This window comes from Streptomyces sp. CC208A (assembly GCF_030010625.1).
Taxonomy (GTDB): domain Bacteria; phylum Actinomycetota; class Actinomycetes; order Streptomycetales; family Streptomycetaceae; genus Streptomyces.
Window position 1 is genome coordinate 57,672 of record NZ_JASCXN010000004.1, and the last position, 56,972, is coordinate 114,643.

Genomic DNA, 56,972 nt, shown 5'->3' on the forward strand with positions numbered 1-56,972 from the left:
GGCCACCGGCACCCCCGGGAGCGCGCTCAAGGGCGACGGCGGCATGTTCAAGGTCGGCGTCGACGTGGCCCCCGGCACCTACAAGTCCGCGGGCAACGAGGACGCCGAGTGCTACTGGGAGCGCTCGAAGGACGCCGGCCACGGCGTGGACGCGATCCTCGCGAACGACAACGTGACCGGGACGGCGATCGTCAAGATCACCGCCACGGACGGCTACTTCAAGTCGGTCGGCTGCGGCGACTGGACCAAGACGTCCTGACGCCGCACCACACCTCGGAGGGTCACGCGATCGGGTGCCGCACCCACACGTTGGGCTCGACGTACACCGCGTACCCGCGCCCGGTCTCGCAGTGGACGGGCACCAGGGCGCCCTGGACCTCCACCGGGCCGTCGGCGTCGAAGGGCAGCCCGGTCCACTTCCGCCACTGCTCCAGGGAGCCGGAGACCGTCATCGACGCGGGCGCGACCGCCTCGATGCGGCCGCCCGCGCGGACGTGGACGCGCAGCCACGGGTCGTGCGGGAGGCCGTCGGACTCGCGGGTCCGGAAGGCGTACTCGTGGATGGAGGCGGCGGCCTCCAGGTGCTTGCCGTTGGGGCGTACCGGGGCGACGAGCTCGGAGAAGCCGAGCCGGCGCGCGTTCTCCCGCATCTCGGCGAGCATCCGGTGCGAGACGCCCCTGCCGAGGAAGGCGGTGTCGACGGTGATCTCGATCGCGCTCACCGTGTCGGGCTTCTTGCCGTGCCGCAGGTCCGAGAAGGCCCACAGCAGCACCTCGTCCCAGCCCCGCTCGGGCAGCGTCCGGCGCCCCTCCGCGTCCAGCACGAAGGGCACGCTGAAGCCGCGGGCGACGAGCGTGCCGTCCGGGTCGGTGGCCACCAGCACGTACTCGGGGAACTCCCGCACGATCCGGCCCATGTGCGACCAGCCGACGGGGTCGTACATCATGAACTCCGGCCAGAGGTGCTTCATGGACCACATCGGCCCTTCGAGTTCGGGTCGCTCGGCGAGCGTGGTGATCGTCAGTTCCTGGTCCATGCGCGCAGACTAGAAGGCTTCGCGCCAACAGCCAACCGATTATCGGACGACTCGGGGCCGGCTCAGCCGCCGCACTGGCGGAGCATCGCCTTCCGGTCCGCGGCGGTGACGGGCAGCGCGTACTTCTCCGCCACCTGCGCGAAGCGGACGGCGTAGGCGCAGCGGACGCCCTTCGCCGGCGGCAGCCAGGAGGCCGGACCGGAGTCGCCCTTGGCGGCGTTGGCGCGGCCCTGGACCGGGAGGAGGTTCAGCGGGTCGTTGGCGAGCCGCTGCCGTTTCGCGGCGGGCCAGCGGGAGGCGCCCATCTGCCAGGCGTACGAGAGCGGGACGACGTGGTCGATCTGGACCTCGGCGGCCTTCTGCTTGCGCCAGTCGATGGTGGTGCCGGTGTAGGGGTCGACCAGCGTCATCGCGATCACCACGCAGTTCGAACCGGACCGGAAGCGCAGGTCCCGGCCGTCGCGGCGGAGCAGGTCGTTGCGGGTGTCGCAGCCGTTGCGGGCGAACGGCACGTCGTCGACCTTGTCCATCCAGGCGTACCCGAACGCCTCCCGGTCGTACCCCTCCCTCGCCCCCCGCCCCTTGACGGCCAGTCCGCCGATGAGCTCCCGCGCCCGCGCCTGGTCGGCCTCCGCCGTCACCGGCGCCAGGCCCGGCCTCGTACCGTCCGGGTTCCGGAAGGGGCTGACGCCGGAGCCGGCGGAGGCCGGGCCGCCGGGGAAGGAGCATCCGGAGAGGAGAGCGAGGGAGACGACAAGGGCGGCGGGGAGCGGCTTCCGGAGGGGCGACACGGGGAAATCGTAGGCACAGAACCCCTGATAAGGATCGTTTCCGCAGCCGGACGGAGGAGGCGTCGGAAGGGAGGAGGTCTCAGACCTTCCCGATCCCCAGCGTGTTCTCCGCCGGCAGCAGGCCCGAGCCGATCGCCGCGAGCCAGGGGCCGCCGAGCAGTTCGGCGAGGCGCGCGGTGGCGTCGGTGCCGAGCGCGGCCCAGGGCACGGCGGCGAGTTCGTCCGTACGCCGCTCGACCTCGGCGCGCAGCTCCCGGCCGGCCTGCGTGGCGGTGCCGTCGCCCTCCAGGAGTCCCCGCCCGGCCAGCCGCTCCCGCGCGGCCGCCCACTCCTCCGCCGTCCATCCCCGGCTCGCGAAGACGGCCTCGGGCGCGGCCCCGATCGCGGCGAAGGACACCAGCGCCTCGGCCGGGTCGAGCCCGGCGGCGAGCAGCGCGGCGACGTGCCCGTCCCCCCGGTGCTCGCGCAGCAGGGTGGCGGCCTGCCACAGGACGAGGTGGGGCGCGTCGGCCCAGGGCAGCTCGGCGTGGGCGGCGGCGAGCGGCCGCCCCGCCGTGTCCGAGGCGGCGGCCTCGGCGGCGCGCCGCGCGAGCCCGGCGGCCTCCCGGACCCCGGCCACGTCGAAAAGGCCCCGGTACGTCCGGTCCACGGCCCGCAGCCGCGCGGCCAGTACGTCGCCGGGCGCGGCGACCTCCCAGGCGGCGGGCACGTACCGGCCGACCATGGCGGGGCTGAAGCTGTAGAAGGCGGAGGCGACCCGGGCGGATCCCACGGCACCGAGCGGCGCGGCCCGCCAGGCGAAGTAGGAGGGCCAGCGCTCGTCGGTGCCGTACCCGAGGGCGGCGGCCTCCTCGAAGGACTCGGGGGCGTAGTAGTGCAGGGCGTGCAGCGGTTCGAGCAGGTGCCACATCTGTCGTACGCGAGCGGTGTCCATGGGGTCCTCCCGGGCGACGGGCGCGCAGCCGTCCATGTGTCCATCCGTATCTTTCCACTGACAAGATTGCTCCCGCACCGATGAACTTGTCAATGCCTAGATGAGGGCTAGGCTGGCCCCATGACACCCGGCAACGCGAAGCGGAGCTCGTACCACCACGGCGACCTGCGGCAGGCCGTCCTGTCGGCGGCCCTGGAGGTGATCGCGGCGGACGGCCCCGGCGCGCTGAGCCTGCGCGACCTGGCCCGCCGCGCCGGCGTCTCCCACGCGGCCCCGGCCCACCACTTCGGCGACCGCACGGGCCTCCTGACCGCCATCGCGGCGCAGGGCTTCGGACTCCTCGCGGACGCCCTCGCGGGCGGCACCTCGCTCGCCGACCGGGGCCGCCGCTACGTCCGCTTCGCGGCGGACCACCCGGCCCACTTCCAGGTCATGTTCGCCCCCGACCTGCTGCGCGCCGACGACCCGGACCTGACGGCGGCCCGCGAGCGCGCCTCCGCCGGACTCCGCGCGGGCGTGGCGCAGCTGCCGGGCCGGGACCCCGACCCCCGTACGACCGGCATCGCCGCCTGGTCCCTGGCCCACGGCTTCGCCACGCTGTACCTCACGCACAACGTGACGGACGCCGTGGGCGGCCTGCCGCCGGAGGAGTACTTCGACCGCCTGACCGGCTTCCTCACAGACCCCCGGAACTGACTCAGTCCAGGATCGTCGTCAGGAACTCCCCCGTCCACGCCAGCAGTTCGCGGCCGACCAGCGGCTTGCCGCCGATCGGGCGGGTCGCCGGGCGGGGGACGAGGATCTGGTGGACGGCCGGCTTGATCACGGACTTGGGGTGGAGGCGCTTGAGGCGCAGCTCCTGCGACTCCCTCAACTCCACCGGGGCGAAGCGGATGTTCGGGCCCTGGAGGACGATCTCGCCGACCCCGCAGGAGCGGGCCAGCATGCGCAGACCCGCCACGAGCAGCAGGTTCTCCACCGGCTCGGGGGGCTTGCCGTAGCGGTCGGTCAGTTCCTCCCGTACCGCCTTGATGTCCTCCTCCGAGTTCGCGGAGGCGATCGAGCGGTACGCCTGGAGGCGCAGGCGCTCGCCGGGGGCGTAGTCGTGGGGGACGTGGGCGTCGACGGGAAGCTCGATCTTGACCTCCAGCGGCGGCTCCTCCTCGGCCCCGCCCTCCAGGGAGGCCCGGTAGTCCGCGACCGCCTCGCCGACCATGCGGACGTACAGGTCGAAGCCGACGCCCGCGATGTGGCCGGACTGCTCGCCGCCGAGCAGGTTGCCCGCGCCGCGGATCTCCAGGTCCTTCATCGCCACGTACATGCCGGCGCCCATCTCGGTGTGCTGGGCGATCGTCGCGAGCCGTTCGTGCGCGGTCTCCGTGAGCGGCTTCTCCGGCGGGTAGAGGAAGTACGCGTAGCCGCGCTCCCGGCCCCGGCCGACGCGGCCGCGCAGCTGGTGGAGCTGCGAGAGGCCGAAGTTGTCGCCGCGCTCGACGATGAGGGTGTTGGCGTTGGAGATGTCGATGCCGGACTCGACGATCGTCGTCGAGACGAGCACGTCGAACTTCTTCTCCCAGAAGTCGACGACCACCTGCTCCAGGGCGGTCTCGCCCATCTGGCCGTGGGCCGTCGCGATCCGCGCCTCCGGCACGATCTCGCGCAGCCGCGCCGCCGCCCGGTCGATCGAGTCCACCCGGTTGTGGATGTAGAAGACCTGGCCCTCGCGCAGCAGCTCGCGGCGGATCGCCGCGCCGATCTGCTTCTCCTCGTACGGGCCGACGAAGGTGAGGACCGGGTGCCGCTCCTCCGGCGGTGTGGTGATCGTGGACATCTCGCGGATGCCCGTGACCGCCATCTCCAGGGTGCGGGGGATGGGGGTGGCGGACATCGTCAGGACGTCGACGTTGGCGCGCAGCTTCTTCAGCTGCTCCTTGTGCTCGACGCCGAAGCGCTGCTCCTCGTCGACGATGACCAGGCCCAGGTCCTTGAACTTCGTCTCGGACGAGAAGAGGCGGTGGGTGCCGATGACGACGTCGACCGAGCCCTCCCTGAGGCCCTCCAGGGTCGCCTTCGCCTCCGCGTCCGTCTGGAAGCGGGACAGGGCGCGGACGTTGACCGGGAACTGGCCGTACCGCTCGGAGAAGGTGCCGTAGTGCTGCTGCACGAGAAGCGTCGTCGGCACGAGGACCGCGACCTGCTTGCCGTCCTGGACCGCCTTGAACGCGGCCCGTACCGCGATCTCCGTCTTGCCGTAGCCGACGTCGCCGCAGATCAGCCGGTCCATCGGGACCGTCTTCTCCATGTCCTCCTTCACCTCGGCGATCGTGGACAGCTGGTCGGGGGTCTCCGCGTACGGGAAGGCGTCCTCCAGCTCCCGCTGCCACGGGGTGTCCGGGCCGAAGGCGTGGCCGGGGGCCGCCATCCGGGCCGAGTACAGCTTGATCAGGTCGGCGGCGATCTCCTTGACCGCCTTCTTCGCCCGCTGCTTCGTCTTCGTCCAGTCCGCGCCGCCGAGCCGGTGCAGGGTGGGCGCCTCGCCGCCGACGTACTTGGTGACCTGCTCCAGCTGGTCGGTCGGGATGTAGAGGCGGTCGCCGGGCTGGCCGCGCTTGGCGGGGGCGTACTCGACGAGCAGGTACTCGCGGGTCGCGCCCTGCACCGTGCGCTGCACCATCTCGATGTAGCGGCCGACGCCGTGCTGCTCGTGGACGATGTGGTCGCCGGCCTCCAGGGTGAGCGGGTCGATCGTCTTGCGCCGCTTGGCGGGCATCCGCTGCCCGTCCTTGCCGGCCGCCTTCTGGCCGGACAGGTCGGTCTCCGTCAGGACGGCGAGCTTCAGCGCCGGGTCGACGAAGCCGTGGTCGATCGCGCCGCACGCCACGTGCACGACGGCCGGGTCCACCTCCGTCAGGTCGGCCGTCAGACGGGCCGGTACGCCCTCGCCGCCGAGCACCTCGACCGTGCGGGAGGCGGGGCCGTGCGCCTCCGTCACGTACACCGTCCGCCAGCCGTCGGCCAGCCGGCCCTTGGTGTCGGCGAGCGCGCGGGCCGTGTCGCCCCGGTACGCCTCGGGGGCGTGCATGCCGAGGGTGAGCGTGTCGCCGTCGGTCTCGGCGTCCGCCGCGAACGGCGACACCGACCACCACATCATGCCGAGCTCCCGCGCCCGGTCCCGTACGTCCGCGATGCCCCACAGGGAGGCCGCGCCGACGTCGATCGGCGCCTCTCCGCCGCCGGCCGTCGCCGCCCACGAGGCCTGGAGGAACTCCTGGCTGGTGGCGACGAGGTCGGCGGCCCGGGTACGGACCCGCTCCGGGTCGCAGACGACGGCCATCGCGCCGGCCGGGAGGACGTCGAGCAGCAGCTCCATGTCGTCGACGAGGACCGGGGCGAGGGACTCCATGCCCTCGACGGCGATCCCCTCGGCGATCTTGTTCAGCATCTCGCCGAGCTCGGGGTGCTGCTCGGCGAGGGCACGCGCGCGCGTGCGGACGTCCTCCGTCAGCAGCAGTTCACGGCAGGGCGGCGCCCACAGGCCGTGCTCGGCGACTTCGAGGGAGCGCTGGTCGGCGACCTTGAAGTAACGGATCTCCTCGACGTCGTCGCCCCAGAACTCGATCCGGAGCGGGTGCTCCTCGGTCGGCGGGAAGACGTCCAGGATGCCGCCGCGGACGGCGAACTCGCCGCGCTTCTCGACGAGTTCGACCCGGGAGTACGCGGCGGCCGCGAGCCCCTCGACGACGGCGCCGAGCTCCGCCGTCTGCCCCGACCGCAGCGCGACGGGCTCCAGGTCCCCCAGCCCCTTCACCTGCGGCTGGAGTACGGAACGGATCGGCGCGACGACGACGGAGACGGGCCCGGCGGCCGGGTCGTCCGGGCTCGGGTGCGCGAGGCGCCGCAGGACGGCGAGGCGCCGGCCGACCGTGTCCGAGCGGGGCGAGAGCCGCTCGTGCGGCAGCGTCTCCCACGACGGGTACTCGGCCACCGTGTCCGGGTCGAGGAGCGACCGCAGCGCCGCCGCCAGGTCCTCGGCCTCCCGCCCGGTCGCCGTCACCGCGAGCACCGGCCGCCCCGAGTCCCGCGCCAGCGCCGCCACGGCGAACGGCCGGGCGGCGGCGGGCCCCACCAGGTCCACGTGCGGGCGGTGCCCGTCGGAAGCGGCCGTCACCGCCTCCGCGAGGGCCGCGTCCTTGACGACGAGGTCGAGCAGACCGTGCAGGCTCATGGGGCTTCCATCCCGGTACGTACGAGGAGTGAACGAACAAGCGGACAACGCGAACGGCCCGACACGTCACACGGGCCGGGGCCTCCACCCTACGACGCCGGGGTGACACCGGCGCGAGGGATCACGCTCACTCGGCGGGGTGAGGTCCTCACCCGGAGGGGTGAAGGGAGGGGCGTCTCTTCGGCCGACCCGAATATTTTCGTCCGGCTACTCAGCCCACCCGCTGTAGTCGAGCCCCGAGAGGCCGCCATGGAAGCAGCCCCGCAGTACGACGTCCACGAGGTGTCGGCCCACTTCTCCGAGATCCTGGAGCTGGTCGCCGCCGGCGAGGAGGTGATCATAAGCAAGGCCGGCGAACCGGTCGCGAAGGTGATCCCGCCGAAGGGGAAGGTCCGGCGCACCGCACGAGGCTCCCTACGGGGCCGGATCACGGTCGCCGACGACGTCGACGAGCTCCCCGAGGGACGGGGCGAGGCATTCGGCGCGGCCGAGTGAAGCTCCTGCCCGCCCGGCAGGCGCGACGCCCCGCCACGGGCGCCGCGCCGCCGTTCCGTTGTGGGCAATCGTTCCTCCCCCAAGGACTTCGTCCAGGGGGTGCCCCCAGGGGACGCGGGCGCAGCCCGCACCGGGACGGGGTCCGGGGGCACCGCCCAGCGGGCCGCGCGCCCGCGCGGGGCCCGGCGGGGTGCCGCCCCGCTACTCGGTCGCGATCGCGTTCAGGACGTTCATGCGGCCCGCGCGGAACGCCGGGACCAGCGCCGCGAAAAGGCCCACGAAGGCGGAGCCGGCGAAGACCGTGAGGATCGTCGGCCAGGGGATCTCCAGGACGCCGAGGCCCTCCAGGGCGAGGAGTTTCTGCGCGGCGGTGCCCCAGGCCATGCCGAGGCCCAGGCCGAGCAGCGCGCCGAAGAGGGCGATGACGACCGACTCCAGGCGGATCATGCGGCGCAGCTGGCGGCGGGAGAGGCCGATCGCCCGCATGAGGCCGATCTCGCGGGTACGCTCGACCACCGACAGGGCCAGGGTGTTCACGACACCCAGGACCGCGACGATGATCGCGAGCGCCAGCAGGCCGTAGACGATGTTCAGGAGCTGGCCGACCTGGTTCTTCAGGTCCTCCTTGTAGTCGGCCTGGTCGGAGACCGTGTACTGGGGGTACGGGGCGAGCGCCGTCTTCAGGGCCTCGTACGCCGCGTCCTCCTGCCCGTCCTTCGCGCTGGCGAGCAGCAGCACGCTGGCCGGCAGCCGCTCGGCCGGCAGGTGCGCGCGGGCGGTGGCGACGTTCGTGTACATGGCGCCGTCGTCGACGTTGCCGACGTCCTTCGTGATCGCGGCGACCTTCAGCTTCGCCGTCGAGCCGTGGGTGAAGGCGACGGTCAGGGTGTCGCCGACCTTCACGCCGTGCTCGGTCGCGTAGTCGCTGCCGACGGACATCGCGCCGGGGGCGTACGCCGCCGCCAGGTCGCCGGCGGTGACCTCGCGCCTCAGGTCGCCCGGGTAGGTCGGCTCGGTCGCCGCCAGGCGTTCCTCCGACGCGGTGCCGCGCGGGTCGGTGATCCGGACGTCGACGGGGCGGTACTCGGTGACGTGGTCGAGGCCCGGGACCTTCTCCACGGCGGCCTGCGCCTGCGGCACGATCGGCGCGCCCATCCGGTTCCGGACGATGTAGTCCGCGCCGACGGACCGGTCGAGCTCGTCGGTGGCCGAGGCGACCATGGAGGAGCCGACGACGGAGAGGCAGGCGACGAGCGCGAGGCCGATCATCAGGGCGGCGCCGGTCGCGCCGGTGCGGCGCGGGTTGCGGAGCGCGTTCCGCTCGGCCATCCGGCCGACGGGCCCGAAGACCCGCAGGACGACCAGGCCCAGGGCGCGGACGACGCCGCCCGCGAGGACCGGGCCGATGACGACGAAGCCGAGCAGCGAGAGTACGACTCCGGCGCCGAGCCACAGCGAGCCCGTACCGGCCTTCTCGGTCTGGGTCGCGGCCCACAGCGCGCCGCCGCCGGCGAGCGTGAGGAGCAGCCCGAGCCCGCCGCGTACCCGTCCGGCGCGCCCGTCGGCGGGGGTGCCGGCGTCGCGGAGGGCGGCCATCGGGGAGACCTTCCCGGCCCGGCGGGCCGGGACGTAGGCGGCGAGGACGGTGACGAGGACGCCGAGGGCGAGGCCGACGGCCGGTGTCGTCCAGGCGACGGTGAGGTCGCGGGTGGACAGCTCCATGCCCATGGCCGACATGAGCTCCATCAGGCCGATGGCGAGCCCGACACCTGCGACGACACCGGCGACCGAGCCGACGAGCCCGAGGAGGACGGCCTCGACGAGCACGGAGCGGTTGATCTGCTCGCGGCTGGATCCGACGGCCCGGAGCAGGCCGATCTCGCGGGTGCGCTGGGCGACCAGCATGGAGAAGGTGTTGACGATGAGGAAGATGCCGACGAGGAAGGCGATCCCGGCGAAGCCGAGCATCGCGTACTTCATGATGTCGAGGAACTCGCCGACGTCCTTGCGGCCCGCGTCGGCCACCTCGTCAGCGGTTTGGATTTTGTATCCGTTCCCCAGTGCGGCGGCGACGTCCGCCCTCAGCGTCTCGTCCGCGACCCCCGGCCCCGCCTCCACCATGACCTGTGTGAACAGCCCCTCCTTGCCGAGGAGTTCACGCTGCGCGGTCGCGGTGTCGAAGTAGACGACGGTGGCACCCGGGTTGGTGACCTTGAACTCGACGATGCCGGAGATCTTCGCGGTGAAGTCGCCGGCGGCGGAGATCGTACGGAGCGGGTCGCCGACCTTCAGACTGTGCTTGTCGGCGGTGCCCCGGTCGACGACGACGTCGGCGGGACCGCGCGGCTCACGCCCCTCGGCGAGCTCGACCGAGCGGAGCTCGTACGGGCTCCAGTTGACGGCGATCGTCGGGGCGCCGGTGGTCGGCCCGACGTTCTTGTCGCCCTTGTCGACGACGGTGACGCCCATGGAGGTGACGGAGCCCTGCGCGTCCGCGACGCCCTGCGCCTTCCGCACCTCGGCGACGACCGAGTCCGGGAAGGAGTCGGGGCGGCCGGTGGCCGGGTGCTCGTCGGTCGGGTCGGAGCCCGCCGGGGAGACGGTGACGTCGGAGGCGGTGACGGCGAAGAGCTTGTCGAAGGTCGTGTTCATCGTGTCGGTGAAGACCAGGGTCCCGGACACGAACGCGACGGAGAGGAGCACGGCGACGGCGGAGAGCGCCATCCGCCCCTTGTGCGCGAGGACGTTTCTCAGCGAGGTTCTGAACACGGTCACGACGTCCGCCCCCGCGCGTCGAAGTCCTTCATGCGATCCAGGACGGCGTCGGCCGTCGGCCGCTCCATCTCGTCCACGATCCGCCCGTCCGCCAGGTACAGCACCCGGTCCGCGTAGGAGGCGGCGACCGGGTCGTGGGTGACCATGACGATCGTCTGCCCCAGCTCGTCGACCGACTGCCGCAGGAAGCCGAGGACCTCGGCACCGGCCCGCGAGTCCAGGTTCCCGGTCGGCTCGTCCCCGAAGATGATCTCCGGCCGGGCGGCGAGCGCCCGCGCGACGGCGACCCGCTGCTGCTGCCCGCCGGACAGCTCGGTCGGCCGGTGCTTCAGCCGCCCGGCGAGCCCCACGGTGTCGACGACCCGGTCCAGCCACGCCCGGTCGGGCTTGCGGCCCGCGATGTCCATCGGCAGCGTGATGTTCTCCAGCGCGCTCAGCGTCGGCAGCAGGTTGAACGCCTGGAAGATGAAGCCGATCCGGTCCCGGCGCAGCCGGGTGAGCTTCCTGTCCCCGAGCCCGGTGATCTCGGTCTCGTCGAGGAAGATCTGCCCGCTCGTGACGGTGTCGAGCCCGGCCAGGCAGTGCATCAGGGTCGACTTGCCGGACCCCGAGGGGCCCATGATCGCGGTGAACCGGCCGCGGGCGATGTCCACGTCGACGTGGTCCAGGGCGACGACCCGGGTCTCCCCGGAGCCGTACGCCTTGACGACCTGCCGCGCCCGCGCGGCGACGGCCGTACTCCCTCCGGTACCCCCGTGCTTGAGGGCGGTCACAGGCGTGGTCACGGTCTTCTCCTCAACAGACGCGAGCGGTGTGTAAGAACAAGCTAAGAACCGCGCCCGCCGCTTCTCGTCCTCCGCCGGGACGACCGTCCCCTGGCTCGTATGAGGGAGGACCCCTTAGGGGTTCCTCAGCCCCTGGTCGGAGTGAGACCCTGTCCGCGCACATTTAGGTGTACGAAGAATGAGATACGAGAATGAGAGACGACGGGGAGGACGGCAGGGTGACGGACGGCAGAACGGCCCCGGCGCACACCGCCCCCGCGCCCCCGCGCCCGGACCGCCGCCGCGGCGCGGTCGCGGCCGCCCTCATGCTCTGCATGGCGCTCGCCGCCCTCGACGGCACCGTCGTCGCCACCGCCGTCCCCCAGATCGTCGGCGACCTCGGCGGCCTCTCCGTCTTCTCCTGGCTCTTCTCCGGCTACCTCCTCGCCGTCACCGTCACCCTCCCCGTGTACGGCAGGCTCAGCGACACCTTCGGCCGCAAACCGGTCCTCGTCGCCGGCACCCTCGCCTTCCTCGCCGGCTCGCTCCTCTGCGCCGCCGCCTGGAACATGGCCGCCCTCATCGCCTTCCGCATCGTCCAGGGCCTCGGCGGCGGCGCCCTCCAGGGCACCGTCCAGACGATCGCCGCCGACCTGTACCCGCTCAAGGAACGCCCCAGGATCCAGGCGAAACTGTCCTCCGTGTGGGCCACCTCGGCGGTCGCGGGCCCGGCGGTCGGCGGGCTCCTCGCCGGGTACGCGGACTGGCGCTGGATCTTCCTCGTCAACCTCCCGGTCGGCGGCCTCGCCCTCTGGCTGATCGCCCGCCACCTCAAGGAACCGGCCCGGGCGGACAGGAAGAAGACCCCGGTACGCATCGACTGGCCCGGCGCCCTCGGCGTCTTCGCGACCGGCGCCCTCCTCCTGACCGCCCTCGTGCAGGGCGGCGTCGCCTGGCCCTGGCTCTCCGCCCCCTCCCTGGGCCTCCTGGGCGGCGCGGCGCTCCTGGCCGGCCTCACGGTCGTCGTGGAGCGGCGCGCGGCCGAGCCGATCATCCCCGGCTGGGTCTGGCGCCGCCGTACGATCGCCGCCGTCAACCTCGCCCTGGGCGCCCTCGGCCTCCTGATGGTCGCCCCTGTCGTCTTCCTCCCGACCTATGCCCAGGCGGTCCTCGGCCTCGGCCCGATCGCCGCCGGTTTCGTCCTCTCCGCGTGGACGCTGAGCTGGCCCGTCTCGGCCGCGTTCTCGAACCGCGTCTACAACCGCATCGGCTTCCGCCTGACCGCCGTCCTCGGCATCACCGGCGCCCTCGCCCTGCTGCTCGCCTTCCCGTTCCTCCCGTACCCCGGCGAGCCCTGGCAGCCCGCCCTCCTGATGCTCGCCCTCGGCGCCTGCCTGGGCCTCTTCCAGCTCCCGCTGATGGTCGGCGTCCAGTCCACCGTCCCGTACGAGGAACGGGGCACCACCACCGCCTCCGTCCTCTTCTGCCGCCAGGTCGGCCAGAGCGTCGGCGCGGCGGCCTTCGGCGCGGTCGCGAACACGGTCCTCGCGGCCCGCCTGGGCGCCGGCACGGACCTCGACACGCTGGCGCGCTCCCTGGACACCACCGGCGCCGCCACCGAGTCCGTACGCCGCGCGGTCGACGCGGCGGTCGACCGGGTCTACCTCGGCGCGGCGGCGGCAGCGGCCCTCGCCCTCCTGGCCCTCCTCACGGTGGCCCCCCGCCGCTTCCCGATCCTGAAGGAAGCGACGGGGGACGAGAAGTAGAGGGCGACGGTATCCGTTCCGTATGCGACCGCCCCGGCCTCAGGCCGTGAGGGCGGGAACGAAGTCGTCCGGCAGCCGAGGAGGAGCCCCCCGGGTCCACACCACCCGCAGCGCCGAAGCGGCGATCCGCCACCCGTCACCCGTCCGAACCAGCTCGTTGTCGACATGCCCGGCGGAGACGAACAGCCCCTCCGACCCGTCCGCCAGAACGTGCGTGCTCAACTGGGCGCCCCGCACGGTGGCCCGGTCCCCGTCGACCTCGACGACGAGGTCGGTCCCCATGTGCACGGTCCGCTCGAACAGCGCCATCGCCCGCCGGATGTGAGCCAGGAGGGCGTCCCGCCCGTGAACCGTGCCGATGGGCATCTCGGCGGTGACGTCCTCGGTGTGGAACGCCCGAGCCCACTCCTCGTCGAAGACCCCCACGTCCAGGGACCGCAGGTAGCGGCCCATCAGGTCGGTGATCTCGGCACGGTCGGTCAGCGTCCGCAGCTGTCGCTGCATCTCTTCGATGTCCATGCGGAAAGCCTCGTCCCTCAAGTCCACTTGAGGTCAAGTGCCGCGCCCACGCCTGTCGCGACCTCGACGCACCGGACGCCATGAGCGAGGACCGAGGCGCTCCCAGGCGTCGCGGGAAGCCGCCAGAAAGAGAACGGGACGGGGCCGGCCGGATTCGAACCGGCGTCCTCCCACATGCGGTGAAGGCGCGACCACCACTGCGCTACGAGCCCCGTCCCTCCGGGGATCATACGAGCCCGAGCACTTCACCGCTTCGAACAAAGGCCGGTCCCCATGGAGGAACAGACACCAGCCGTGCAGGCCCTGAGCCGCTCGTACGTCACCGCCGACGGCCTCCGGTTCGACGTCACCGGGATGACGGTCGAGCACCACCCGGACCGCAGCGCGACGCTGACGTACCGGCTGACCGTGCGCCGCCGGGGCCGCCCGGACGAACGATGGGTGGTCGCCCTGCCCTGGCACGACAAGTCCTGGGCGGACGTGCTCACCTCACCCGCGCCCCCTCCCGACCGACTGGGGCACCTCGTGCGCCTCGTCCACGCCCACCTGGAGGAGTGGTGGGACACGAAGGCGCACAACCGCAGGTCGGCGAAGCTGGGGCGGCGACTCGCCTGACCTCTCGTAGCACACGCGGGGCCCTGCCCGTCCGGCTCGGACAGGCAGGGCCCCCGTACGTACAGGCGGCGGCTGTACTACTCCGCCGAGGCGAGCCCGACAAAACCCGCCCACGCGTCATGCGACACCCGGAGCGCCGGCCGGGCCACGTCCTTGGAGTCGCGGACGTGCACGGCGCCCGCGCCTGCCGCGACCTCGATGCACTGGCCGCCCTCGGTTCCGCTGTAGCTGCTCTTGAACCAGGCGAGGGGCTCGGCGTTGTTCATAGCTCTCCCAGCAACTTCTCGATGAACGCAAGCGACTCTCGCGGGGTGAGAGCCTGTGAACGGATGATCCCATAGCGTGCGGCGGCGAGAACGGTCTGCTCGGGATCGGTTACCAGCGAGCTGGTGTTCTGCGCCTCGACGTAGAGGAACTTCTTGCCGTCCTTGCGCGTGACGACCGTGAACGGGCCGTTCACACCCGCGTTGTCCTCGCAGTCGGTCGGCATGACCTGGAGTTCGACGTTACGCCGCTGCCCGATCAGGAGCAGGTGCTCCAACTGCCCTCGCAGGACGCTGGTCCCGCCGTACCGGTGCCGCAACACCGACTCGTCCATGACGAAGCTCAGCAGAGGGGCGGGACGTCGCTCGAAGATGTCCTGCCGCGCCAGCCGGGCCGTCACCCGCTGCTCGATCGTCTCCTGGTCCAGCGGCGGACGCCGCATGGCCAGGAGCGCCCTCATGTACTCCTCGGTCTGGAGCAGGCCGTTGACCACCATCGTGTCGTACATCAGCAGCTCGATCGCCTGCTTCTCCAGCTGCGCCATCCCCTGGAAGAAGACGGGGTACTGCGCCTGCTCCAGCTGCTCCTTCCAGACGGTCAACAACCCGCCCGCGTCCAATACTTCATCAGACCGGTCGACCGCGCGCGGGGGCGGGATCCTCCGGCCCTGCTCGAAGGAGGCAATGGTCGACGCCGAATACCCCAGCCGCTTGCCGAACTCCTCCCGTTCCATCCCCGCCCGCGTCCGCAGCGTCTTCAGACTCTGCCCGAACGCCGCCACCACACCCCTGCTGGACTTGTCCGCCGTCTGACCGGACTCCGTCTCGGCCTCAGGCTCGGGCCCCGTCTCAGGTACCGCGCCCGCCTGCTCTTTCGCCACCGCACCACACCTCTCGTACCGGCGCCGACACCCCACGTACAAGCAGATCACGTCAGCGCGTCACCACTGGTCACGCTACGCCACCAAGAGGACCTTGGGAGGCATGACGAGCAACATCGGAAGCCCCACCGGCCCCACCCAACTCACGGGCACCTCCCCCTACTTGAACACCCGTTCCTTCGCCCTGCGGTTCACCTCCACACCCCGCGGCGCCCGGCTCGCGCGGCGGCTGGTCGCCGTGCGGCTGGACGAGTGGGGGGTGCCGTACGGGAGCGAGGCACACGAGGCCGTCGTGCTGGTCGCGGGCGAGCTGGCGACGAACGCGGTGCGGCACGGGCATGTGCCGGGGCGGGACTTCCACCTCTCCCTCCGCGTCACGGAGGCGCCCCGGGCGGTGGCCCGGGTCGAGGTGAGCGACACACGGGCGGAGCGCGTACCGCCCCGGCCCGGTCGTCTTCCGGAGCCGGAACCCGGGGAAGGGGGAAGGGGGTTGCTGCTCGTCGGCGGGCTGGCCGAGCGGTGGGGGTGGCATCCACGGCTCGGCGCGCCGGGGAAGACGGTGTGGGCGGAGTGCGCCCTCGGCTGAGGGGCCGGCCGCTGCCGGAGGGGCAGCGGTCGGCGCACGGGGCGGGCTAGAAGACGGAGTCGTACGAGAAGCCCTGGGTCAGGCCCTTCTGGACGCCGCGCTTGAAGGGGGCCGACCAGTCGCCCGTACCCGCGTAGAAGGTCTCGCCGCCGTTCCACGCGACGAGGTCGGCACGTCCGTCGCCGTTGGCGTCTCCGACGGCTGTGAGGCCCTTGAAGACGCCCCACCCTCCGCCCACCCGCTTCCGGGCCGCGAAGGTGCCGTCTCCCTTGCCGAGGTACAGCCAGAGCACGCCCGCGCGGTCCCGGGCGAGGAGGTCTCCGGCGCGGGCGCCGCCGAGGTTGCCGGTGGCGGTGAGCTCGTTGTAGATCCCCCAGCCGCCGCCGACCCGCTTGCGGGTGGCGAACGGGGAGGTGGCGTTCCCGGTGCCCGGGTAGAGCCACAGGACGCCGGACCTGTCGGAGGCGAGGAGGTCGGGGCGGCCGTCTCCCGTCACATCGCTGCCGCCGGTGATCCGGTCGTAGACCTGCCAGCCGCCGCCGATCCGCGTCCGGGGCGCGAGCGGCGCGTTCCGGTCGCCGGTTCCCTGGTAGAGCCAGAGCGTGCCGGAACGGTCGCGGGCGACGCTGTCGGGTGCGGAGCCGCCGGCCACGTTCCCGACGGACACGAGCCGGTCGTAGGCCTTCCAGCCGCCGCCCACCCGCGAGGCGCCGGTGGCCGTGAGGGAGCCGCCGGGGGCGGTGGGCATGGTGCCGAAGCGCCACAGCACCCCGCCGGGGTCCCGGGCGAGGAGGTCGGCCGTGCCGTCGTCGTCGTAGTCATGGGCGGCGGCGGGCCGGCTCACGGTGAACCGGCCGGTGGTGACCAGCGTGGGGCCGATGCCCTCGTCCGGGCGGGCGGTGAGCTCCCACTCGTACGCACCGTTGCGGGCGGGGCCGGGACCGCCCTCCAGGTCCTTGCCGTCCCAGTGCCAGGCGAAGCGGCGCGGCGTCCCGGCGGCGACGCCGTACGGTACGGTCCACCCCTCGTACACGGTCTGCCGGCTGCGCACATGGGTCAGCGTCAGCCACACCCGGCTGTCCGCCCGGGACAGGTCCCAGCCGAAGTCGACGCCGCGGGCGACCTGTTCACCGGTGAGCGCCTTCGGGACGGTGGAGCCGGTGAGGGTGACGACGGTCGACTGGCCCGTGGCCGCGACCAGTTCGACGACCGGGCGGCCGCCGTCGGCGCGCGGCGAGATCCGGTACAGCCCTTCGCCCCGGTCGGGCGTGCCGCCGCGCACCAGGAGCGTGCCGCCGGGGCCGGAGACGGCGGAGGAGTGGGCGGTGAGGAGCTGGACCTTCTCGCCCGTCTCGACGGACTCGGCGGTGAAGGGCCGCACCGGGAGCGCGGACGCGCCGTTGGGGTTGCCGGTGGTGTCGATGTGGACCTGCTGCCCCTGGACGAGCCATCCGCCGACGAGGTGGAACGCGTCGTACGAGCTGCCGCTCGCCTTGATCAGCTTGCGCTCGGACGTGCCGCGCCGGTGCACGCCGAACCACTCCGTGGTCCCGTCGGACTCCCGCCACGCGGCGTACGTGTCGGAGATCGCGTTCTTCCGCTGAGGCACGCCCCGGCCGTCCAGGACCTGCGAGAACTCCACGGTCGCCGTGGTGAGGTCGACGACCGCCTTGACGCCCGGACCGTCCGCGACGCCCCAGCAATCGAAGACCGCGGCACCGGCCGTGTAGCCGCCTTCGTCGCCGAAAGAACAGTTGTCGGGCAGTCCCGCGATCGGGCGGCCGGTCAGCTTGCCGTCCTGGACGGTGAAAAGACGCGTGCGGTAGCTGTCCTCCCTGGCCTGGTCGAGGACGACGAGGGTGGAACCGTAGACCGCGTAGACCTCGGAGCCGGTGCCGAGCGCGTCGAGGTCCACCACGACCGGCCCGGCCGCCGCCGACGCGGGTGTGGACATGTCCTGGAGTTTCAGGACCCGGTTGTCCGGCAGGTAGGCCCGCTCGCCGGTGACGACGAGGTCCGAGGCCCCACCGGCCGCGAAGGCCCCGGGCACCGGGGTCGAGGACCCGTCCGCGTACCAGGTCCAGCGGTACTCGGGCGTACTGCCCCGGGTCTTCGACAGGAAGCCGCTCGGCCCGGCGCCGACGACGTCCGCGTTGCGCGGGAACGGTACGGCGGTCTGCTGCTGGTCCTGCGCGGCGAGCGGCACGGCGGCCGTGGCCGGGAGCGCGGTGAGCGTGCCGCCGGTGGCGGCGAGGGCGATGGCGACGGCGGCGGCCGCGAGACGGCGGCCGCGCGTGGGCATGAATTGCATGAACGTTTTCCCCTCCCCTGGGAGAGAGGAAGGTATCCGACGGCCCATTTCCGGCCACGGGCAGGGCGAACCCCGGGTCAGGGGGCGGTACCACCGTCAGCCGGTCACGCGCCCCGCCGCCTCCGGGGCGAGACGCAGAAGGGGTGGCCGGCCGGGTCCAGGAGGACGCGCCACAGGTCGGGGCGGGGCTGGTGCGGGGGGAGGGTGGCGCCCAGGGCGGTCAGGGCGGCCACCGCCTCGTCCAGGTCGTCCACCTCGAAGTCGAGGTGGAGCTGGGGCGGGACCTCGCCGGCCGGCCAGGTCGGCGGGCGGTGGTCCTCGACCCGCTGGAAGCCGATGAGCAGGCCGCCGCCCTCCCCGACCAGGCCCGCGAAGCCGGCGTCCGAGCGCTCGTGCGGGGACAGGCCGGTGGCCTCCGCGTAGAAGGCGGCCAGGGCGAGCGGATCGGGGCAGTCCAGGTTCACGGCCGTCAGGGTCATGCGCACGGCGGGGCTCCGGGTGTGTAGATGCTGAGGTTGATGCGGGCTCCCGGCGCGGCGACCGGTTCGGCCAGGCAGGTCGTGAGGAGGCCGGGGCCGTGGACGGCGTGGCGGACGGGGAGCGCGATGCCGTCGGTGTAGGCGACGGGGACGGAGGCGCAGGCGCGGTAGAGCGGACCGGTCGTCGGGTCGGCCAGGACATCCCGTACGAGACGGGCGAGGACGGGGCTCTCGGGGCGCTGCTCCACGGCCTGTTTGAAGTGGGGCAGCATGGCCGGCGCCCAGTGGGTCTCCCAGTGCGTCAGGGTCTCGGTGCGGGCCCGGGTGTCGAGCAGCAGGTACCGCATGATGTTGAGCGGGGCCCGGCCCGGCGGGAAGAGGCGGCGGTACTCCTCGTTGTGCGCGATGACCGTGAACTCGGCGTCGCTCACGTACGCCACCGCGCCGCCGATCCCGTCGAGGATCTGCTGCCAGGTGTCGGCGACGGACATCCCCGAGCCGCTGTGCAGCGTGCGCGGCGGGTTCTCCTTGCGGGTCAGCCGCCACAGGAACGTCCACTCCTGCTCGCTCAGCTCCAGGACCTTCGCGACCGCGGCGAGGAAATCGCCGCTGGGGCGCGGGAGCCGACCGTTCTCGAAGCGGTTGTACGTGCCCCGGGAGCGCAGCAGCAGATCGTCCATCTGCTCCTGGTTCAGCCCGGCGGCCCGCCGTCCCGGACCGGGCGCGCGCCGGGGAAACCCCCTGCTCTCCGGGGCGATCGCGGCCCGGCGCTCCTGGAGGATCCGCTTCAGGGAACGCCGGTCGTCGGGAGAGATGCGCACCTGGGGACCCACCGCGTCGGGCGGACCGCGGCAGCGGCCCGGGAGAACGTTTTCGGACAGCCGAGATTATTGTCTGCAACTTTGTCGCGTGGAAAGGGAGGGACCGATGCGGAAGACTTCCTTCCAAGGCCCCCCACGGCCTCGGTCGTCCACCGGGGTCTCCGGCTGCGGGTCGGGTCGCGGGGGAGTCGATCCGCAGCCGGGGCCTGGGGATTCGTCTTCAGGAGGTCAGTTCTCGGGGGCCTCGGGGTTGTCCCGTTCCGTACCGGAAGCGCCGGGCCCCGCCGGCCGGCCCGTCAGGGCCGCGAGCGAGCTGCGGATGTGCTCCATGTGGGAGTGGATCTCGTCGCGCGCCTCGTCGTGCTCGCGCAGGACGCGTTCCGTCTCGCGCTCGATCCGCTCGCCCTTCAGCCGGGCCTCCGCCAGGATCTCCCCCGCCTTCGCCTCCGCGTCCTCCTGCCGGTGCCGCATCTCCTGCTCCGTGCGGGCGAGGGCACGGCGGGCCTCCTCCAGACGGGCCTCGGCCCCGGCGATCAGCTCGGCGTGGCGGGCGTCGAGCTCGGCGGCGGCCGTCTCGGCGGCGCGTTCGGCCTCGGTACGGCCGGTGCGGTGCTCCTCGGCCTGGCGGGCCAGGAGTTCGGCCGCGCGGCGCCCGGTCTCCTCGTACGTCTCCGCCGCCGCGGCCCTGGCGCCCTCGGCGTCACGGCGGGCGATGACGGTCAGCTCCTCGGCCCGTTCGCGGGCGGCCTCCAGGGTCGCGCGGGCCTGCGCCTCGGCCGCGGCCCGTACCCCTTCCGCGTACGCGTCGGCCGCCTCGCGCGCCTCCCGGGCCGCCGTGGCGGCGGCCTCCGCGACCTCCTGGGCCTCCGCCTCGGCCGCGCGGACCAGCCGCTCGTCCTCCTGCTCCGCGAGCCGCAGGATCTGCTGCGCCGCCTCGCCCAGGGACTCGTACCGCTGCGGCTTCAGCCCCGCCACGGCCTCCCGCAGCCGGGCCAGCTCGGCCTCCGCCTCCTCGGCGAGGACGGCGAGCCGCGCGGCCCGCTCCCACGCCGCGTCATGGTCCCCGGACAGTGCGGCGAGGTAGCGGTCGACCTGCTCCGGGCGGTACCCCCGACCCCGTCCGACGGCGAAACTCATCCCTGGCGCCCCTTCCCTACGGTCTCACCCCTCCAGGATGCGCCATAAGAACGGACAAAAGGCGCCCGATGCGATCACGCGTCGAGCGCCCTTCATCACATTCCGCCTAAGTGGCCGTCCTCAAGGGGGCGCCCTCAAGGGGGCGTCAGAGCAGACCGTCCCACATCTGCTCAAGGAGCACCGACCACCAGTTCTCCGGCGACGACAGCGCCGCCGGGTCCAGCATCGCCAGCTGCGCCTGGAAGTCCACCGTCCAGCGGCCCGCCTGCTCCGGCGTGAGCCCGAACCGCAGCCGCCACATCCGGCCGAGCAGCGCCATGCACCGCACGAACTCCGGCAGCCCCGTGTTCACGAACTGCGGCGGCACCGACGCCCCGCCCGGACCCGCCTCCACCGGCACCGCCACGATGTGCGCGGTCCCGTACTGGACACAGATCGCCCGCCCGAAGTCCGAACCGAGCACCAGGTACGAGCTCGCGTCCGGCGCCGCCGGCACCTGCCGCTGCGCCGCCAGCTCCGCCAGCGTCGGCACCACCGGCATCGCCGGCTGCGCCCAGAAGAACGGCCCGAAGTCCGCCGGCAGACCCGCCCACAGGAGCGTCACCGCCACCAGCTCCGGCACACCCTGCCGGGACACCGCCCGCTGGTCGAACCGGACGATCCCCGGCCCGAACGCCCCCGCCAGCTCCTGCGCCACGCCCTCCGGGGGCACCGGCGGCGCCGGCTGCACCGGCGGCAGCGGAGCCCGTACCGGAGCAGGACGCGCCGGACCGTCCGCCACCTGGTGCAACTCGCCCTGGTGCGTGAGGAGTTGACGCATGCCCTGCTGCCGTCCCGCGTGATCGCGGCCGTACGGGGCGATGCTGGTGATCCGCGCCTGCGGCCACGTCTCGCGGATCATCCGCGCGCAGTAACCACCGGGCAGCTCACAGGACTCCAGCTCCGTGTGCAGTTCGAGCACCTGCTGCGGCGGCACACCGAGCCCGCGCAGCTCGTGCAGGATCTGCCACTCCGGATGCGGCGTACCCGGCGCCGAACGCCGGATGATCTGCTGCTCCGAACCGTCCGGCGCCCGGTACCGCAGCACCGCCTGATACCCCGGACCGACCGTCGGCACCCCGGCCGGCGGCTGCTGCGGATACCCGTACGCAGGAGCGGGACCAGGAGCGGGAGCCGGAGCAGGCGCAGGAGCGGGAGCAGGCGCGGGGGGACGCGGCGCGGCCGGCGCCGCCGGGGCCGGGCCCGGCGGAGGCGGCGGCGTACCCGGACCGGCACCCGGGCCGCCCGGACCCGGCTGGGCCAGCATCGTCGGCGCGTGCTCGATCCCGTGCGCCGGCGTCCCCGGACCACCGGGAGCACCCGGCGGCGGAGGCGGAGGCGGCGGCGCGGCCTGACCGCCACCGGTACCGCCCGGACCCGGATGCGCCAGCATCGTCGCCGCGTGGTGCACCGGCTGCGGCGGCGTCACCGGACCCGGCGGCGCCGGCGGCGGAGGCGGCGTGGCCCCCGACGGCGGCGGCGTCTGCGGCATCATCTGCGTCGGTACGTACGCGGCCGCCGGCGCCGACCCGCCCGAGGTACCACCGGGCACCCCCGGCGGAGACGGCGGCGCGACCGGAGCGGAAGCCGTCTTCTTCGGCGTCATCGGCGCCTTGCTCGTCGCCGCGTCCGCGATGTCCCCCGCACCCGGCGGAACGACCGGCGGAGCCGCCGGAGGCGGCGGCGTGGCACCCGACGGCGGAGGCGCGGCCGGGTCGAGACGCGGCGCCACGGCCGTCTTCGGCAGCGCACTGCCACCCTGCATCAGCGCCGTCGGCGCGTCCGCGCCCACCACCGGCGCCGGCGCGTCCTCGTCATCGGCCCCCGACAGCGGCGGCGCGAACACGGTCGCCGGCAGCGGCACACCCTCCACCCCGCCGGAACTCGCGTTGGCGTCCACCCACGGACTCCCCGGCGGCGTCACGGGCGGCACCACGGGCGGCGTCGCCGGAACCCCGTCCATCGCCGTCGGCTCGTACTCCGCCTCCTCGGACGAAACAGAAGAGGAAGAGGAAGAGGAGGCGGAAGAAGAGGAAGAAGAAACAGGGGCAGAAGAGGGCGCGACAGAAGCACCCGCCCCCTCCGACGCCTCCGACACCCCGGACTCCGCCGACGACACCGACGCCCCCGGCACCGAACCCGTGTCCGCGTCGGCCTCCGCCTCCGCGTCCTCCCGCTCCTCCTGCGACGCGTTCGGCCGCTGCGGCAGACCGATCTTGTCCGCCGCGTCCTGCAACCACTCCGGCGGACTCAGCAGGAACGACGTCTGGTTCAGGTCGATCCGCGCCGGCGGCACGGCCGCAGCGGGCGCCGAAGCCTCCGCCTCGACCCCGTACTCCTCCTCGTACCGCCGGATCACCTCACCCACCGGCAACCCCGGCCACAGCGTCGCCTCACCCGAATCCCGCGCGATCACCAGCCGCTGCCGCCCCGTGTCCGCCGTCGGACCGCCCTCGCGACCCTCCGCCCACACCACGAAACCCAGCCCGAACTCCCGTACCCGCACCTCCTGATGCTGATACGGAGGCAGATCACCGTTGACCCACTCCTCGGCGCGCTCCTGCGCCTGCGCGAACGTCACCACAGCCGGCTCACCCTCCCACCGGGGCCACGGGCACGGCGCGCGCGAAGCCGCCGTCCACCATCAGGTTCGCGACCGTCTCCAACTCCGGCGGATTACCGGCCAGTCGCAGCAGGAACGCGTCGAAATCCTCACCACAGGGCAGCAACAGGCGCTCCACGCGCTCGTTCACCGACCAGCCCGCGGCCTCCTCGCCGCCGTCCCGCGCGTCGTCGTACGCGCAGAACCACACCGAACCGACCCCGGCACCCCGCACCTTCACCGCGACCAGACCACCCTGCACGAACGCCACCCCCAGGTAGTCCTTCGTCAGATGGTCCCGCAGACACTTGTTGACGTAGACGAGGTCGTTGACCCCCGCCTCCTCCCGCACCGTGAAGAACGGCTGGTCCACCAGGAGCCCCAGCTCCGCGTCGAGCGCCGCACCCACCGGCGCGCACCCGCCCGCCGCCTTCAGGAACGAGCGGTACGCCCCCGGCAGCCGATAGCCCAGATCCTCCTCGACGCCCTGCAACTGCTGCTCCGACACCGCCACCCGGCCCTTCGGCAACCCGAAGTGCACCGGACGCGTCTCCTGCAACGGCCGCGTACCCCGCTTGCCGTGGTCCACCGCCGCCGTCGCCACCCCACCGTGATGCCGCAGCAACGCCTTCACCTCGACCGGCACCAGCTCAAGCCGGCGCGAACCCACCACGTGGTGCCACGTCCAGCCGTGCGGCGTCGCCACCGCCGGAATCGTGTCCCACAACTCATGGCCGGTCGCCGCCATCGCCGCGTTCGCCGACACGTAGTCCGTCAGCCGCAGCTCGTCGACGCCGAAACCCTCCGGAGGCTCCGCGATCTCCGCCGCCGCACGCGCGTACGGCGAGAAATCCGGATAACCGCGCTCGTCCACCCGCACCCCACGCGGATGCCGCGAAGCACGCACCGGATCCGGGAAACGCACGACCTGCCCGGCATAGGCCGCGTTCGGTGGCGCGGTGAACTGCCCGAGCCGACCTGTCGTCATGGCGGTTGCTCCCTGCATGGCGTCACTGGCTGCTACTGCTCTGTTCCTCCAGCCGGACGCCACCACACGGCGGCCACGCCCGACCGATCCCGCACAGCCTATGCGCTGCCACAAGACCACGAACCGGCCCGCACCCCCCACCGGCCCACCCCGCACACACACAGTCACCAACCGTCACGAAGCCATGACAAGCCGACCACGGCTCCGGCACACCGGCGCGCCGCCACCCCCACCCAGCTTCCCCATATGGCTCCCTATTTGGCAGGCTGTGCACCGCAACTCGGGGGATTGCAGGAGGGGAAGACCGCACCATGTACGCCAGCACCACGCCCACGCAGGGTGACCCACGCCTCAACTGGAGCAGCGACGACGACACCGGCCGCGCCCCCTCACTGCTCCACCGCCGCGACGGCATCCTGCCCGCCGTCGGCGCCGCCCTCTCCGTCCGCGGCGAAACCCTCACCTGCACCGCAGGACGCGGAGACGCCCCACCCGTCCTCCACCCCCTCGTGCAGGACTTCCTCGACACCCTCACCAGCGGCCAGCGGGAACGCTTCACCGGACGCTGCCCCGAAGCCATCCTGCTCTCCCGGCACCTCACCGCCGCCGAGCACAACCGCTCCAAACGCGCCCAGCGCAAACCCCTCACCGCCGGCGAAGCCCGCCGCAGCCTGAAACACGCCAAGATCACCGCCCGCCGCATCCGCGAGGACGGCGACCCCCTCCACGGCAGCTACGCCGCACCCTGCCGCTCCTGCGCCGCCCTCCTCGACCACTTCGGCGTCCGCAGCATCGCCCCCACCGCACCCTCCGCACCTTCCGAGAACGGCTGACCCCACCCCATGTCCGACACCACCCGCTTCCCCGTCAACGTCGACGCCGCCCTCCGCGACGCCGGCTGGCAGCCCGGACGCTGGGACATCAAACTCGCCGAGGAATGGGCCGACGCCCTCCGCGCCCACGTCTCCCCCGCCGGCCACCGCCACAGCGTCTTCCCCGCCGTCGTCGAAGCCTGGGCCGAATTCGGCGGCCTCCACCTCACCGCCCCCGGCCACGGACGCCACATAGCGCCCGCCACCCTCCGCTTCGACCCCCTCGCCGGCCTCCACCTCGCCCGCACCCTCGGCGACCTCGGCCGCGCCCTCGGCACCGAACTCGCCCCCCTCGGCGAAGAAGGCGACCACCAGGCCGTCCTCGCCATGGACGTCGAAGGCCGCGTCTACAGCCTCGACCACACCGGCGACTGGTACCTCGGCCGCGACATCGACGCCGCCCTCGCCACCCTCGTCACCGGCACCCGCCCCACCCGCCTCACCGCCGGTTAAGCGGTCGCACCCGCCACGGGAATCACCGCCGACACCTTGAAACCACCCGCGTCCGTCGGCCCCGACACGAACACCCCGCCCAGCCGCACGACCCGCTCCCTCATCCCCACCAGACCGTTCCCCCCACTCGGCAGACCCGCGTCCGCCGCACCCGCGTCCGACGGACCGTTCTCCACCTGCACCGCCACCTCGCTCCCCCGGTGCCCGAGCCGCACCACGACCTCCGCGCCCGGCGCGTGCTTGTGCACGTTCGTCAACGCCTCCTGCACCACCCGGTACGCCGTCCGCCCCACCTCCGGCGGACACTCCCCCGGCTCCCCCACCACCACCAGCTCCACCACGGCCCCCGCGAGCCGCGACTGCTCGCACAGCCCCTCCACCGCGCCGAGCCCCGGCCCCTCCTCCGAAGCCGCCGCCTCCGCCGCGGCCGCGGCCGCCCGCCCCACCGCAGCCAACGGCACCGCCGCCGGAACCTCCGCGGGCTCCTCCTCCCGCAGCACCCCCAGCATCTCCCGCAGCTCCGTCAACGCCTGACGCCCCATGTCACCCACCAGAGCCGCGTTCCGCACCGCCTTCTGCGGATCCTTCAACGCCACCGCCTGCAACGCCGCCGCGTGCACCACCATCAACGACACCCGGTGCGCCACCACGTCGTGCATCTCCCGCGCGATCCGCCGCCGCTCCTCCTGCCGCGCCCACTGCGCCCGCTGCTCCGCCCGGTCCGCGAGCAGCGACAACTCCTGCTCCAGCGAGTCCGCCCGCTCCCGCAGGCTCTCCATCAACCGCCGCCGCGCCCCTATGTAGAGCCCGAACAGCACCGGAGGAGCGTTGAGCCCCAACGTCATGAACAGCGCCATCACCGGCACGTACCAGGCACTCGGATCGAAGCCGTCGGCCTGCGCGGCGATGTCCCGCCGCATCTCCACCGCCGTCACGACGAAGACGGCGACCGTCGACATCCCGGCGAGCACCGCCGTGTACCGCCGCGGCACCTCCGACGCCGCCAGCGTGTACAACCCGACGATCCCCATCAGGAAACCCATCTCGGCCGGCGCCACCGCGATCGACACCAGCACCACGGTGATCGGCCACCGCCGCCGCACCAGCAGCACGGCCCCCACCAGAAACCCGATCAGCGCCCCCACGCCGTCCGGCACCCCCGCCCTCCCGGAGAACGCCACCCCCTCGGCGGCACACTCCACCGCCGAGACCAGCGCCAGCCCCCCGTCGAGCACGACACTCCGCCGCCGCGCCCACCACCACCAACCCGCGCCCGGCGCGTCCCGATCTGCCCCCGTTACGGTCATGCCCCCACCCTACGGGCGCCCCTCCGCGGAATCCGCAGGGCGTCAACCTCCCGCACACCAGTCCCTCGAACTGTTGAATCGCCAGCGTTTTCGACCCCAGGCGTCCGCATTCCGAACGACGCTCATCACATGACCGCAGAAATGAACCGGTACGCCGACTTCGAGGGCCTCCGCGCCCAGGCGGTGTCGCTGCGCCGCGAGGGCCTCAGCCGACGCCAGATCCGTGACCGCCTGAAGATCTACAACAACGACCTCCTCCACCGCCTGGTGAAGGGCGAACCCCCGCCGGAGTGGACGAAGCGCCCCCGCGCGAAGGACGACCTCCGCGCCCGCGCCCGAGAGCTCCGCCTCCAGGGCATAACCTACGACCAGATCCAGGTCGAGCTGGGCTGCTCGAAGAGCTCGATCTCGTTGTGGGTACGCGACCTGCCGAAGGTCGACCACCGGACCCCTGCCGAGCAGGGGAGGGAGGCAGCCCTCAAGCGGTGGGCCCACGAGCGCCCCCTGCGCGAGGCGGCCCGTGCGGCAACGGTCCACGAGGCGGCGAAGGCGGTGGGAAAACTGACTGCGAGGGAACTCTTCTTCGCCGGGGTGGCGCTGTACTGGGCCGAGGGATCCAAGAGCAAGCCCCACCGGCGCGACGAGACGGTCGCCTTCATCAACAGCGACCCGGACGTCATCAGGGTCTACCTGGCATGGCTCGACCTCCTGGGCATCGCCCGGGACCGCCTGCGCTTCCGCGTCATGATCCACGAAACCGCCGATGTCGCCGGGGCGGAGAAGTACTGGGCGGACCTCGCAGGCATCCAGCCGTCCGCACTCCAGAAGACCACGCTCAAGAAGCACAACCCCAAGACGGTACGCAAGAACACTGGCGCGGAGTACCGGGGGTGCTTCATCGTCCGCGTCTCGGGCGGCGCCGAGTTGTACCGTCGCATCGAAGGCTCTTGGTACGGCATAGTAGGGGCGGCGACCGCGTCCGATACAGAGAATCGGATATAGCGGTAATCCCGGGTCGTCTAAGGGCAAGACGGTGTCTTTTGGTGTCACTTATGGGGGTTCGAGTCCTCCCCCGGGAGCCCGCCGCCAAGGGCCCTGACCTCCCAGGTCAGGGCCCTTGCTCATGTCCGCCCCGCAACCCCCCGGTATCCTTCGTGCGTCCACCACCCAAAGCCGAAGGGCAAACCCGTGAGCGCCAACCGCCCGGCAGCCGTCGTCGTCCTCGCCGCGGGTGAGGGCACCCGCATGAAGTCCAAGACCCCCAAGGTCCTGCACGAGATCGCCGGGCGTTCGCTCGTCGGGCACGTCGTGTCGGCCGCCCGCGAGCTGGAGCCCGAGCACCTCGTGGTGGTCGTGGGGCACGCTCGGGAGCGGGTGCGGGGGCATCTGGAGGAGGTGTACCCGGGGACCCGTACCGCCGTGCAGGAGGAGCAGAACGGGACCGGGCACGCGGTGCGGATGGCGCTGGAGGAGCTGGGGGCGGCGCCCGAGGGGACCGTGGTCGTGGTGTGCGGCGACACGCCGCTGCTGTCCGGCGGGACGCTGAGGGCGCTCGCGGAGACGCACGCCGCCGACGGGAACGCCGTGACCGTGCTGACGGCGGAGGTGCCGGACTCGACGGGGTACGGGCGGATCGTGCGGGACGCGGCCAGCGGGGCCGTGACGGCGATCGTCGAGCACAAGGACGCCTCGCCGGCGCAGCTGGCGATCCGGGAGATCAACTCCGGCGTGTTCGCCTTCGACGGGGCTCTGCTCGCGAGCGCGATCAAGCAGCTGCGGACGGACAACAGCCAGGGTGAGGAGTACCTCACCGACGTGCTGTCGATCCTGCGTGAGGCCGGTCACCGGGTGGGCGCGTCCGTCGCCGCCGATCACCGGGAGATCCTCGGCATCAACAACCGGGTGCAGCTCGCGGAGGCCCGTGCGCTGCTGAACCGGCGGCTGGTGGAGGCCGCGATGACGGCCGGTGTGACCGTGGTCGATCCGGCCTCCGTGGTCCTGGACGTGACCGTGACGTTCGAGCCGGACGCGGTGATCCACCCGGGTACGCAGCTGCTTGGCGCCACGCACATCGCGGAGGACGCCGAGGTGGGGCCGAACACGCGGCTGAAGGACACCACCGTGGGGCGGGGGGCGCGGGTGGACAACGCCGTGGCGGACTCCGCCGTGATCGGCGACGGGGCCTCGGTGGGTCCGTACGCCTATCTCCGTCCGGGCACGACGCTGGGTACGAAGGCGAAGGCCGGTACCTACGTGGAGATGAAGAACGCGACGATCGGCGAGGGCACGAAGGTCCCCCATCTGTCGTACGTGGGTGACGCGACGATCGGCGACCACTCGAACATCGGCGCGGCGAGCGTGTTCGTGAACTACGACGGTGTCGCGAAGCACCACACCACGATCGGGTCCCACTGCCGGACCGGGTCGGACAACATGTTTGTGGCTCCCATCACGATCGGGGACGGTGTCTACACCGCCGCCGGGTCGGTGATCACGAAGGACGTGCCGGCCGGTGCGCTGGCCGTGGCGCGGGGCCAGCAGCGGAATATCGAGGGTTGGGTCGCCCGGAAGCGGCCCGGGAGCGCGGCCGCGCAGGCGGCCGAGGCGGCCTCCGAGGGGTCGGCCGGCGAAAGCTGACCGGAAACAGGTACGTCGAAGTCGGCGTACCGTGATACGTGCACACAAATTCGGCTGGTTCGCACACGCGCACGGGAGCGCGGGTCTTGCGGCCAGGGAACACGTCTGAGGAGACAGTGCTGTGACCGGGATCAAGACGACCGGCGAGAAGAAGCTGATGCTCTTCTCCGGCCGCGCCCACCCCGAGCTGGCCGAGGAGGTCGCGCACCAGCTGGGTGTCGGTCTCGTTCCGACCAAGGCGTTCGACTTCGCCAACGGTGAGATCTACGTCCGCTTCCAGGAGTCGGCGCGTGGCGCGGACTGCTTCCTGATCCAGAGCCACACGGCTCCGATCAACAAGTGGATCATGGAGCAGCTGATCATGATCGATGCTCTGAAGCGGGCTTCGGCCCGGAGCATCACCGTGATCGTCCCGTCGTACGGCTATGCCCGTCAGGACAAGAAGCACCGCGGCCGTGAGCCGATCTCGGCCCGTCTGGTGGCGGACCTGATGAAGACGGCGGGTGCGGACCGGATCCTGACCGTGGACCTGCACACGGACCAGATCCAGGGCTTCTTCGACGGCCCGGTGGACCACCTGTCGGCGCTGCCGGTGCTCGCGGACTACGTGGGGGGCAAGGTCGACCGCGAGAAGCTGACGATCGTCTCCCCGGACGCGGGTCGCGTGCGGGTCGCGGACCGCTGGTGCGACCGTCTGGACGCGCCGCTGGCGATCGTGCACAAGCGTCGCGACAAGGACGTCGCCAATCAGGTGACGGTGCACGAGGTCGTCGGTGACGTGCGGGGCCGTGTGTGTGTCCTGGTGGACGACATGGTCGACACGGGCGGCACGATCTGCGCGGCTGCCGAGGCGCTGTTCGCGCACGGTGCCGAGGACGTCATCGTGACGGCGACGCACGGCATCCTGTCGGGTCCCGCGGCGGACCGGCTGAAGAACTCGAAGGTGAGCGAGTTCGTGTTCACGGACACGCTGCCGGTGCCGGGTTCGCTGGACCTCGACAAGATCACGGTCCTTTCGATCGCGCCGACGATCGCGCGTGCGGTGCGTGAGGTGTTCGAGGACGGTTCGGTGACGAGCCTGTTCGAGGAGCACTGAGCCTCGGAGCGTGCCGGTGGGGGCCGTCTTCCCGTTCGGGAGGGCGGCCCTCCGGCGTTTCCGGCGCGGGTGCGGGTCCCGTGATCCATTTGGGGGGTCCGGGGCGGGCGGGTAGACTGCTGGGGTTGCTCGGCGAGGGAGGCCGTACCCGTTCGAGGGTCGGCGACTCCGTTATCGACGCGCTCTTCGTAGCAGGCCATCGCCAGTCGTGGCCGGGTGACAGTCGTATCCGTCACCACATACGAGGAGTGCACATGTCCGAGGTGAAGCTCGCCGCCACCGTCCGCACCGAGTTCGGCAAGGGCGCCGCCCGCAAGATCCGCCGCGCCGCCGCCGTTCCCGCCGTTCTCTACGGCCACGGCTCGGACCCGGTCCACCTGACGCTGCCGGCGCACGACACCGCCATGGCGCTGCGTACCCCGAACGTCCTGCTGTCCCTGGACATCGAGGGCCGCGGCTCCGAGCTGGCCATCCCGAAGGCCGCCCAGCGCGACCCGCTGAAGGGCTTCCTTGAGCACGTCGACCTCCTCCTCGTGAAGCGTGGCGAGAAGGTCACCGTCGAGGTTCCGGTCGTCGCCGAGGGCGAGCTGGCCGCGGGTGGCAACCTGCTGGAGCACGTCCTGAACACCCTCTCGGTCGAGGCCGAGGCCACCCACCTGCCGGAGTCCGTGACGGTCTCCGTCGAGGGCCTGGAGGCCGGTGCCTCCGTCACCGCCGGTGACATCGCGCTGCCGCAGGGCGTCACCCTGGTGACCGAGGCCGACGCCGTGGTCCTCCAGGTCCTGGCCGCCCAGGCCGAGGAGCCGGCCGCCGAGGCCGAGGGCGAAGAGGCCGCCGAGGCCTGAGCCGTAGGCTCTTGTCCGACGTGACGGGGTGACGGGCCGCACGGCCCGTCACCCCGTTTCTTTGTGTGTGCGTGTGAGGAGAGTGCGATGACCGACGACGCGAACGCGCCCTGGCTGATCGTCGGCCTCGGCAATCCGGGGCCGGAGTACGCGGGGAACCGCCACAACATCGGCTTCATGGTGGTGGATCTGCTGGCGGAGCGGATCGGCGGGAAGTTCAAGCGGGCGCAGAAGGCGCAGGCGCAGGTCGTGGAGGGCCGGCTCGGTCCGGTGGGCCCGGCCAACCGGCGGGTGGTGCTGGCGAAGCCGATGTCGTACATGAACCTGTCGGGCGGTCCGGTGACGGCGCTGCGGGACTTCTACAAGGTGCCGACGGCGCATGTGGTGGCGATCCATGACGAGTTGGACATCGACTACGCGACGCTGCGGCTGAAGCTGGGCGGCGGGGACAACGGGCACAACGGTCTGAAGTCGATGACGAAGGCGATGGGGCCGGACTACCACCGGGTGCGGTGCGGGATCGGGCGTCCGCCGGGCCGGATGCAGGTGGCGGACTTCGTGCTGAAGGACTTCTCGTCGACGGAGCGCAAGGAGCTGGACTGGTTCGTGGACCGGTCGGCGGACGCGGTGGAGTGCCTGGTGACGGAGGGCCTGGAGCGGGCGCAGTCGGCGTACAACTCCTGAGGTTTTCCGTGGGCCGGGTTTCGGCCGTACGACTGTACGATCGCGGGTCATGACGCACGTCCGCAACGCCGCCATGGTCCTCGTCGCCGTCCTGCTCGTCGTGGCGGGGGTGTGGGCGTCGTGGGGTTCCGCGCAGCACGTCCTGTTGTCGAAGGGGCGTGAGCACGGGACGCTGACGGTGACGGGGTGTACGGACGAGTGGTGCAGCGGGAGTTACGTACCGGGTGAGCCGGGTTCGCCGCGGCGGACGCTGACGATCGCGCGGTCGGTGGCGGCGGGGCCGGGGTCGGTGGTGCCGGTGGTGGTGAAGCCGGGGACGGACGAGGGGGTGCGGACCGGCTGGGGCGGGCGGCTGCACGCGTGGCTGCCGCTGGGCGGGGCGCTGCTGCTGGCCGCGCCGCTGGTGGCGGGGGGTCTGCGGATGCGGCGGACGGCCTGGGGGCTGGCGGGTGCGGGCGGGGCGCTGGTGGTGGCGGCGTTCCTCGCGCTGTGACGTACTCGGTGACGTACTCGCGGGTCTGACCAGATTCAACCAGTTCCTGGCGAGATTGTTATGCGCTACCGGGTTAAGCGAGGTTTAAAGCGACGGATAGGCTGCCCCCCGCCACCTCCCACGGCATTCCCTCATCCGACAGATGGACGACTGCACATGCGACGCTCCCTCATTCCCGCCGCCACGCTTGTCGCGGCCATGACGGGCTCCCTGATCCTCGCGGGTCCTGCTTCCGCTTCGGAGGGCAAGACCTACGAGCTGCCGCTGCACCAGACGACGCCGATCAAGGCCGCCGACTTCGAGCAGGGCGACTGCCCCGACACGATCCCGGCCGACAAGGACGGGTGGCACTTCGTCATCCCCGGCAACGGCGTGGACTTCGTCAAGCTGACGGTCACGTTCGACAACGGCGACCCGATCGAGGTCACCTCCTTCGGCCCGCCGAAGAACGACCACGCGTACGTGGCCTCGGACGCCGGTGCCGAGCTGACCTCCGCCGTCGCGCTCGTGAACGGCGAGGTGAAGCAGGGCTGGTTCAACCTGTCCCACACCTGCGCGGCGGAGGAGGAGACCACCACCGGTGGCAACTCCAGCGGCGAGACCACCACCGGTGAGACCACCACGGGTGAGACCACCGGCGAGACCACCACGGGTGAGACGACGACCGGCGAGACCACCACCGGTGAGACGACGACCGGCGAGACCACCACCGGTGAGACGACGACCGGCGAGACCACCACCGGTGAGACGACGACCGGCGAGACCACCACGGGCGAGTCCACCGCGACCGGTGAGACGACGACCGGCGAGACGACCGCCACCGGCGGTTCGACCACGGGTGAGACCACCTCGACCGGTGGTTCCGCCTCGGGCGACGTCAAGGGCGAGACGGACACCAAGGGCGGCTCCGAGGGGGACAACCTCGCGGAGACCGGCGCCAGTGGCTCGGTCGGCATCATGGCCGCCGTCGCCGCCGCGCTCGCGGGCGCCGGTGCGTTCCTGGTGCTGCGCCGTCGCAAGGCCGCGCAGAACTGACGTACCCCGTCATGAGAGAAGTGCCCCCGCGGGATTCCCGCGGGGGCACTTCTTCGTTCTGCGGCCGGCGTCAGCCGGTGTTGCGGAGGCCCGCCGCCACGCCGTTGACGGTGAGGAGCAGGGCCCGTGCGAGCAGCGGGTCCGGTTCCTCGCCGGCCGCTGCGGCGGCGCGCTGGCGGGCGAGGAGGGCGACCTGGAGGTAGGAGATCGGGTCCAGGTAGGCGTCGCGGATGGCGAAGGTCTGCTGGAGGACGGGCTGGGAGTCGAGCAGCTTCTCGCCGCCCGTCACCTTGAGGACCTCCTCGACGGTGAGCGCGTGCTCGGCCTCGATGGTGGCGAAGACGTGCTTGAGCTCGTCGGGGACGAGGGTGTCGACGTAGTGGCGGGCGATCCGCAGGTCGGTCTTGGCGAGGGTCATCTCCACGTTGGAGAGGAAGTTGCGGAAGAAGTGCCAGCGCTCGTACATCTCGCCGAGGACGGCGTCGAGCCCGGCCTCGCGCAGGGCCTTGAGGCCGGAGCCGACGCCGTACCAGCCGGGGACGATCTGGCGGGACTGGGTCCAGCCGAAGACCCACGGGATGGCGCGGAGTCCGTCGAGGCCGGCGCCGGAGTCGGGACGGCGGGACGGCCGGGAGCCGAGGTGGAGGTCGGCGAGCTGGTCGACGGGGGTCGCCGCGAAGAAGTAGGCGGGCAGGTCGGGGTCCTCGACCAGCTTGCGGTACGCGGTGTGGGCGGCGTCGGAGACGGTGTCCATGGCCGCGTCCCAGCGGGCGAGGGCCTCGTCGGACTGGCGGGGGGCGGTGTGCAGGGCGGAGGCCTGGAGGGTGGCGGCGACCGTCAGTTCCAGGTTCTCGCGGGCCAGCGAGGGGATGAGGTACTTGTCGGAGATGACCTCGCCCTGCTCGGTGACCTTGATCTCGCCCTCCAGGGTGCCCCAGGGCTGGGCGAGGATCGCGTCGTGGGAGGGGCCGCCGCCGCGGCCGACGGTGCCGCCGCGCCCGTGGAACAGCCTCAGCCGGACCCCGTAACGGTGGGCGACGTCCCTCAGCCTCCGCTGTGCGCGGTGGATCTCCCACTGGCTGGTGGTGATGCCGCCGAACTTGGAGGAGTCGGAGTAGCCGAGCATGACCTCTTGGACGTCGCCGCGGAGGGCGACGAGGCGCCGGTAGGAGGGGTCGGCGAGCATGTCGTTGAGGATGACGTCGGCGGCCTTGAGCTCGTCGGTGGTCTCCAGGAGCGGGACGATGCCGATCTTGGCCCAGCCTGCGTGGAGGTCGACGAGGCCGGCCTCGCGGGCGAGGACGGCGGCGGCGAAGACGTCGTCGGCGCCCTGGCACATCGAGATGATGTAGGACTCGATGACCTCGGGGCCGAAGCGTTCGAAGGCTTCCTTGACGGTGTGGAAGACGCCGAGGGTCTTCTGCCCGGCCGCGTCGAGCGGGGCGGGGGTGGGGGCGAGGGGCCGCCTGGAGCGGAGTTCCTTGGCGAGGAGGCGCTGGCGGTAGTCGCGGGGCATGTCGGCGTACCGCCAGGACTCCTCGCCGAGGCGGTCGAAGAGCTGGCCGAGGGCGTGGTGGTGGGCGTCGGCGTGTTCGCGGACGTCCATGGTGGCGAGCTGGAGGCCGAAGGCGGCGAGGGTGCGGATGGTGCGGTCCATGCGGCCGTCGGCGAAGAGGCCGCCGCGGTGCTCGCGCAGGGAGGTCTGGATGAGGGTGAGGTCGCGGATGAGTTCGGCGGTGCCGAGGTAGTCGCGGCCTTCCTGGTGGGGGGTGCCCTGGGCGAGGCGTTCGCGGGTGTTGAGGAGCTTCTGGCGGATGCAGGTGGCCTTGAGGCGGTACGGCTCCTCGGCGTTGAGCCGCTTGTAGCGGGGGCTGATCTCGGGGAGGAGGTCCAGGTCGCGCTGGAGGGAGTCCAGGAGTTCCTGGGTGGCTCCGGTGTAGCGGATGGAGTTGGAGAGCAGTCCGCGGAGGAAGTCGATGAGTTCGAGGGCGTCGGTGATGCCGTGCTCGTGCTGGAGGATCAGGACGTCCCAGGTGACCTGGGGGGTGACGTTGGGGTTGCCGTCGCGGTCGCCGCCGATCCAGGTGCCGAAGGTGAGGGGGCGGGTGCCGGCGGGGAGCTGGTAGCCGACGCGTTCCAGTTCGGCGGCGAGGTCCTCCAGGACGTCGCCGACGGCCTCGGCGTGGAGTTCGTCGAGGTAGTAGATGGCGTTGCGGGCCTCGTCGGCGGGCTCCGGGCGGACGACGCGGAGTTCGTCGGTCTGCCAGATGAGGTCGATGTTCTCGGCGAGGCGGAGGTCGTGGCGGCGCCGGTCGGCGTCGATGACGGGGGTCTCCAGGAGGGCGCCGATGCGGCGGAGCTTGTTGAGGACGGAGCGGCGGGCGGCCTCGGTGGGGTGCGCGGTGAAGACGGGGCGCACGTTGAGGTTCTTGACCGTCTCGCGTACGTGGGCGGGGTCGCCGTCCTTGAGCATGTCGGCGGTGCGGGCGAGGAGGCCGCCCTCGGCGGCGCGCTTCTCGCGGAGTTCGCGGCCGCGGTGGACCTGCTCGGTGACGTTGGCGAGGTGGAAGTAGGTGGAGAAGGCGCGGACGAGCTTGGCGGCCGTCTCCAGTTCGACGCCGCGCAGCAGCTCGGCGGCGGCTTCGCCGTCCTCGCGGGTGAGGCTGCGGACCTTCTCGACGAGGTCGAGGAGGTCGTGACCCTCCTGGCGGACGATGGTCTCGCCGAGGAGGTCGCCCAGTCGGCGGATGTCGGCACGCAGCTCGGCGTTGGTCGTGGGGGTCTGGTCGGCACTGCTCACAGGTGCGGCTCCTTGCAGTGTTCAAGCACGTCTGGAGGGTTCTGGAGGCTTGCGGACCGCGCTGTCCGACGTCCCCAGGATAGGTGTCCATTCCCTGGACGGGGGCGAGGGTCCCGCTTGTGCCCTCTTGCCGCGTGCCGCGGCGCTGCCATACTTACGTCGCCGTAGGTTACGGCTCCGTAGCCTCGGCCCGATCCTCTCCCGTGCACCCCACACCCTCACCCCCCAGGGATACGTATGACCATCAGCCCCGAAATGACCTCGGCGTCCGGCACGCCCGACGCGGACCAGGAACCGCCCTCCGCGACGCTCGGCGGGGACAGCAAACGTTCGATCGAGCAGATCACCCTGCTCCTGTTCATCGCGGTGCCGTTCGTGGCGCTGGTGGCGGCGGTGCCGCTGGCGTGGGGCTGGGGGGTGAGCTGGCTGGACCTGGGGCTGATGACGGCGATGTACTACATCGGCTGCCACGGCATCACGATCGGTTTCCACCGCTATTTCACGCACGGTTCCTTCAAGGCGAAGCGGCCGCTGCGGATCGCGCTCGCGATCATGGGCTCGCTGGCGGTGGAGGGCCCGCTGGTGCGGTGGGTGGCGGACCACCGCAAGCACCACAAGTTCTCGGACGCGGAGGGTGACCCGCACTCGCCGTGGAAGTACGGCGAGACGGTCCCGGCGCTGCTGAAGGGCCTGTGGTGGGCGCACATCGGCTGGATGTTCGACGAGGAGCAGACGCCGCAGCACAAGTACGCGCCGGACCTGATCAAGGACCCGGCGATCCGGCGGATCTCGCGCCAGTTCGTGCTGTGGACGATCGTGTCGCTGGCGATCCCTCCGCTGGTGGGCGGTCTGGTGACGTGGTCGTGGTGGGGCGCCTTCACGGCGTTCTTCTGGGGTTCGCTGGTCCGGGTGGCCCTCCTCCACCATGTGACGTGGTCGATCAACTCGATCTGCCACGCGGTGGGCAAGCGCCCGTTCAAGTCGCGTGACCGTTCGGGGAACGTGTGGTGGCTGGCGGTCCTGTCGTGCGGCGAGTCGTGGCACAACCTGCACCACGCGGACCCGACGTCGGCCCGGCACGGCGTCCTGAAGGGTCAGGTGGACTCCAGCGCGCGGCTGATCCGCTGGTTCGAGCTGGCGGGCTGGGCGTCCGACGTGCGGTGGCCCGCGCGGTCCCGTATCGACGCCCGGCGCCAGGACAAGGCCGCGAACGCGGCATGATGGAGAATGTGGCGATCGACGGCAGTTCCAGCAGCAGCAGCGAGCAGAAGCCCCGGCGCGGCCGCCGGGTGAGGATGACCGGCGCCGAGCGCCGGGAGCAGCTTCTGGACATCGGCCGGACGCTCTTCGCGGCGAAGGGCTTCGAGGGCACGTCGGTGGAGGAGATCGCGGCGAGGGCCGGGGTCTCCAAGCCGGTGGTGTACGAGCACTTCGGCGGCAAGGAGGGCCTGTACGCGGTCGTGGTCGACCGGGAGATGCGCCAGCTCCTCGACGGCGTGACGGGCGCCCTGACCGCCGGCCACCCCCGTGAGCTCCTGGAGCAGGCGGCCTTCGCGCTCCTCGACTACATCGAGAACCACACGGACGGTTTCCGGATCCTCGTACGGGACTCCCCGGTGGCCCAGTCGACGGGCACGTTCGCGTCCCTGATCAGCGACATCGCCACCCAGGTCGAGGACATCCTGGGCCTGGAGTTCAAGGCCCGCGGCTTCGACCCGAAACTGGCCCCCCTGTACGCGCAGGCCCTGGTGGGTTCGGTGGCGCTGACGGGCCAGTGGTGGCTGGACGTCCGCAAGCCGAAGAAGGCGGAGGTCGCGGCGCATCTGGTGAACCTGGCGTGGCACGGTCTCGACGGGCTTGAGCAGAAGCCGCGGCTGATAGGGCACCGGAAGAACTGACCGGGGAGGCACCGGCCGTCGCGCCGACCTGACGGATCACGAAAAGATTCGTTGCCATCTGAACGATCAAGGTTATGATCCCCCCACATCCGGGGGGGTGTTCGCCCTCCGCACGTGCCCTTTCCCGCCGTGCGGAGGTGGTGCGGGCCCCTGTCCCGGTACCTGTACTCACATCCCCAGGGGGGGATCATCTTGCGTTCTGTTTTCTCCGGGCGTCGTGTGGCCGCGTGCACCGCGCTCGTCCTCTCCGCCGGCATGCTCCTCGCGACCCCGGCGTCGGCCGACGTGCCGGTGCCGCGTCCGCCGGCCGAGAAGCCGGCGTCTTCCGAGGTGCTGCCGACCCAGCCGCTCGTGCCGCGGGCCGAAGGCCGGGCGGGCGCGGCGGCGGCCACCGCCGTCGACCCGTCGCTGTCCGACGTCGACGGCGACGGCTACGAGGACACCCTGTTCCGTGCCATGGACGGCAAGGCCCACGTGGTCGGGACCGCCGGGTACTCGGGGCAGTTCGCGCTGGGCTACCACGAGGACATCCCGAAGGACATCATCCCGATCGGCCAGCAGAACGGCTCCGGGGGTCCCGAGGTCCTCGTCCTCTCCGAGAACGGCACGATGACGCTGTTCCAGGACGCCGAGGCGACGGGCTCGTACGAGTACTCCAGGGTCGGCACCGGCTGGCAGATCTACAACAAGGTCATCTCGCCCGGTGACGTGAACGGCGACGGCCGTGCCGACGTCCTCGCCCGCACCCACGGCGGTGAGCTGTACCTGTACCTGGGCACCGGCCACATGACGGGGCCGCTCTCCACCCGGAAGCGGATCGGCGGCGGCTGGGGCGTGTACGACCAGGTCGTCGGCGTCGGGGACAGCACCGGCGACGGCCGGGCCGACGTGTACGCCCGCGACTTCTCCGGCCGGCTGTGGTTCTACGCCGGCACCGGCGACCTCAGCCGCCCGTTCGCCACCCGCCGGTACATCGGTGGCGGCTGGGGCGTGTACAACCAGCTGATGCCCGCGGGCGGCGGCACGCTGGCCGCCCGGGACAACGCCGGCACGGTGTACCTGTACCGTCCGCTGGGCGGCGGCGTCCTGTCCCCGCGCGCGAAGGTCAGCGACACGGGCGGCTGGCGCGGCGTCGCGCAGTTCGCGAACTCCGGCAGCGTCCCGTACACGGGCAAGGGGGGCGTCATCGCCCGGTCCCACGGCGGCACGCTCTACTGGTACGGCAACACCACCCGGGGGTTCCTGGGCGCCCGGCAGCAGCTCGACGAGCCCGGTGACTGGGACGGCATCAACCTCACCCACATCTCCTCGCTGAACCCGGACGGCGTGTCCGACTTCGCGGTGGTCCACGAGGGCGGCCTGTACACCACCGGCGGGTTCATCGGCTGGGGCTGGGGCGTCTACAACAGCCTCGTCGGTCCGGGCGACCTGAGCGGCGACGGCAAGGGCGACCTGCTGGCGCGCGACCGTGACGGCGTGCTGTGGCTGTACCGCGGCAACGGCTACGGCACCGCGTTCGCCTCGCGGGTGAAGGTCGGCGGCGGCTGGGGCACGTACAACAAGCTCCTCGGTGCCGGCGACTACACCGGTGACGGCCGCACCGACCTGCTGGCCCGCTCCAAGGCCGGTGACCTGTACCTGTACGCGGGCACGGGCCAGGCGAGCTCGCCGTTCAAGGGCCGGGTGAAGATCGGCGGCGGCTGGGGCGTGTACAAGCACCTCGTGGCCCCCGGCGACCTGAACGCCGACGGCAAGGCGGACCTGCTGGCCGCGACGTCCGACGGCACGCTGTACCGCTACACGAACACCATGCCGGGCAAGTTCTCGGCGCGGACCAAGCTCGGTACGGGCTTCCAGGTCTACAACCTGATGAGCTGACGCTCCCGGGCCTCTGAGCAGCGGCGTCGTGCACCGGAGCTCCGGTGCACGGCGTCCTGTTCGCCCTCCGTTCGCCGTGCTGTCGGCGGCGGAGGTTACACTCACGCCATATCCGGGGGGATGTTCGCCCTTCGTACGCCAGGACGCGCGCGAAGGCGGTGCGGACCTCGCTCCGGTACCCACATTCTTCTGCTCCCCAGGGGGGGATCCCTTGCGTTCCGTGTTCTCCGGACGCGGTCGCCGCGTCGCCGCGTGCACCGCTCTCGCCCTCTCCGCCGGCATGCTGCTGGCCACCCCCGCGTCGGCCGACGACGCCACTTCGGCCGCGCGCGCCTTCGCCGAGAAGCGACAGGCTTCCGCCGACGGCCCGAAGAAGACCCTGTCGTCCTCGCAGGCGGGCTCGACCCGCGCGGGCGCCCTGGCCGCCCAGGCCGTCTCGCCGCTCCTGTCCGACCTGGACGGTGACGGCGTCGACGACGTCATCTACCGCGACGAGTACGGCTTCCTGAACGCGGTCGTCGGCGACGTCACGTGGCCGTTCGGCGACTTCGAGGCCCCCGTCGCGAAGGACGTCATCCCGATCGGCAACCAGGGCGGCGGTGCCCTCCCCGAGGTGCTCACCGTCTCCGAGACCGGCACGCTCACCCTGTACAAGGACAACAGCGAGATCGGCAGTGTCGACGCGAACGACAACTACCGTCCCGGCGTCCGGGTGGGCGGCGGCTGGCAGGTCTACAACAAGATCGCCTCGCCCGGTGACGTGAACGGCGACGGCCGCGCCGACGTGATCGCCCGCACCCACGGCGGTCAGCTGTACCTGTACATCGCCACCGGTGACCTGACCAAGCCGCTCGGCGGCCGCATCCTCGTCGGCTCCGGCTGGGGCGTCTACGACCAGCTCGTGGGCCTCGGCGACGGCAACGGCGACGGCAGGGCCGACCTGTACGCCCGCGACACCGCCGGCACCCTGTGGTTCTACTCCGGCACGGGCGACAAGGCCAAGCCGTTCGCGACCCGCAAGTCCATCGGCGGCGGCTGGAACGCCTACACCCAGATCGTGGCCGGCGGCCACGGCAGCCTGCGGGGCCGCGACCTCAACGGCACGATGTACTTCTACGCGCCCAACGGCAACGGCACTCTCGCCCCGCGCGTGAAGGAGGGCGAGACGGGCGCCTGGAAGGACGCCGCCCAGATCGCCAACGCCGGCAGCATCCCGTACCTGGGCCGCGACGGCGTCCACGCGCTGACCCCGGGTGGCTCGTGGTACTGGTACCAGAACACCACCACGGGCAGGCTGGCCGCCCGTGAGACCGTCGACAACCAGAACTCGTTCCCGAACGACAACCTCTTCGGCCTGTCCTCGATGGACGACGACGGCATGTCCGACCTCGGTCACATCGTCAACGGCTACTTCTTCGTCAACGGCGGGCTGATCGGCGGCGGCTGGGGCATCTACAACTCCGTCGTCGGCCCCGGCGACCTGAGCGGCGACGGCAAGGGCGACCTCATCGCCCGCGACAGGAGCGGCGTCCTGTGGCTGTACAAGGGCAACGGCCTGGGCACCGCCTTCTCGACCCGCGTGAAGGTCGGCTCCGGCTGGGGCGTCTACAACAAGATCATCGGTGCCGGCGACTACACCGGTGACGGCCGCACCGACCTGGTGGCCCGCACCACCACCGGCGACCTGTACGTCTACCCGGGCACGGGCAACGCCACCACGCCGTTCAAGACCCGCGTGAAGGTCGGCTCCGGCTGGAACACGTTCAAGCAGCTCGCCTCCCCCGGTGACCTGAACGCGGACGGCAAGGGCGACCTCATCGGCGTGAACGGGGCGGGTGAGCTGTACCGCTACCTGAACACCTCGCCGTCGAAGTTCGCCCCGGCGGCCAAGATCGGCACGGGCTTCCAGATCTACAACCGGATCGGCTGAGGCCCCACGGCACCCCGCGGGGGCCCGCACCGGACGTTCCGGTGCGGGCCCCCGTCCCGTTTCCGCGTGCGCGTGCCCCCGTCAGCTCGGCTTGCGGGCGACCGCGAAGACGCGGCGGAAGGGGAAGACGGTGCCGTGGGGGCCCGGGGGGTAGGCCTCGCGGAGGAGGTCGCGGTACTGGGTGAGGAAGGCGTCGATCGCCTCCTGGTCGTCGCCGAGGGTGGTGAGGACGGGGCGCAGGGCGGTGCCCTTGACCCAGTCGAGGACGGGGTCCTCTCCCTGGAGGAGCTGGCAGTAGACGGTCTCCCAGGTCTCGGTCTCGCAGCCGAGGGCGGTGAGGCGGGTGAGGTAGTCGGCGGGGTCGAGGATGTGGACGAAGCGGCGGCCCTGGTCGGCGAGGCGGGTGCGCCATTCGGGGCGGGCGCAGAGTTCGCCGAGGAGGGCGTGGCTGGGGGAGGTGAAGTTGGCGGGGACCTGGAAGGCGAGGGTGCCGCCGGGGCGGAGTCCTTCGATCCAGACGGCGAAGGACTCGGGGTGGTTGGGGACCCATTGGAGGGCGGCGTTGGAGACGATCAGGTCGTAGGGCTCGTCGGGGGTCCAGTGGGCGGCGTCGGCGCGGCGGAAGTCGAGCCAGCCGCCGCCGGCGGTGGTGCCGGCCCAGTCCTTCTCGGCCCGTTCGAGCATCTCGGGCGAGAGGTCGAAGCCGGTGATGTGGGCGTCGGACCAGCGGTCGGCGAGGAGCGCGGTGACGTTTCCGGGGCCGCAGCCGAGGTCGGCGATGCGGGCGGGGCGGTCATGGGCGGGGAGTCGTGGTATTCGGTGGAGGAGGTCGAGAAAGGGACGGGCGCGGTGGGCGGAGTGGCGCAGGTACTGCCGCGGGTCCCATACCGGTGCGGCCGCGGATTCCACGGAATGCATGTTCGAAGCCCCCTTGCTGGCGCGAGTTGCCGAAGCGGAACGGCGTTCCGGCCGGTCCCTTCCCCATTGTTCGCCGGAATATATCTTGAGGGCGAGATATTTTGCAGTAAGAAGGTTTGGGTCAAGAGACTTTATGTCAACAGACCCTCTACACTGATCACATGGAGGACGAGGTCGACCGTCTGGTCGCTGCATGGCGCCGAGAGCGCCCGGACCTCGACGTGGAGCCGTTGGAGGTCCTCAGCCGGGTCTCCCGGCTGGCCCGGCACCTCGACCGCGCCCGCCGGCTCGCCTTCTCCGAGCACCAGCTGGAGCCCTGGGAGTTCGACGTCCTCACCTCGCTGCGCCGGGCCGGAGCCCCGTACCAGCTCTCCCCCGGGCAGCTCCTCACCCAGACCCTGGTGACCTCCGGCACCATGACCAACCGGATCGACCGGCTCACCAAGAAGGGCCTGGTCGAGCGGCTGCCCGACCCCAGCGACCGGCGCGGGGTCCTGGTCCGGCTCACCCCCGAGGGGCGGGACCGCGCCGACGAGGCGCTGGCCGGGCTGCTCGCGCAGGAGCGGGCCATCCTCGCCCAGCTCTCCCGGCCCGAGCGCGCCGAGCTCGCCGCCCTGCTACGCCGGCTGACCGCCCCGTTCGACAACCTCCCCGGCTAGGGCCTGCGCCGGGATCCCCTCCGGCAGCGGGGCCGGGCCCACGCCCGCGCGCCGGGCCAGGGCCACCGCCGCGAGCGTGGAGTGCACGCCCAGCTTCCCCAGCACGTTCTGCATGTGCGTACGGACCGTGTGCGGGGAGAGGAACAGCCGCTCCGCCACCGCCTTCCGGCCGAGCCCCGCCACCATGCAGCGCAGCACCTCCCGCTCGCGCGGGGTCAGCGACTCCACCAGGCGCTCGCTCTCCGTGCGGTGCCTGCGGGCCGCCGTCAGCTCCCGCAGCACCCCCGTGAGCAGCGCGGGCGGCAGGTGCGTCTCGTCCCGCAGCACCCCGCGGACCACCGCGAGCAGCCGCTGGAGCGAGCAGTCCTTCGCCACCCAGCCCGAGGCCCCCGCCTGGAGCGCGAGCGCGGCCCGGAGGGCGTCGTCCTTCTCGGCGAGCACGATGGTGCGGAGTGCGGAGTGCGTCTTGCGGACGCCCGCGACCAGGGCGATGCCGTCCCCGGCGGACCCGGGCTCGCCCCCGGGTGGGGACAGGTCGGCGTCGACGAGCAGGACATCGAAGCGGCGGCCCTCCGCGGCCGCCCGGTCCAGACAGCGCAGGGCGGCAGGGGCGCTGCCCGCCGCGGCGACGTCGACATCCGGCTCGGCCGCGAGCGCGGCGGCCAGTGATTCGGCGAAGACGCGGTGGTCGTCCACCACCAGGACCCGGATGCGTGCCACGGACACCCCCAAGTGTCGAGGAGAGACCGGCGCGGTACGGCGCCGGGGGCGGACCGTCGGGTGCACGACCGCCGCCGTGCCCTGACTGCTACCGTTGCTCAGAGTCCCAGCGGCTCTCAGCATTCCGGGCTTTTCTGCCCGGAAGGTCCGTCTCGTCACCAGAGCATGAGGGCTTCGGCTTGAGGACGGTCTCTCGCTTCCTTCCCGCGCGGAACGGGGATCACGCCGCCTGCCCGCCCCTCCGTGGTCTTATGGCCACGGCGGGTGGTGCGGGTCTTCCGGTCGGCTCCACGAGGCTTCGACACCTGTGAGGTGTCCCGGTCTCCGGCCACTCCGGTACCGGTCGTGCCAGTCGCCGCGAGGGCGACGAGGTTGAGTCCGGCGTTGTCGTCCCGGTCGATGACCAGGCCGCACACATCGCACTCGTACGTCCGCACGTGCAGCGGCAGCTTGGCTTTCACCGCGCCGCACCCGGAACAGGTCTTCGAGGACGGATACCACCGGTCGGCCATGATGATGCGGGTGCCGTGCCGCCGGCGGGTCTTGCAGCCGAGCAGGCGCCGGATCTCGCCGAACCCGGCATCGGCGACCCGGCGCGCGAGGCGCCGGTTCTTCAGCATGCCGGCGACATTGAGGTCCTCGATCACGATCGTGCCGTACTCGGCGGCCAGCGCGGTGGTGAGCTTGTGCAGGGCGTCTTCACGGAGGTTCGCCACCCGGTGGTGGATCTTGTTGCGGGCCGCGTTGGCCTTCTCCCACCGCCTCGACGGCTTACGGCCGGTTCTGCGGTCGGGTCCCCGGCGGCGGGAGACCGTGCGGGAGGCCCTGCGCAGCAGCTTGAGCGCACCGTCGTAGTGCTTCGGGTTGGGCACGGCGCGGATCTCGCCCGTGCTGTCGGCCAGCGCTGCCAGGGACTTCACCCCGAGGTCCACCCCCACGGCGGCCTCGGGGCGGGCGACACGTTCGAGGTCCCGCTTCACCTCCACCTGGAAGGAGGCGAACCAGCGCCCCCGCTCGTGCCGCACGGTCGCCGACAGGATGCGGGCCGTCCCGGCCTGGAGGCGGGCCAGGAGTTTCACGGTGGGTTCGTGGGTGCGGATCGTGCCCAGTCTCGGCAGCGCCACGTGTCGGCCGTCCTCGACGCGGATGGTGCCGGTGGTGAACCGGCAGGCCAGGCGCGCCTTCCGCTTCACCTTGAACCGGGGCGCACCCATCCTCTTGCCGCGCCGCTTGCCGTTCTTCGACTTGGCGTAGTTGTCGAACGCCGCGGCCGCGTTCGCCAGGCCGGTGGAGTACGCCTCCTTGGAGTTCTCCTCCCACCAGGGGGCGAAGCGCGGATCGGTCTTCTTGGCCTCGTTGAACGCCTTCCGCAGCGACGGCAGCGACCACGGCCGCCACTCGGTCAGCTGCTCCTCACCGATCCCGTACGTCTCCTCCGCGCGGCGCTGCCACCACGACGCGGTCACCCACGCCACCGCCCAGTTGTACGCCGCCCGCGCCGCCCCGCAGTGCGAACGCAGCGCCCGCTCCTGGACCGCGTTCGGATCCAGCGCGAACCGGTACGCCTGTACCACGAACCCGGACCGCGGCCTGAACCTCTTCACCCGGCGGCCTCGCCGGTCGCCACGGCCACCGCACGGGCGGCCCGGTTCTTCGCCGCCCGGCGCCCGTGCAGGCGCGCGCACATCGACGTGAGCGCCTCGGCGATGTCCCGTACCAGGTCGTCGGTCGTCTCGGCAGGGTCGAGGACGACCAGGCGCCGCCCGGACGCCGACAGCACGGCTTCGAGGTGTTCGACACCGAACCGGGCCAGCCGGTCACGGTGCTCCACCACGATCACTGCGGCAGACGGGTCGGACAGGACCCGGTGCAGCTTGCGTCGCCGCCCGTCCAGTCCCGAACCGACCTCGGTCACGACCTCCGCGACCGGCAGACCCAGCCCCGTGGCCCCCTGGACCACGCGGGCCACCTGCCGGTCAAGGTCCGGCTTCTGGTCCGCCGACGCAACCCGGCAGTACGCCACCACCCGCCCGGACACCTCCGGAGCGGGCTCGTCGACCAGCCACGTACCCGACGGCGTCTGGCGCACCGGGACCGGCATGCGGCCCTCTTTCGCCCATGTCCACGCGGTCTGGTAGTGCACGCCGTTCCGTGCCGCCCACTCCGAAAGCTTCACTCGATCAAGATAGCAGTCGAGGAAAGCTGATAATCACTGATGAATTATGCGGAACTCGTCATCCTGCTCCCGGCGCCGTACCCGGCGGGTCTCGCTCCCCTGAACGGCACCGGCCCCCACCGGTGCTGCCCCACAGAGTAGGGGCGGGGCGGCGCGGTGGGGGCCGTTTGGCGGAAGTGTCCGAAGTCGGGTGTACGTGGTCGGTCGGCGGCCGGGGATCACCGGCCGGCCACGGGCGGAGAGCGGTCAGAGGCGGCGGGCGCCCGCCGAGGGGACGGCGGGGAAGACGCCCGGTTCGGCGTACCCGGCGTCCGCGAAGGCCTTCCGGACCGCCGCCGCGACCTCCTCCGCCCGGTCCGCGTCCACCAGGACCACCGCCGAGCCGCCGAAGCCGCCGCCGGTCATCCGGGCGCCGAGCGCGCCGGCCGCGTTCGCCGCCTCCACCACCAGGTCCAGCTCCGGGCAGGAGACCCGCAGGTCGTCCCGGAGCGAGGCGTGGCCCTCGGTGAGGAGCGGGCCGACCGCCCGGGTCGCGCCGGCGTCGAGCAGGGCGATCACCCGGGCCACCCGGTCGTTGTCGGAGACCACGTGCCGGACGTACCGCAGAACCGTCCCGTCGCTCAGCCGGTCGAGCGCGGCGGGCAGATGCGCGGCGTCCACCTCGCGCAGGGTGCGCACTCCGAGCGCCCGCGCACCCGCTTCACAACCGGCGCGCCGCTCGGCGTACGCGCCGTCCCCGAGCGCGTGCTTCACCCGGGTGTCGACGACGAGCAGTTCGAGCCCCTCGGCGGCGAGGTCGAAGGGCACCTGGCGGTACGTCAGGTCCCGGGTGTCCAGGTGGAGGGCGTGGCCCTCCTCGGCGCATGCGGAGGCCATCTGGTCCATCACCCCGCAGGGCACGCCGACGAAGGCGTTCTCGGCGCGCTGGGCGATGCGGGCCAGTTCGGGCCGGGTGAGGCCGAGTGCGAAGAGGTCGTTCAGGGCGAGGGCGGTGACGACCTCCAGGGCGGCCGATGAGGACAGTCCGGCGCCGGTCGGGACGGTGGAGGTCAGGTGGACGTCGGCGCCGGTCACCGGGTGGCCGGCCTCCCGCAGCGCCCAGACGACACCGGCGGGATAGGCGGCCCAGCCGCCGCCGGAGAGCGGTTCGAGGTCCGCCGCGTCGAGGTGGACGATGCCGCCTTCGACGTCTCCCGAGTGCAGGCGCAGGACGCCGTCCTCGCGGCGGGAGACGGCGGCGACGGTGGTGTGCGGGAGGGCGAGCGGCAGCACGAAGCCGTCGTTGAAGTCGGTGTACTCGCCGATCAGGTTGACCCGCCCGGGGGCGGCCCAGACCCCGTCGGGCGAGGCGCCGTACAGGGCCTCGAAGGCGGCGGCGACGGTCATGCGCCCTCCTCCTCTCGGAGCCGGGCGAAGGCCCAGGCGTCGGCGACGACGTCCGCCAGGTCCGGGCGGGACGGGATCCAGCCGAGCCGCTCGCGGGCGGCCTCGGCGGAGGCGACCAGGACGGCCGGGTCGCCGGGGCGGCGGGGGGCGGTGAGCTCGGGGACCGGGTGGCCGGTGACCTTGCGGACGGTCTCGATCACCTCGCGGACGGAGAAGCCGTTGCCGTTGCCGAGGTTGCAGATCAGGTGCTCGCCGGCCGGGACGGTGCCCGCCGTCATCGCGTCGAGGGCCAGCAGGTGGGCCTCGGCGAGGTCGGCGACGTGGATGTAGTCGCGGACACAGGTGCCGTCGGGGGTCGGGTAGTCGTCGCCGTGGACGGAGATCGCCTCGCGGCGGCCGAGGGCGACCTGGAGGACGAGCGGGATCAGGTGCGACTCGGGGTCGTGGCGCTCGCCGAACCCGCCGTGGGCCCCGGCGACGTTGAAGTAGCGCAGGGAGACGGCGGCGAGGCCGTGGGCGGCGCACTCGCCGCCGATCATGTGGTCGACGGCGAGCTTGCTCGCCCCGTACGGGCTGGTGGGGACGGTCGGCGCGGCCTCGGTGACCGGGACGGCGGCCGGCTCGCCGTAGGTGGCGGCGGTGGAGGAGAAGACCAGCCTGCGGACGCCGGCCGTGCGCATCGCGGCGAGCAGGGCCATGGTGCCGCCGACGTTGTTCTCCCAGTACTTCTCCGGCTTGGCGACGGACTCGCCGACCTGCGAGAAGGCGGCGAAGTGCAGGACGCCGTCGTAGGAGGCGTCGAGCCACCGCGCCGCGTCCTGGACGCGGCCCTCGACGAACTCCGCGCCGGCGGGGACGCCCGCGCGGAAGCCGGTGGAGAGGTCGTCGAGGACGGTGACCCGGTGGCCCCGCTCCAGGAGGTGGGCGGCGACCACGCTGCCCACGTACCCCGCCCCGCCCGTGACCAGGTACCTCTTCGAATGCGAACGGGAAGAATGCGAACGGGAAGTCGTCATGCGCTTGCCACCTCTCGGATGCGCCGGGCCGCGTCCTCCGGCCGGATGTCGTTCATGAACGCGCCCATGCCGGACTCGGTGCCCGCGAGGAACTTCAGCTTCCCGGAGGCGCGCCGGACCGTGAACAGTTCCAGGTGCAGTCCGAAGTCCTCCCGCCGCTCGTCCGTGAACGGCGCCTGGTGCCAGGCGGCGATGTAGGGCGTGGGCGGCTCCGCCGGGCCGAAGATCCGGTCGAAGCGCCTCAAGAGTTCCAGATAGACCTGTGCGAACCCTGTCCGGGCGGCCTCGTCGAGGGCGAGTAGGTCGGGGACCCGGCGGGTGGGGTGGAGGTGGACCTCGTACGGCCAGTGGGCGGCGTACGGGACGAAGGCGATCCAGTCCTCGGTCTCCAGGACCACCCGTTCGGCGTCGGCGCGCTCGCGGGCGACGAGGTCGTCGAAGAGGTTCCGGCCGGTGGCCCTGCGGTGCTCGTCGACGCGGCGGCGGACGAGGGCGGTGCGGGGCGTGACGTACGGGAAGGCGTAGACCTGGCCGTGGGAGTGGGGCAGGGTGACGCCGATCTCGCGGCCGCGGTTCTCGAAGCAGTAGACCTGCTGGACGCCGGGGAGGGCGGAGAGCTCGGCGGTGCGGTCGGTCCAGGCGTCGAGGACGAGGCGGGCCCGCTCCTCGGTGAGGTCGGCGAAGGAGGCGGTGTGGTCGTCGGTGAAGCAGACGACCTCGCAGCGGCCGACGCCGCCGGAGAGGGAGGGGAAGCGGTTCTCGAAGACCGCGACCTCGTAGCCCGCCTCGGGGATCTCGCTCTCGTGGCCGTCGCGGCCCGGGCAGAGCGGGCAGGCGTCGGCGGGCGGGAGGTAGGTGCGGCCCTGCCGGTGGGAGGCGACGGCCACGTGGTCGCCGGTCAGCTCGTCGTACCGGATCTCGGAGCGGGAGGCGACGGGGGTGAGCGGGCGCGGGTCGACGGCGGTGCGGACGGCGTCGTCGCGGGAGTCGTAGTAGATCAGCGCGCGCCCGTCGGCGAGCGTGGTGACGGTCTTCTTCACGGGGTGCCCTCCGGGCGCGATCAAACAGAACCACGCACAAAGAACCACAACCGAACATCGGAGTCAACGTCGTGGTTCCGACCCGCGCGCTTCGAAGGGTCAGTGCGGCGCGCGCCGGTCCGGCGCCGCCCGCTCCAGGAGGCCCGTGCGGGCCGCCAGGGCCGCCGCTTCCAGGCGGGAGCCGACGCCGAGTTTCATCAGGACCCGTTGGACGTGGGTGCGGGCCGTGCTTGGGGCGATGCCCATGCCCGCCGCGATCAGGCGGGTGTCCTCGCCCTCCGCCACCCGGACCAGGACCTCCACCTCCCGGTGGGTCAGCAGGCGGAGCAGGCGCTGGGCCTCGTCGTCCGGCTGGGCCGCCGGGTTCAGGAGTTCCGCGAAGGCGCCCGCGAGGAGCGCCGGGGCCACCGCCGCCTCCCCCGCGCGGGCCTTGAGGAGTGCCCGCTCGACGCCCTCGATCCGCTCGTCGTGCCGGACGTAGCCGGACGCGCCGGCCGCGAAGGCCGCCGCGATCCCGCGCGGCGACGGGACCGGGCCGAGCACCACCACGGCCACCTGCGGCCGCTCCCGCTTGATCCGCGCGACCGGCTCGAAGGTGCCGGGCCCGGCCGGGGCCGCCGTGCCGAAGAGGCAGACCTCCGGGGCCCGGCCCACCACGACCTCCGCCGCCCCCGCCGTCGGCGCGGCCGCCGCGAGCACCCGGTGCCCGCGCAGCTTCAGCGCCGAGGCGAGCGCCTCCGCGAGCAGGCGGTGGTCGTCCACGACCACGAGCCGTACGCCCATCCCGTCTTCCCCCAGTCCCCGGGCGTGCCGTCCCCCGGCACCTCTGACCCGGCAAGCTACACGCTCCCCCGCCCGACGGGGCGTCATTCGCCGCCCCACGAAAGGGGTACACGCACGGGAAGGGCCTCCCCGGTGGTCCGGGGAGGCCCTTCCTCGTCGGTCGCGGGTGCCGTCTAGCCCTTGGTGCTGAAGGAGACCGCGTGGTACCGCTTGCCGTAACTGCTCTCGGACGCGCGGGTCTTGCTCGCGTAGGTGGCCGAGATGAAGAACCGGCCGTCGCCGTAGAGGAGTTCGGCGCCGGTGAGGGAGAAGCTGGTCTCGATCTGCCGGTTCGCCCGGTCCGAGGGGGTCTCCAGGAGCAGCGTCTCCTTCATCGTGCCCGCGTTGACGGAGACGATCTGTCCGCCCTTGTCGTACGGGGGTTCCTTGTACGCGATGAGGTCGCCGCCGTCCATGCGCAGCGGCATCAGCGTGTACCCGTCGCCCGCGTCGGCCTTCTCGGGCGCCATGCGGCCGTTGGAGAGGTCGAAGGCGACGATCTCGTTGGTCTTGTCGCGGTACTCGCCGGTGGAGCCGTCGTGCTCCTCGGTCGGCAGGTAGAGCCGGTCGTTGCCGACGAGGGCCTGGGAGCAGTCCTCCACGGTGGTGGCACCGCAACGGGCCGCGTAGCGCTTGGCGTCGGCCGTGATCTTGGTCCGCAGCTTTCCGGTCTTCTCGTCGATCGAGAAGAAGTCGGAGATGCCGCTGCCGTCGGTGGCCGCGCGGGAGATGTTGGCGGCGACGACCAGTGGCTTGGTCGAGACGATCCCCACGTACTCCACGCCCTTCGGCATCTTGAACTCGGAGAGCTTCTTGCCCGACACCGGGTCCAGGTTCTGGACGAGGACGTACTGGGAGCCGTACGCACCGCACTTGCGGGCCGCGACGAGACCGGCGCCGCCGCCGTAGCCCATGTCGAAGCAGTTCTGGTCGTTGGACTGCGGCTTCCAGCGCACCTTGCCGGTGGCCGCGTCGAAGGCCGCGCCGCCGTCGGTGCCGCCGGCGGCGACGGTCCCGCCGCTGAGCGTCACCTCGTTGAAGCGGGCCTTCTCGTCGCCGCCGGCGCTGACCGAGGCGGACCAGAGGAGCTTGCCGGTGTTCAGGTCGACCATGCCGACCTGGTTGCAGGGCTGGTAGTAGCGGGGCGCGACGCGCTTCTTCTCCTCGAAGAGGATCGGCACCTTGCGGTCGTCGGTCATGTGCCGGGACGCGCCGCAGACCTGGCCGGGCAGCGCCAGGGTCCAGGCGACCGTGCCCTTGTCGATGTCGTAGCCGACGACCGAGTTGACGCCCGTCTTCACATACGTCTTGTCGGTGAGCCAGGAGCCGTCGACGGGCGTGCTGTCGGGCACCTGCGGCACGTCGACGCGGAAGGCGAGCCGGGCGTGGGTCTTCGCGCCCGGCTTCTCCTTGCCGTCGCCGCCGAGGCCGTTGCCGGAACCGCCGCCGGAATCGCCGGAGCCGCCCCCGGTGGCATCACCGCCGCCGCCGGTCGAGGACTGGCCGCCGGTGCCCTTGGCGTCGGTGGGCGTGTCCGGGCCGGAGTTGGCGTACCAGATGCCGCCGCCGACGATCAGGGCGACGGCCACGACCGCCGCGATGATGATCTGGGCCTGCGCCGACAGCTTCTTCCGCCCGCCCGGCGCGGCCGGGACGGGCTGCTGCGGCACGGTCGGGTAACCGTACGGCTGCTGGGGCTGGTTCGGCTGCCCGTACGGCGGCGGGACCGGCTGCTGGTACTGCTGCGGGTACGGCTGCGGGGCCGGGGCCTGCGGGTAGCCGTAACCGGGCTGCGGGGCCTGCGGCTGGCCGTAGCCGCCCGGCTGGCCCTGCGGCGGGGGCGGGGGCGTCGGTGCGCCGTAGCCGCCCTGGGCGGGGGGCTGCGGGGCGCCGTAGCCCCCCTGGGCCGGGTCCTGCGGGGCGCCGTAGCCGCCCGGCGGCGGGTAACCGCCGGGGGGCTGGTTCGGCGGCTGGTTCGGCGGCTGAGGTGGCTGGGTCACTTGCTGAAGCCCATCATCGTCTTGGCCTGCTTCTCCTCTTCGTCGTTCGATCCGGAGACCCGGCCGGCCGCCACCACGAGCGTGCCGTTGCCGTAGGCGTATCCGGCGCTGAAGAAGCTGTTCTCGATCGACGAGACGCCGACCGGGTGCTTGAGGAGGATCTTCGGGTCACCGCCGGTCGGGGCGATCGTCGCGGTCGCGCCGCCCTTGTCGTACTTGGGCGAGACGTAGACGAGGACCTCGCCGCCCTCCATCCGCAGCGGCGTCATCGACTGCTCCTCGGGCGCCTTGGAACGCCACTTGGCCTTGCCGGTGTCGAGGTCGAAGGCGACGACCTCGTTGGAGGTGCCGTACTTGGTGTCGGTCGCCATGTAGAAGGTGTCGCCGCCGGCGGCGACACCGGTGCAGCCCTGGAGGTTGCGGCCGAAGATGACGAAGCCTCCGCCGCAGCGCGGGGCGTACTTGTCCTTGCCGCCGTCGATCGTGGAGCGCAGCTTGCCGTTGCCGTCGAGGGCGACGACCGACCACTTCTTCTGCTCGCGCTGGAAGGTGGAGACGACCAGCGGGTTCACCGAGTAGACCTTGTCGACCTCCCAGGTGGCGGGGAGCCGGTAGGTCCACTTGGCCTTGCCCGTGTTCGGGTCGACCTCGCTGACCGTGTGCTGTTCCTTGCTCACGTCGGCGGTGCGGCACTGGTTGGCCGAGATCAGCTTGGTGGCGTCACCGGCGTACGCGTACGGCTTGCAGCCCTCGGTGGGGCCGGTGAAGAGCTGGCGGCCGTCGGTGAGGGAGAAGCCGTAGGCGCTGCTGCTGCCCGCGGCGGTCACCGTGTTGCCGCCGATGGCGAGGGTGTTGTCGGAGAAGGCGAAGAGGCCCGTCGGCTTCGGCACGGCCTTCTTCCAGCCCGCCTTGCCGGTCTTGAGGTCGACCTGCTGGAGCATCGTGCACTTGGCGCCGTCCTTGGCGCTCTCCTCGTACCCGAAGACCATCACGCCGTCGGCGCCCGGCTGGGCGGGGGCGGCGCACAGCTTGAACGGCACGTCGATCTGCCACTTCTTGGCGCCGTCGGAGAGGGAGTGGCCGGAGATGCCCTTGTACATGGCCTTGACGACGGTGTCGCCGACGATCCAGGGGCCGAAGACCTCGGAGCCGTTGCGGGGCAGGTCGACGTCGTTGGTGACGAGGAAGTTGACCTTCGCCTCGCCTTCCTGGCGGGCCGCGTTGAGGTCGTCCGCGCCGCCCTTGCCGTCCTCGCCGCCGTCGCCGGAGCCGTCGCCCTGGTCGACGGACTCGGTCGGCTTCGGCGCCGTGGCGGTCTCGGAGCTGCTGGTCGACGGCTGGGCGACGGTCGACGGCTCGTCGTCGCCCTTGCCGCCGACGACGGCCCAGGTGGTGACGGCGGCGATGGCCACGACACCCGCGGCGACGGCCGCGACGAGCCCCGTGCGGCCCTTGAACGGGCCGCCGCCGGAGCCGCCGGCCGGGGCGGGCGCGGCCGGGTACATCGGCTGGGTCTGGCCCGGGTAGCCCCCGTAGGGACCCGGCTGCTGCCCGTACGGTCCGGGCTGCTGGCCGTACGGCCCCGGCTGCGGCGGCTGCTGGCCGTACGGGCCCGGCTGCTGCGGGGCCTGCTGCGGGTAGCCGTACGGGCCGGGCTGCGGCGCCTGCTGCGGGTAGCCGTAACCGGGCTGGGCGGACGGCTGGGCGGACGGCTGGGCGGGCGCGGTCGGCGGCTGGGCCGGGGCCTGCGGCGGGACCGGCGGCATCTGCGGCGGCTTGGCCGGCATCTGCGGCGGGACCGGCGGCGTACCGCCCGGGGTCGCGTTCGGGTCCTGGGGAGCTCCGAAGCCCCCCGGCGGCTGGTTGCTGGGCGGCTGGGTCATCAGCGCTTCCCCCTTGCTGTGAGCGGGTTTTCTTTCTACCACTCGCGCGGTGGCGCAAAAGAGACCGGTCCGTCCCTTGTACCCAAGGGAGGACCGGCCCGTGATGCCCTCGTTATGCGTTCTCGGCCAGTTCCAGCCAGCGCATCTCCAAGTCTTCACGTTCTCCGGACAGTTCCCGCAACTCGGCGTCGAGCTTCGCGACCTTCTCGAAATCGGTCGCGTTCTCGGCGATCTGCGCGTGGAGCTTCGCCTCCTTCTCGGAGATCCTGTCCAGCTGCCGCTCGACCTTCTGGAGCTCCTTCTTGGCGGCGCGCGCGTCGGCGGCGGAGACGCCGGTCTTCTCCTGCGGGGGCGCGGCGACGGGCGCCGGGGCGGCCGCCTCGATCATCCGCTGCCGCCGCTCCAGGTACTCGTCGATGCCTCGCGGCAGCATCCGCAGGGTCCGGTCGCCGAGGAGGGCGAAGGTGCGGTCGGTGGTGCGCTCCAGGAAGAAGCGGTCGTGGGAGATGACGACCATGGAGCCGGGCCAGCCGTCGAGGAGGTCCTCCAGCTGGGTCAGGGTCTCGATGTCGAGGTCGTTGGTGGGCTCGTCGAGGAAGAGGACGTTGGGCTCGTCCATGAGGAGGCGGAGCAGCTGGAGGCGGCGGCGCTCGCCGCCGGAGAGGTCGCCGACCGGCGTCCACTGCTTCTCCTTGCCGAAGCCGAACTGCTCGCAGAGCTGCCCGGCGGACATCTCGCGGCCCTTGCCGAGGTCGACCCGGTCGCGGATCTGCTGCACGGCCTCCAGGACGCGCAGCTGGGCGGGGAGTTCGGCGACGTCCTGGGAGAGGTAGGCGAGCCGGACGGTCCTGCCGACGACGATCCGGCCGGCCGGCGGCTGCTTCTCGCCCTGGGAGGCGGCGGCTTCCGCGAGGGCGCGCAGGAGTGAGGTCTTGCCCGCGCCGTTGACGCCGACGAGTCCGACGCGGTCGCCGGGGCCGAGCTGCCAGGTGAGGTGCTGGAGCAGCGTCCTGGGTCCGGCGGTGACGGTCACGTCCTCCAGGTCGAAGACGGTCTTGCCGAGCCGGGCGTTGGCGAACTTCATCAGCTCGCTGGTGTCGCGGGGCTCCGGCACGTCCGCGATGAGCGCGTTGGCCGCCTCGATGCGGAAGCGGGGCTTGGAGGTGCGGGCGGGGGCGCCGCGCCGCAGCCAGGCCAGCTCCTTGCGGACCAGGTTCTGCCGCTTGACCTCCTCGGTGGCGGCGATCCGCTCCCGCTCGGCGCGGGCGAAGACGTAGTCGGAGTAGCCGCCCTCGTACTCGTACACCGTGCCGCGCTGCACGTCCCACATGCGGGTGCAGACCTGGTCGAGGAACCAGCGGTCGTGGGTGACGCAGACGAGCGCCGAGCGGCGGGCCTGGAGGTGTCCCGCGAGCCAGGCGATGCCCTCGACGTCGAGGTGGTTCGTCGGCTCGTCGAGGACGATGAGGTCCTGCTCCTCGATGAGCAGCTTGGCGAGCGCGATGCGGCGGCGCTCGCCGCCGGAGAGCGGGCCGATGACGGTGTCGAGGCCCTGCTCGAAGCCGGGCAGGTCGAGGCCGCCGAAGAGGCCGGTGAGCACGTCGCGGATCTTGGCGCTGCCGGCCCACTCGTGGTCGGCCATGACGCCGATGACCTCGTGGCGGATGGTCGCCTTCGGGTCGAGCGAGTCGTGCTGGGTGAGCACCCCGAGGCGGAGGCCGCCGCTGTGGGTGACCCGGCCGGTGTCGGCCTCCTCCAGCCGGGCGAGCATCCGGATGAGGGTGGTCTTGCCGTCGCCGTTGCGCCCCACGACCCCGATCCGGTCCCCCTCGGAGACGCCGAGCGAGACTCCGTCGAGCAGGGCACGGGTGCCGTACACCTTGCTGACGTTCTCGACATTGACCAGGTTGACGGCCACGTTGACTCCAGTGCGGGGGGATCGATCGACGTCCAGGGTAGACGGCGACACCAAACGGGCGGCGCGGTCACTCTTTGTGATGACGCGATCGGGACCCGGGGGCTACCGTGGACGGCAGGCCGAAGAATCCCGCCCATGGGAGGAACCATGACCGCCGAGCCCACGACCAGGCCGGAGCACGAGTGCGCCGAGCGTTGGCCGAGGCCGCCGCAGGACGGCTGGACGGTCGACGACCTGCTCACCCTGCCCGGCCTCCCGCCGCACACCGAGATGATCGACGGGAGCCTGGTCTTCGTGAGCCCTCAGCGCCGATTCCACAGCGCGATGATCTTCCTGCTCCGGATGGGGCTCCATGCCGGCGTGCCGCCGGAGCTGAGGGTCGACAGCGAGATGACCGTGGTCATCGACCGGCGCAACGGCCCCGAGCCCGACGTCCTGGTCGTGCGCAAGAGCGCCGTCAAGAGCTGGGCCCAGACGT

Annotated in this window: 49 protein-coding genes and 2 tRNA genes (2 of these 51 cut by a window edge); 22 read left to right on the forward strand and 29 right to left on the reverse strand. The window is 72.2% G+C overall.

Features of this window, described 5'->3' with window-relative positions; genetic code table 11:
• On the forward strand, window positions 1–259 hold the end of the coding sequence (locus tag QK442_RS06415; protein WP_282692855.1) for a hypothetical protein. It extends 485 nt beyond the left edge of the window; the window shows 259 of its 744 coding nt (coding positions 486–744); its start codon lies beyond the left edge, outside the window; it ends in the stop codon at window positions 257–259.
• Between the two features lie 22 nt (window positions 260–281).
• Here the strand turns inward: QK442_RS06415 and QK442_RS06420 are convergent, their stop codons facing one another.
• The 3 genes from QK442_RS06420 to QK442_RS06430 all read right to left on the reverse strand — a co-directional run bounded on the left by QK442_RS06420 (window position 282) and on the right by QK442_RS06430 (window position 2,762).
• Complete coding sequence (locus tag QK442_RS06420; protein WP_282692856.1) at window positions 282–1,037, reverse strand: N-acetyltransferase; 756 nt, start codon at window positions 1,035–1,037, stop codon at window positions 282–284.
• Between the two features lie 62 nt (window positions 1,038–1,099).
• Window positions 1,100–1,828, reverse strand: a complete 729-nt coding sequence (locus QK442_RS06425; RefSeq protein WP_282692857.1) for an HNH endonuclease family protein — start codon at window positions 1,826–1,828, stop codon at window positions 1,100–1,102.
• Window positions 1,829–1,907: 79 nt separating this feature from the next.
• Window positions 1,908–2,762 carry a hypothetical protein gene (locus QK442_RS06430; protein ID WP_282692858.1) on the reverse strand — a complete coding sequence of 285 codons (855 nt, stop codon included), beginning with the start codon at window positions 2,760–2,762 and terminating at the stop codon, window positions 1,908–1,910.
• Between the two features lie 120 nt (window positions 2,763–2,882).
• Here QK442_RS06430 and QK442_RS06435 point away from each other — a divergent pair, with 120 nt between their 5' ends.
• Entirely contained in the window at window positions 2,883–3,458 is a 576-nt protein-coding gene (locus QK442_RS06435) for a TetR/AcrR family transcriptional regulator (RefSeq protein WP_282692859.1), read from the forward strand.
• Between the two features lies 1 nt (window position 3,459).
• Here the strand turns inward: QK442_RS06435 and mfd are convergent, their stop codons facing one another.
• On the reverse strand, window positions 3,460–6,987 hold the full coding sequence (gene mfd / locus QK442_RS06440) for a transcription-repair coupling factor (RefSeq protein WP_282692860.1): 3,528 nt from the start codon (window positions 6,985–6,987) through the stop codon (window positions 3,460–3,462).
• Between the two features lie 249 nt (window positions 6,988–7,236).
• Between mfd and QK442_RS06445 the strand changes: the two genes are divergently transcribed.
• Window positions 7,237–7,482: a type II toxin-antitoxin system prevent-host-death family antitoxin gene (locus QK442_RS06445; RefSeq protein WP_282692861.1), complete on the forward strand. Its 246-nt coding sequence runs from the start codon at window positions 7,237–7,239 to the stop codon at window positions 7,480–7,482.
• Window positions 7,483–7,683: 201 nt separating this feature from the next.
• Here QK442_RS06445 and QK442_RS06450 read toward each other — a convergent pair whose 3' ends face one another.
• Together QK442_RS06450 and QK442_RS06455 are read right to left on the reverse strand one after the other, a co-directional pair.
• Window positions 7,684–10,257, reverse strand: coding sequence for an ABC transporter permease (locus QK442_RS06450; protein WP_282692862.1), 2,574 nt, complete (start codon window positions 10,255–10,257; stop codon window positions 7,684–7,686).
• Entirely contained in the window at window positions 10,254–11,042 is a 789-nt protein-coding gene (locus QK442_RS06455) for an ABC transporter ATP-binding protein (protein ID WP_282692863.1), read from the reverse strand. Before QK442_RS06455 ends, QK442_RS06450 begins: the two co-directional genes overlap by 4 nt.
• Window positions 11,043–11,233: 191 nt before the next feature.
• On the opposite strand from QK442_RS06455, the gene QK442_RS06460 reads away from it, so the two are divergent.
• Entirely contained in the window at window positions 11,234–12,787 is a 1,554-nt protein-coding gene (locus QK442_RS06460; protein ID WP_282692864.1) for an MFS transporter, read from the forward strand.
• A 39-nt stretch (window positions 12,788–12,826) separates the two neighbouring features.
• Here the strand turns inward: QK442_RS06460 and QK442_RS06465 are convergent, their stop codons facing one another.
• The gene (locus tag QK442_RS06465; protein WP_282692865.1) at window positions 12,827–13,306 is read right to left on the reverse strand and encodes a nuclear transport factor 2 family protein; all 480 of its coding nucleotides are present in this window, start codon (window positions 13,304–13,306) and stop codon (window positions 12,827–12,829) included.
• Between the two features lie 139 nt (window positions 13,307–13,445).
• A tRNA-Ala gene (locus QK442_RS06470) sits at window positions 13,446–13,519 on the reverse strand.
• A 60-nt stretch (window positions 13,520–13,579) separates the two neighbouring features.
• Between QK442_RS06470 and QK442_RS06475 the strand changes: the two genes are divergently transcribed.
• Window positions 13,580–13,921 carry a hypothetical protein gene (locus tag QK442_RS06475; RefSeq protein ID WP_282692866.1) on the forward strand — a complete coding sequence of 114 codons (342 nt, stop codon included), beginning with the start codon at window positions 13,580–13,582 and terminating at the stop codon, window positions 13,919–13,921.
• A gap of 77 nt (window positions 13,922–13,998) precedes the next feature.
• Here the strand turns inward: QK442_RS06475 and QK442_RS06480 are convergent, their stop codons facing one another.
• On the reverse strand, window positions 13,999–14,187 hold the full coding sequence (locus tag QK442_RS06480; protein WP_282692867.1) for a DUF397 domain-containing protein: 189 nt from the start codon (window positions 14,185–14,187) through the stop codon (window positions 13,999–14,001).
• A complete protein-coding gene (locus QK442_RS06485; RefSeq protein ID WP_282693114.1) occupies window positions 14,184–14,969 on the reverse strand; it encodes a helix-turn-helix transcriptional regulator in 786 nt (261 codons plus the stop codon). The genes QK442_RS06480 and QK442_RS06485 overlap by 4 nt, the downstream gene beginning before the upstream one ends.
• A 199-nt stretch (window positions 14,970–15,168) precedes the next feature.
• Between QK442_RS06485 and QK442_RS06490 the strand changes: the two genes are divergently transcribed.
• Window positions 15,169–15,651, forward strand: a complete 483-nt coding sequence (locus tag QK442_RS06490; protein WP_282692868.1) for an ATP-binding protein — start codon at window positions 15,169–15,171, stop codon at window positions 15,649–15,651.
• 46 nt (window positions 15,652–15,697) lie between these two features.
• On the opposite strand, the gene QK442_RS06495 is transcribed toward QK442_RS06490, so the two are convergent.
• The 6 genes from QK442_RS06495 to QK442_RS06520 all read right to left on the reverse strand — a co-directional run bounded on the left by QK442_RS06495 (window position 15,698) and on the right by QK442_RS06520 (window position 24,028).
• Complete coding sequence (locus QK442_RS06495) at window positions 15,698–17,962, reverse strand: VCBS repeat-containing protein (RefSeq protein ID WP_282692869.1); 2,265 nt, start codon at window positions 17,960–17,962, stop codon at window positions 15,698–15,700.
• Between the two features lie 104 nt (window positions 17,963–18,066).
• Complete coding sequence (locus QK442_RS06500) at window positions 18,067–18,441, reverse strand: VOC family protein (RefSeq protein WP_282693115.1); 375 nt, start codon at window positions 18,439–18,441, stop codon at window positions 18,067–18,069.
• Window positions 18,438–19,262 carry a helix-turn-helix domain-containing protein gene (locus tag QK442_RS06505; RefSeq protein ID WP_282692870.1) on the reverse strand — a complete coding sequence of 275 codons (825 nt, stop codon included), beginning with the start codon at window positions 19,260–19,262 and terminating at the stop codon, window positions 18,438–18,440. The genes QK442_RS06500 and QK442_RS06505 overlap by 4 nt, the downstream gene beginning before the upstream one ends.
• 228 nt (window positions 19,263–19,490) lie before the next feature.
• Window positions 19,491–20,399, reverse strand: coding sequence for a cellulose-binding protein (locus QK442_RS06510; RefSeq protein WP_282692871.1), 909 nt, complete (start codon window positions 20,397–20,399; stop codon window positions 19,491–19,493).
• Window positions 20,400–20,544: 145 nt separating this feature from the next.
• A complete protein-coding gene (locus tag QK442_RS06515; RefSeq protein ID WP_282692872.1) occupies window positions 20,545–23,022 on the reverse strand; it encodes an SUKH-4 family immunity protein in 2,478 nt (825 codons plus the stop codon).
• A 7-nt stretch (window positions 23,023–23,029) separates the two neighbouring features.
• The gene (locus QK442_RS06520) at window positions 23,030–24,028 is read right to left on the reverse strand and encodes an SMI1/KNR4 family protein (protein WP_282692873.1); all 999 of its coding nucleotides are present in this window, start codon (window positions 24,026–24,028) and stop codon (window positions 23,030–23,032) included.
• 311 nt (window positions 24,029–24,339) lie between these two features.
• Between QK442_RS06520 and QK442_RS06525 the strand changes: the two genes are divergently transcribed.
• Together QK442_RS06525 and QK442_RS06530 are read left to right on the forward strand one after the other, a co-directional pair.
• The gene (locus QK442_RS06525) at window positions 24,340–24,861 is read left to right on the forward strand and encodes a YwqJ-related putative deaminase (RefSeq protein ID WP_282692874.1); all 522 of its coding nucleotides are present in this window, start codon (window positions 24,340–24,342) and stop codon (window positions 24,859–24,861) included.
• A 9-nt stretch (window positions 24,862–24,870) separates the two neighbouring features.
• Window positions 24,871–25,353: an SUKH-3 domain-containing protein gene (locus tag QK442_RS06530; protein ID WP_282692875.1), complete on the forward strand. Its 483-nt coding sequence runs from the start codon at window positions 24,871–24,873 to the stop codon at window positions 25,351–25,353.
• On the opposite strand, the gene QK442_RS06535 is transcribed toward QK442_RS06530, so the two are convergent.
• Complete coding sequence (locus QK442_RS06535) at window positions 25,350–26,660, reverse strand: histidine kinase (RefSeq protein WP_282692876.1); 1,311 nt, start codon at window positions 26,658–26,660, stop codon at window positions 25,350–25,352. The two genes, QK442_RS06530 and QK442_RS06535, sit on opposite strands and share 4 nt — an antisense overlap.
• A gap of 129 nt (window positions 26,661–26,789) precedes the next feature.
• On the opposite strand from QK442_RS06535, the gene QK442_RS06540 reads away from it, so the two are divergent.
• The 8 genes from QK442_RS06540 (at window position 26,790) to QK442_RS06575 (ending at window position 33,450) form a co-directional block, all read left to right on the forward strand.
• Window positions 26,790–27,662 carry a hypothetical protein gene (locus tag QK442_RS06540; RefSeq protein ID WP_282692877.1) on the forward strand — a complete coding sequence of 291 codons (873 nt, stop codon included), beginning with the start codon at window positions 26,790–26,792 and terminating at the stop codon, window positions 27,660–27,662.
• 6 nt (window positions 27,663–27,668) lie between these two features.
• Window positions 27,669–27,739, forward strand: a tRNA-Gln gene (locus tag QK442_RS06545).
• 109 nt (window positions 27,740–27,848) lie between these two features.
• Window positions 27,849–29,297 carry a bifunctional UDP-N-acetylglucosamine diphosphorylase/glucosamine-1-phosphate N-acetyltransferase GlmU gene (gene glmU, locus QK442_RS06550; protein ID WP_282692878.1) on the forward strand — a complete coding sequence of 483 codons (1,449 nt, stop codon included), beginning with the start codon at window positions 27,849–27,851 and terminating at the stop codon, window positions 29,295–29,297.
• Between the two features lie 121 nt (window positions 29,298–29,418).
• Window positions 29,419–30,393, forward strand: coding sequence for a ribose-phosphate diphosphokinase (locus QK442_RS06555; protein WP_282692879.1), 975 nt, complete (start codon window positions 29,419–29,421; stop codon window positions 30,391–30,393).
• A gap of 254 nt (window positions 30,394–30,647) precedes the next feature.
• On the forward strand, window positions 30,648–31,238 hold the full coding sequence (locus QK442_RS06560) for a 50S ribosomal protein L25/general stress protein Ctc (protein WP_282692880.1): 591 nt from the start codon (window positions 30,648–30,650) through the stop codon (window positions 31,236–31,238).
• 87 nt (window positions 31,239–31,325) lie between these two features.
• A complete protein-coding gene (gene pth / locus QK442_RS06565) occupies window positions 31,326–31,922 on the forward strand; it encodes an aminoacyl-tRNA hydrolase (RefSeq protein WP_282692881.1) in 597 nt (198 codons plus the stop codon).
• Between the two features lie 49 nt (window positions 31,923–31,971).
• Window positions 31,972–32,415: a hypothetical protein gene (locus QK442_RS06570; protein WP_282692882.1), complete on the forward strand. Its 444-nt coding sequence runs from the start codon at window positions 31,972–31,974 to the stop codon at window positions 32,413–32,415.
• A 156-nt stretch (window positions 32,416–32,571) separates the two neighbouring features.
• Window positions 32,572–33,450, forward strand: coding sequence for an LPXTG cell wall anchor domain-containing protein (locus tag QK442_RS06575; protein ID WP_282692883.1), 879 nt, complete (start codon window positions 32,572–32,574; stop codon window positions 33,448–33,450).
• Between the two features lie 70 nt (window positions 33,451–33,520).
• On the opposite strand, the gene ppc is transcribed toward QK442_RS06575, so the two are convergent.
• The gene (ppc, locus tag QK442_RS06580; protein ID WP_282692884.1) at window positions 33,521–36,250 is read right to left on the reverse strand and encodes a phosphoenolpyruvate carboxylase; all 2,730 of its coding nucleotides are present in this window, start codon (window positions 36,248–36,250) and stop codon (window positions 33,521–33,523) included.
• Between the two features lie 237 nt (window positions 36,251–36,487).
• Between ppc and QK442_RS06585 the strand changes: the two genes are divergently transcribed.
• The 4 genes from QK442_RS06585 (at window position 36,488) to QK442_RS06600 (ending at window position 41,956) form a co-directional block, all read left to right on the forward strand.
• On the forward strand, window positions 36,488–37,471 hold the full coding sequence (locus QK442_RS06585) for a fatty acid desaturase (protein ID WP_282692885.1): 984 nt from the start codon (window positions 36,488–36,490) through the stop codon (window positions 37,469–37,471).
• The gene (locus QK442_RS06590) at window positions 37,468–38,148 is read left to right on the forward strand and encodes a TetR/AcrR family transcriptional regulator (protein WP_282692886.1); all 681 of its coding nucleotides are present in this window, start codon (window positions 37,468–37,470) and stop codon (window positions 38,146–38,148) included. Before QK442_RS06585 ends, QK442_RS06590 begins: the two co-directional genes overlap by 4 nt.
• 219 nt (window positions 38,149–38,367) lie before the next feature.
• The gene (locus QK442_RS06595; protein ID WP_282692887.1) at window positions 38,368–40,026 is read left to right on the forward strand and encodes a VCBS repeat-containing protein; all 1,659 of its coding nucleotides are present in this window, start codon (window positions 38,368–38,370) and stop codon (window positions 40,024–40,026) included.
• Between the two features lie 220 nt (window positions 40,027–40,246).
• A complete protein-coding gene (locus tag QK442_RS06600; RefSeq protein WP_282692888.1) occupies window positions 40,247–41,956 on the forward strand; it encodes a VCBS repeat-containing protein in 1,710 nt (569 codons plus the stop codon).
• 81 nt (window positions 41,957–42,037) lie between these two features.
• Here QK442_RS06600 and QK442_RS06605 read toward each other — a convergent pair whose 3' ends face one another.
• Window positions 42,038–42,874, reverse strand: a complete 837-nt coding sequence (locus QK442_RS06605) for a trans-aconitate 2-methyltransferase (RefSeq protein ID WP_282692889.1) — start codon at window positions 42,872–42,874, stop codon at window positions 42,038–42,040.
• A 161-nt stretch (window positions 42,875–43,035) separates the two neighbouring features.
• Here QK442_RS06605 and QK442_RS06610 point away from each other — a divergent pair, with 161 nt between their 5' ends.
• Window positions 43,036–43,533, forward strand: a complete 498-nt coding sequence (locus QK442_RS06610; protein ID WP_282692890.1) for a MarR family transcriptional regulator — start codon at window positions 43,036–43,038, stop codon at window positions 43,531–43,533.
• Here the strand turns inward: QK442_RS06610 and QK442_RS06615 are convergent.
• The 10 genes from QK442_RS06615 to QK442_RS06660 form a co-directional block, all read right to left on the reverse strand.
• Window positions 43,492–44,253 (reverse strand): response regulator transcription factor, encoded by a 762-nt coding sequence (locus QK442_RS06615; RefSeq protein WP_282692891.1) that lies wholly within the window; start codon window positions 44,251–44,253, stop codon window positions 43,492–43,494. The genes QK442_RS06610 and QK442_RS06615 overlap by 42 nt on opposite strands.
• 155 nt (window positions 44,254–44,408) lie before the next feature.
• On the reverse strand, window positions 44,409–45,827 hold the full coding sequence (gene tnpB / locus QK442_RS06620; protein ID WP_282692892.1) for an IS607 family element RNA-guided endonuclease TnpB: 1,419 nt from the start codon (window positions 45,825–45,827) through the stop codon (window positions 44,409–44,411).
• Between the two features lie 26 nt (window positions 45,828–45,853).
• On the reverse strand, window positions 45,854–46,429 hold the full coding sequence (locus QK442_RS06625) for an IS607 family transposase (RefSeq protein ID WP_282692893.1): 576 nt from the start codon (window positions 46,427–46,429) through the stop codon (window positions 45,854–45,856).
• 246 nt (window positions 46,430–46,675) lie between these two features.
• Complete coding sequence (gene galK / locus QK442_RS06630; protein ID WP_282692894.1) at window positions 46,676–47,815, reverse strand: galactokinase; 1,140 nt, start codon at window positions 47,813–47,815, stop codon at window positions 46,676–46,678.
• On the reverse strand, window positions 47,812–48,831 hold the full coding sequence (gene galE, locus QK442_RS06635) for a UDP-glucose 4-epimerase GalE (RefSeq protein WP_282692895.1): 1,020 nt from the start codon (window positions 48,829–48,831) through the stop codon (window positions 47,812–47,814). Before galE ends, galK begins: the two co-directional genes overlap by 4 nt.
• Window positions 48,828–49,871: a galactose-1-phosphate uridylyltransferase gene (gene galT, locus QK442_RS06640; RefSeq protein WP_282692896.1), complete on the reverse strand. Its 1,044-nt coding sequence runs from the start codon at window positions 49,869–49,871 to the stop codon at window positions 48,828–48,830. The genes galE and galT overlap by 4 nt, the downstream gene beginning before the upstream one ends.
• 99 nt (window positions 49,872–49,970) lie before the next feature.
• On the reverse strand, window positions 49,971–50,654 hold the full coding sequence (locus tag QK442_RS06645) for a LuxR C-terminal-related transcriptional regulator (protein ID WP_282692897.1): 684 nt from the start codon (window positions 50,652–50,654) through the stop codon (window positions 49,971–49,973).
• A 173-nt stretch (window positions 50,655–50,827) separates the two neighbouring features.
• On the reverse strand, window positions 50,828–52,693 hold the full coding sequence (locus QK442_RS06650) for a PQQ-binding-like beta-propeller repeat protein (protein ID WP_282692898.1): 1,866 nt from the start codon (window positions 52,691–52,693) through the stop codon (window positions 50,828–50,830).
• The gene (locus QK442_RS06655) at window positions 52,690–54,576 is read right to left on the reverse strand and encodes a PQQ-binding-like beta-propeller repeat protein (protein WP_282692899.1); all 1,887 of its coding nucleotides are present in this window, start codon (window positions 54,574–54,576) and stop codon (window positions 52,690–52,692) included. The genes QK442_RS06650 and QK442_RS06655 overlap by 4 nt, the downstream gene beginning before the upstream one ends.
• 112 nt (window positions 54,577–54,688) lie before the next feature.
• Window positions 54,689–56,494, reverse strand: coding sequence for an ABC-F family ATP-binding cassette domain-containing protein (locus QK442_RS06660; protein WP_282692900.1), 1,806 nt, complete (start codon window positions 56,492–56,494; stop codon window positions 54,689–54,691).
• A 147-nt stretch (window positions 56,495–56,641) separates the two neighbouring features.
• On the opposite strand from QK442_RS06660, the gene QK442_RS06665 reads away from it, so the two are divergent.
• Window positions 56,642–56,972, forward strand: the 5' portion of a protein-coding gene (locus QK442_RS06665) for a Uma2 family endonuclease (RefSeq protein WP_282692901.1). Its footprint extends 278 nt past the window's final position; only the first 331 of its 609 coding nucleotides appear in the window; its start codon is at window positions 56,642–56,644; its stop codon lies beyond the right edge, outside the window.

What these genes read in the sequence shown, in the direction of transcription:
- QK442_RS06465 (WP_282692865.1), bottom strand. Translation starts at nt 13,306, where the DNA reads ATGGACATCGAAGAGATGCAGCGACAGCTGCGGACGCTGACCGACCGT.
- QK442_RS06445 (WP_282692861.1), top strand. Translation starts at nt 7,237, where the DNA reads ATGGAAGCAGCCCCGCAGTACGACGTCCACGAGGTGTCGGCCCACTTC.
- mfd (WP_282692860.1), bottom strand. Translation starts at nt 6,987, where the DNA reads ATGAGCCTGCACGGTCTGCTCGACCTCGTCGTCAAGGACGCGGCCCTC.
- QK442_RS06560 (WP_282692880.1), top strand. Translation starts at nt 30,648, where the DNA reads ATGTCCGAGGTGAAGCTCGCCGCCACCGTCCGCACCGAGTTCGGCAAG.
- QK442_RS06480 (WP_282692867.1), bottom strand. Translation starts at nt 14,187, where the DNA reads ATGAACAACGCCGAGCCCCTCGCCTGGTTCAAGAGCAGCTACAGCGGA.
- QK442_RS06430 (WP_282692858.1), bottom strand. Translation starts at nt 2,762, where the DNA reads ATGGACACCGCTCGCGTACGACAGATGTGGCACCTGCTCGAACCGCTG.
- QK442_RS06435 (WP_282692859.1), top strand. Translation starts at nt 2,883, where the DNA reads ATGACACCCGGCAACGCGAAGCGGAGCTCGTACCACCACGGCGACCTG.
- QK442_RS06525 (WP_282692874.1), top strand. Translation starts at nt 24,340, where the DNA reads ATGTACGCCAGCACCACGCCCACGCAGGGTGACCCACGCCTCAACTGG.
- QK442_RS06655 (WP_282692899.1), bottom strand. Translation starts at nt 54,576, where the DNA reads ATGACCCAGCCGCCCAGCAACCAGCCGCCGGGGGGCTTCGGAGCTCCC.
- QK442_RS06475 (WP_282692866.1), top strand. Translation starts at nt 13,580, where the DNA reads ATGGAGGAACAGACACCAGCCGTGCAGGCCCTGAGCCGCTCGTACGTC.
- QK442_RS06420 (WP_282692856.1), bottom strand. Translation starts at nt 1,037, where the DNA reads ATGGACCAGGAACTGACGATCACCACGCTCGCCGAGCGACCCGAACTC.
- QK442_RS06535 (WP_282692876.1), bottom strand. Translation starts at nt 26,660, where the DNA reads ATGACCGTAACGGGGGCAGATCGGGACGCGCCGGGCGCGGGTTGGTGG.
- pth (WP_282692881.1), top strand. Translation starts at nt 31,326, where the DNA reads ATGACCGACGACGCGAACGCGCCCTGGCTGATCGTCGGCCTCGGCAAT.
- QK442_RS06645 (WP_282692897.1), bottom strand. Translation starts at nt 50,654, where the DNA reads ATGGGCGTACGGCTCGTGGTCGTGGACGACCACCGCCTGCTCGCGGAG.
- QK442_RS06540 (WP_282692877.1), top strand. Translation starts at nt 26,790, where the DNA reads ATGACCGCAGAAATGAACCGGTACGCCGACTTCGAGGGCCTCCGCGCC.
- QK442_RS06530 (WP_282692875.1), top strand. Translation starts at nt 24,871, where the DNA reads ATGTCCGACACCACCCGCTTCCCCGTCAACGTCGACGCCGCCCTCCGC.
- QK442_RS06520 (WP_282692873.1), bottom strand. Translation starts at nt 24,028, where the DNA reads ATGACGACAGGTCGGCTCGGGCAGTTCACCGCGCCACCGAACGCGGCC.
- QK442_RS06495 (WP_282692869.1), bottom strand. Translation starts at nt 17,962, where the DNA reads ATGCAATTCATGCCCACGCGCGGCCGCCGTCTCGCGGCCGCCGCCGTC.
- QK442_RS06500 (WP_282693115.1), bottom strand. Translation starts at nt 18,441, where the DNA reads ATGACCCTGACGGCCGTGAACCTGGACTGCCCCGATCCGCTCGCCCTG.
- QK442_RS06575 (WP_282692883.1), top strand. Translation starts at nt 32,572, where the DNA reads ATGCGACGCTCCCTCATTCCCGCCGCCACGCTTGTCGCGGCCATGACG.
- galK (WP_282692894.1), bottom strand. Translation starts at nt 47,815, where the DNA reads ATGACCGTCGCCGCCGCCTTCGAGGCCCTGTACGGCGCCTCGCCCGAC.
- QK442_RS06585 (WP_282692885.1), top strand. Translation starts at nt 36,488, where the DNA reads ATGACCATCAGCCCCGAAATGACCTCGGCGTCCGGCACGCCCGACGCG.
- galE (WP_282692895.1), bottom strand. Translation starts at nt 48,831, where the DNA reads ATGACGACTTCCCGTTCGCATTCTTCCCGTTCGCATTCGAAGAGGTAC.
- QK442_RS06605 (WP_282692889.1), bottom strand. Translation starts at nt 42,874, where the DNA reads ATGCATTCCGTGGAATCCGCGGCCGCACCGGTATGGGACCCGCGGCAG.
- QK442_RS06490 (WP_282692868.1), top strand. Translation starts at nt 15,169, where the DNA reads ATGACGAGCAACATCGGAAGCCCCACCGGCCCCACCCAACTCACGGGC.
- QK442_RS06610 (WP_282692890.1), top strand. Translation starts at nt 43,036, where the DNA reads ATGGAGGACGAGGTCGACCGTCTGGTCGCTGCATGGCGCCGAGAGCGC.
- QK442_RS06510 (WP_282692871.1), bottom strand. Translation starts at nt 20,399, where the DNA reads ATGAGTTTCGCCGTCGGACGGGGTCGGGGGTACCGCCCGGAGCAGGTC.
- QK442_RS06460 (WP_282692864.1), top strand. Translation starts at nt 11,234, where the DNA reads ATGAGAGACGACGGGGAGGACGGCAGGGTGACGGACGGCAGAACGGCC.
- QK442_RS06590 (WP_282692886.1), top strand. Translation starts at nt 37,468, where the DNA reads ATGATGGAGAATGTGGCGATCGACGGCAGTTCCAGCAGCAGCAGCGAG.
- QK442_RS06570 (WP_282692882.1), top strand. Translation starts at nt 31,972, where the DNA reads ATGACGCACGTCCGCAACGCCGCCATGGTCCTCGTCGCCGTCCTGCTC.